At 62.2% G+C, this 57,671-nt stretch carries 50 protein-coding genes (1 of these 50 running past the window's edge); 23 read left to right on the top strand and 27 right to left on the bottom strand.

Annotation, left to right across the window (positions count from 1 at the left end; genetic code table 11):
• Positions 1-292: 292 nt before the first annotated feature.
• The 6 genes from ACP7BV_RS21705 to ACP7BV_RS21730 form a co-directional block, all read right to left on the bottom strand.
• The gene (locus ACP7BV_RS21705; RefSeq protein WP_426106751.1) at positions 293-799 is read right to left on the bottom strand and encodes a hypothetical protein; all 507 of its coding nucleotides are present in this window, start codon (positions 797-799) and stop codon (positions 293-295) included.
• 291 nt (positions 800-1,090) lie between these two features.
• Positions 1,091-1,996, bottom strand: a complete 906-nt coding sequence (locus ACP7BV_RS21710) for a hypothetical protein (RefSeq protein ID WP_426106752.1) — start codon at positions 1,994-1,996, stop codon at positions 1,091-1,093.
• A 43-nt stretch (positions 1,997-2,039) separates the two neighbouring features.
• A complete protein-coding gene (locus tag ACP7BV_RS21715; protein WP_426106754.1) occupies positions 2,040-2,627 on the bottom strand; it encodes a TerD family protein in 588 nt (195 codons plus the stop codon).
• A gap of 73 nt (positions 2,628-2,700) precedes the next feature.
• Complete coding sequence (locus ACP7BV_RS21720; RefSeq protein ID WP_426106756.1) at positions 2,701-3,825, bottom strand: toxic anion resistance protein; 1,125 nt, start codon at positions 3,823-3,825, stop codon at positions 2,701-2,703.
• Positions 3,826-3,961: 136 nt separating this feature from the next.
• Positions 3,962-12,982, bottom strand: coding sequence for a calcium-binding protein (locus ACP7BV_RS21725; protein WP_426106758.1), 9,021 nt, complete (start codon positions 12,980-12,982; stop codon positions 3,962-3,964).
• Positions 12,982-13,446: a hypothetical protein gene (locus ACP7BV_RS21730; protein ID WP_426106759.1), complete on the bottom strand. Its 465-nt coding sequence runs from the start codon at positions 13,444-13,446 to the stop codon at positions 12,982-12,984. The genes ACP7BV_RS21725 and ACP7BV_RS21730 overlap by 1 nt, the downstream gene beginning before the upstream one ends.
• A gap of 146 nt (positions 13,447-13,592) precedes the next feature.
• Here ACP7BV_RS21730 and ACP7BV_RS21735 point away from each other — a divergent pair, with 146 nt between their 5' ends.
• Entirely contained in the window at positions 13,593-14,402 is an 810-nt protein-coding gene (locus ACP7BV_RS21735; RefSeq protein WP_426106760.1) for a TatD family hydrolase, read from the top strand.
• Here ACP7BV_RS21735 and ACP7BV_RS21740 read toward each other — a convergent pair.
• From ACP7BV_RS21740 to ACP7BV_RS21750, 3 genes are all read right to left on the bottom strand, one after another.
• Positions 14,383-15,666 carry an MFS transporter gene (locus ACP7BV_RS21740; RefSeq protein ID WP_426106761.1) on the bottom strand — a complete coding sequence of 428 codons (1,284 nt, stop codon included), beginning with the start codon at positions 15,664-15,666 and terminating at the stop codon, positions 14,383-14,385. The genes ACP7BV_RS21735 and ACP7BV_RS21740 overlap by 20 nt on opposite strands.
• A 174-nt stretch (positions 15,667-15,840) precedes the next feature.
• Entirely contained in the window at positions 15,841-16,992 is a 1,152-nt protein-coding gene (gene ampC, locus ACP7BV_RS21745) for a class C beta-lactamase (protein ID WP_426106839.1), read from the bottom strand.
• A gap of 74 nt (positions 16,993-17,066) precedes the next feature.
• A complete protein-coding gene (locus ACP7BV_RS21750) occupies positions 17,067-17,402 on the bottom strand; it encodes a winged helix-turn-helix transcriptional regulator (RefSeq protein WP_426106763.1) in 336 nt (111 codons plus the stop codon).
• A 109-nt stretch (positions 17,403-17,511) separates the two neighbouring features.
• Here ACP7BV_RS21750 and ACP7BV_RS21755 point away from each other — a divergent pair, with 109 nt between their 5' ends.
• On the top strand, positions 17,512-18,234 hold the full coding sequence (locus tag ACP7BV_RS21755; RefSeq protein ID WP_426106765.1) for an MBL fold metallo-hydrolase: 723 nt from the start codon (positions 17,512-17,514) through the stop codon (positions 18,232-18,234).
• Between the two features lie 18 nt (positions 18,235-18,252).
• Here the strand turns inward: ACP7BV_RS21755 and ACP7BV_RS21760 are convergent, their stop codons facing one another.
• Positions 18,253-19,683, bottom strand: a complete 1,431-nt coding sequence (locus tag ACP7BV_RS21760; protein WP_426106767.1) for an App1 family protein — start codon at positions 19,681-19,683, stop codon at positions 18,253-18,255.
• Here ACP7BV_RS21760 and ACP7BV_RS21765 point away from each other — a divergent pair.
• The 4 genes from ACP7BV_RS21765 (at position 19,682) to ACP7BV_RS21780 (ending at position 23,857) form a co-directional block, all read left to right on the top strand.
• Positions 19,682-19,876, top strand: coding sequence for a hypothetical protein (locus ACP7BV_RS21765; protein ID WP_426106768.1), 195 nt, complete (start codon positions 19,682-19,684; stop codon positions 19,874-19,876). The two genes, ACP7BV_RS21760 and ACP7BV_RS21765, sit on opposite strands and share 2 nt — an antisense overlap.
• A gap of 93 nt (positions 19,877-19,969) precedes the next feature.
• Entirely contained in the window at positions 19,970-22,339 is a 2,370-nt protein-coding gene (locus ACP7BV_RS21770) for a TonB-dependent receptor (RefSeq protein WP_426106770.1), read from the top strand.
• Between the two features lie 180 nt (positions 22,340-22,519).
• Positions 22,520-23,284 carry a hypothetical protein gene (locus ACP7BV_RS21775; protein ID WP_426106771.1) on the top strand — a complete coding sequence of 255 codons (765 nt, stop codon included), beginning with the start codon at positions 22,520-22,522 and terminating at the stop codon, positions 23,282-23,284.
• A gap of 30 nt (positions 23,285-23,314) precedes the next feature.
• The gene (locus tag ACP7BV_RS21780) at positions 23,315-23,857 is read left to right on the top strand and encodes a GNAT family N-acetyltransferase (RefSeq protein ID WP_426106772.1); all 543 of its coding nucleotides are present in this window, start codon (positions 23,315-23,317) and stop codon (positions 23,855-23,857) included.
• 97 nt (positions 23,858-23,954) lie between these two features.
• On the opposite strand, the gene ACP7BV_RS21785 is transcribed toward ACP7BV_RS21780, so the two are convergent.
• The 3 genes from ACP7BV_RS21785 to ACP7BV_RS21795 are packed head-to-tail and all read right to left on the bottom strand — an operon-like array spanning position 23,955 to position 26,331.
• Entirely contained in the window at positions 23,955-25,175 is a 1,221-nt protein-coding gene (locus ACP7BV_RS21785) for a saccharopine dehydrogenase family protein (protein ID WP_426106774.1), read from the bottom strand.
• A 40-nt stretch (positions 25,176-25,215) separates the two neighbouring features.
• Positions 25,216-25,938, bottom strand: a complete 723-nt coding sequence (gene ubiG, locus ACP7BV_RS21790) for a bifunctional 2-polyprenyl-6-hydroxyphenol methylase/3-demethylubiquinol 3-O-methyltransferase UbiG (RefSeq protein ID WP_426106776.1) — start codon at positions 25,936-25,938, stop codon at positions 25,216-25,218.
• Between the two features lie 30 nt (positions 25,939-25,968).
• Positions 25,969-26,331: a thiol-disulfide oxidoreductase DCC family protein gene (locus ACP7BV_RS21795; RefSeq protein ID WP_426106778.1), complete on the bottom strand. Its 363-nt coding sequence runs from the start codon at positions 26,329-26,331 to the stop codon at positions 25,969-25,971.
• A 96-nt stretch (positions 26,332-26,427) separates the two neighbouring features.
• On the opposite strand from ACP7BV_RS21795, the gene ACP7BV_RS21800 reads away from it, so the two are divergent.
• Positions 26,428-26,748, top strand: a complete 321-nt coding sequence (locus tag ACP7BV_RS21800) for a metalloregulator ArsR/SmtB family transcription factor (protein ID WP_426106780.1) — start codon at positions 26,428-26,430, stop codon at positions 26,746-26,748.
• Between the two features lie 154 nt (positions 26,749-26,902).
• Here the strand turns inward: ACP7BV_RS21800 and ACP7BV_RS21805 are convergent, their stop codons facing one another.
• From ACP7BV_RS21805 to ACP7BV_RS21820, 4 genes are all read right to left on the bottom strand, one after another.
• A complete protein-coding gene (locus ACP7BV_RS21805; RefSeq protein ID WP_426106782.1) occupies positions 26,903-27,898 on the bottom strand; it encodes a TAXI family TRAP transporter solute-binding subunit in 996 nt (331 codons plus the stop codon).
• Positions 27,899-27,919: 21 nt separating this feature from the next.
• A complete protein-coding gene (locus tag ACP7BV_RS21810) occupies positions 27,920-28,120 on the bottom strand; it encodes a hypothetical protein (RefSeq protein WP_426106784.1) in 201 nt (66 codons plus the stop codon).
• A 3-nt stretch (positions 28,121-28,123) separates the two neighbouring features.
• Positions 28,124-28,909 (bottom strand): hypothetical protein, encoded by a 786-nt coding sequence (locus ACP7BV_RS21815; RefSeq protein ID WP_426106785.1) that lies wholly within the window; start codon positions 28,907-28,909, stop codon positions 28,124-28,126.
• Between the two features lie 177 nt (positions 28,910-29,086).
• Positions 29,087-29,752, bottom strand: coding sequence for a DUF3617 domain-containing protein (locus ACP7BV_RS21820; protein ID WP_426106787.1), 666 nt, complete (start codon positions 29,750-29,752; stop codon positions 29,087-29,089).
• Positions 29,753-29,886: 134 nt separating this feature from the next.
• Here ACP7BV_RS21820 and ACP7BV_RS21825 point away from each other — a divergent pair, with 134 nt between their 5' ends.
• Complete coding sequence (locus ACP7BV_RS21825) at positions 29,887-30,423, top strand: PH domain-containing protein (RefSeq protein WP_426106788.1); 537 nt, start codon at positions 29,887-29,889, stop codon at positions 30,421-30,423.
• 235 nt (positions 30,424-30,658) lie between these two features.
• A complete protein-coding gene (locus tag ACP7BV_RS21830; protein WP_426106790.1) occupies positions 30,659-31,042 on the top strand; it encodes a VOC family protein in 384 nt (127 codons plus the stop codon).
• On the opposite strand, the gene ACP7BV_RS21835 is transcribed toward ACP7BV_RS21830, so the two are convergent.
• Complete coding sequence (locus ACP7BV_RS21835) at positions 31,035-32,669, bottom strand: hypothetical protein (RefSeq protein ID WP_426106791.1); 1,635 nt, start codon at positions 32,667-32,669, stop codon at positions 31,035-31,037. The two genes, ACP7BV_RS21830 and ACP7BV_RS21835, sit on opposite strands and share 8 nt — an antisense overlap.
• Before the next feature lie 139 nt (positions 32,670-32,808).
• A complete protein-coding gene (locus ACP7BV_RS21840) occupies positions 32,809-35,961 on the bottom strand; it encodes a carbohydrate binding domain-containing protein (RefSeq protein WP_426106793.1) in 3,153 nt (1,050 codons plus the stop codon).
• Between the two features lie 441 nt (positions 35,962-36,402).
• Between ACP7BV_RS21840 and mntP the strand changes: the two genes are divergently transcribed.
• Positions 36,403-36,966 carry a manganese efflux pump MntP gene (gene mntP, locus ACP7BV_RS21845; RefSeq protein ID WP_426106794.1) on the top strand — a complete coding sequence of 188 codons (564 nt, stop codon included), beginning with the start codon at positions 36,403-36,405 and terminating at the stop codon, positions 36,964-36,966.
• A gap of 158 nt (positions 36,967-37,124) precedes the next feature.
• Positions 37,125-38,807, top strand: coding sequence for a long-chain-fatty-acid--CoA ligase (locus tag ACP7BV_RS21850; RefSeq protein WP_426106795.1), 1,683 nt, complete (start codon positions 37,125-37,127; stop codon positions 38,805-38,807).
• A gap of 100 nt (positions 38,808-38,907) precedes the next feature.
• Here ACP7BV_RS21850 and ACP7BV_RS21855 read toward each other — a convergent pair whose 3' ends face one another.
• The 5 genes from ACP7BV_RS21855 to ACP7BV_RS21875 form a co-directional block, all read right to left on the bottom strand.
• A complete protein-coding gene (locus ACP7BV_RS21855; RefSeq protein ID WP_426106796.1) occupies positions 38,908-39,888 on the bottom strand; it encodes a DUF4424 family protein in 981 nt (326 codons plus the stop codon).
• A 108-nt stretch (positions 39,889-39,996) separates the two neighbouring features.
• Positions 39,997-40,734 (bottom strand): aquaporin, encoded by a 738-nt coding sequence (locus ACP7BV_RS21860; RefSeq protein WP_426106797.1) that lies wholly within the window; start codon positions 40,732-40,734, stop codon positions 39,997-39,999.
• The gene (locus ACP7BV_RS21865; RefSeq protein ID WP_426106798.1) at positions 40,731-41,060 is read right to left on the bottom strand and encodes an ArsR/SmtB family transcription factor; all 330 of its coding nucleotides are present in this window, start codon (positions 41,058-41,060) and stop codon (positions 40,731-40,733) included. Before ACP7BV_RS21865 ends, ACP7BV_RS21860 begins: the two co-directional genes overlap by 4 nt.
• Positions 41,061-41,161: 101 nt before the next feature.
• A complete protein-coding gene (locus ACP7BV_RS21870) occupies positions 41,162-41,626 on the bottom strand; it encodes a DUF2269 family protein (RefSeq protein ID WP_426106800.1) in 465 nt (154 codons plus the stop codon).
• Between the two features lies 1 nt (position 41,627).
• Complete coding sequence (locus ACP7BV_RS21875; RefSeq protein ID WP_426106802.1) at positions 41,628-42,860, bottom strand: SDR family oxidoreductase; 1,233 nt, start codon at positions 42,858-42,860, stop codon at positions 41,628-41,630.
• Between the two features lie 143 nt (positions 42,861-43,003).
• On the opposite strand from ACP7BV_RS21875, the gene ACP7BV_RS21880 reads away from it, so the two are divergent.
• A complete protein-coding gene (locus ACP7BV_RS21880) occupies positions 43,004-43,459 on the top strand; it encodes a hypothetical protein (RefSeq protein WP_426106804.1) in 456 nt (151 codons plus the stop codon).
• 211 nt (positions 43,460-43,670) lie between these two features.
• Here ACP7BV_RS21880 and ACP7BV_RS21885 read toward each other — a convergent pair whose 3' ends face one another.
• Together ACP7BV_RS21885 and ACP7BV_RS21890 are read right to left on the bottom strand one after the other, a co-directional pair.
• The gene (locus tag ACP7BV_RS21885; protein ID WP_426106805.1) at positions 43,671-46,163 is read right to left on the bottom strand and encodes a TonB-dependent receptor plug domain-containing protein; all 2,493 of its coding nucleotides are present in this window, start codon (positions 46,161-46,163) and stop codon (positions 43,671-43,673) included.
• Between the two features lie 197 nt (positions 46,164-46,360).
• Complete coding sequence (locus ACP7BV_RS21890) at positions 46,361-47,290, bottom strand: DUF808 domain-containing protein (RefSeq protein ID WP_426106807.1); 930 nt, start codon at positions 47,288-47,290, stop codon at positions 46,361-46,363.
• 235 nt (positions 47,291-47,525) lie between these two features.
• On the opposite strand from ACP7BV_RS21890, the gene ACP7BV_RS21895 reads away from it, so the two are divergent.
• From ACP7BV_RS21895 to ACP7BV_RS21935, 9 genes are all read left to right on the top strand, one after another.
• Positions 47,526-47,756 (top strand): BrnA antitoxin family protein, encoded by a 231-nt coding sequence (locus tag ACP7BV_RS21895; protein WP_426106808.1) that lies wholly within the window; start codon positions 47,526-47,528, stop codon positions 47,754-47,756.
• A gap of 165 nt (positions 47,757-47,921) precedes the next feature.
• Positions 47,922-48,206, top strand: a complete 285-nt coding sequence (locus ACP7BV_RS21900) for an HU family DNA-binding protein (RefSeq protein ID WP_426106810.1) — start codon at positions 47,922-47,924, stop codon at positions 48,204-48,206.
• A 162-nt stretch (positions 48,207-48,368) separates the two neighbouring features.
• Positions 48,369-49,001 (top strand): LysE family transporter, encoded by a 633-nt coding sequence (locus tag ACP7BV_RS21905; RefSeq protein WP_426106811.1) that lies wholly within the window; start codon positions 48,369-48,371, stop codon positions 48,999-49,001.
• Between the two features lie 141 nt (positions 49,002-49,142).
• Complete coding sequence (locus ACP7BV_RS21910; RefSeq protein ID WP_426106812.1) at positions 49,143-51,155, top strand: DUF6600 domain-containing protein; 2,013 nt, start codon at positions 49,143-49,145, stop codon at positions 51,153-51,155.
• 121 nt (positions 51,156-51,276) lie between these two features.
• Entirely contained in the window at positions 51,277-51,546 is a 270-nt protein-coding gene (locus tag ACP7BV_RS21915; protein ID WP_426106813.1) for a DUF493 family protein, read from the top strand.
• Between the two features lie 18 nt (positions 51,547-51,564).
• Complete coding sequence (gene lipB / locus ACP7BV_RS21920) at positions 51,565-52,278, top strand: lipoyl(octanoyl) transferase LipB (protein WP_426106814.1); 714 nt, start codon at positions 51,565-51,567, stop codon at positions 52,276-52,278.
• Positions 52,275-53,267 (top strand): lipoyl synthase, encoded by a 993-nt coding sequence (gene lipA, locus ACP7BV_RS21925; RefSeq protein WP_426106815.1) that lies wholly within the window; start codon positions 52,275-52,277, stop codon positions 53,265-53,267. The genes lipB and lipA overlap by 4 nt, the downstream gene beginning before the upstream one ends.
• A gap of 44 nt (positions 53,268-53,311) precedes the next feature.
• Entirely contained in the window at positions 53,312-54,019 is a 708-nt protein-coding gene (locus ACP7BV_RS21930; RefSeq protein WP_426106816.1) for an alpha/beta fold hydrolase, read from the top strand.
• 156 nt (positions 54,020-54,175) lie between these two features.
• Entirely contained in the window at positions 54,176-55,225 is a 1,050-nt protein-coding gene (locus tag ACP7BV_RS21935) for an alpha/beta hydrolase (protein WP_426106817.1), read from the top strand.
• On the opposite strand, the gene ACP7BV_RS21940 is transcribed toward ACP7BV_RS21935, so the two are convergent.
• On the bottom strand, positions 55,222-55,395 hold the full coding sequence (locus tag ACP7BV_RS21940) for a hypothetical protein (protein ID WP_426106818.1): 174 nt from the start codon (positions 55,393-55,395) through the stop codon (positions 55,222-55,224). The two genes, ACP7BV_RS21935 and ACP7BV_RS21940, sit on opposite strands and share 4 nt — an antisense overlap.
• 167 nt (positions 55,396-55,562) lie before the next feature.
• Between ACP7BV_RS21940 and ACP7BV_RS21945 the strand changes: the two genes are divergently transcribed.
• Both ACP7BV_RS21945 and ACP7BV_RS21950 read left to right on the top strand, forming a co-directional pair.
• On the top strand, positions 55,563-57,158 hold the full coding sequence (locus tag ACP7BV_RS21945) for a mucoidy inhibitor MuiA family protein (protein ID WP_426106819.1): 1,596 nt from the start codon (positions 55,563-55,565) through the stop codon (positions 57,156-57,158).
• 109 nt (positions 57,159-57,267) lie between these two features.
• Positions 57,268-57,671: the 5' end (the start) of a DUF4114 domain-containing protein gene (locus ACP7BV_RS21950; protein WP_426106820.1), read on the top strand. 745 nt of this gene lie beyond the right edge of the window; only the first 404 of its 1,149 coding nucleotides appear in the window; its start codon is at positions 57,268-57,270; its stop codon lies off the right edge, out of view.

The raw sequence follows: 57,671 nt of genomic DNA on the forward strand, positions 1-57,671 counted from the left end.
CCCAGGAAGCCCGGCGTAAAACCACACAAGAAGATGACTCAGAAAAACTGTTGAAATGTCTTAACTTGGGTGGATTGGGTACGACGTGCCCTGGCATCTGCATCCGCTCCGTTAATATCCCGACACTCAACGTGAGGCGGCGGCGGATTTTTCCGATTGAATGACTATTCTACTATCAGTCGACGTGGCGCCACGACCGGCAGCCTATCGCCCCGAAGCGGACGGTGACAGCACGAGCGCCGATAAAAAAGACCTAGTTAAGTCCATTCTTTGGGTCCCTAGTGATATCGGTCTAGCTTTGTCGTTCATCGTACGGTTGCAATACTTCTTCTTGTAACCATTTCACCTCTTCGACAGGTAGTCGAGCGAAGATCGTTCCTTTGCTGGAATTAATCTGGAACCCTACATTACGCCAAAACCACCAACGATGTAGCGCTCTGACGATTCGGAAGCGATGGTTCCCACGCGGAAGCGCTCGCCAAGGCTCAAAGCCGAAAAACACCTGCATGTCCAACTTAGCTTCCTGGGTCCGCTCAAGTACCATCGGTAATACTTCGGATTCACCCTGAACGTTCAGCCGCTGATCAGACATCCAACCGCTAACTTCAAAGTGATCATTGGTAACGAGACCAACACGGTTAATACGAATTGGTGAGAAGCCAGTCACCTCAAGAGCAGGATGGGGATTGGCTTTGAGAATATTCTCCAGGGTATAGATCGCGTATCCATTTCTGGTCGAACCGAATACATGATGCAGCTTGTCCTTCCGATCGTGGCGGCACTGCCCGCCGTTTTGCAAAGGTCCTGAAACTGCTCAATGAAAGAAGCTTCGGATGGAAAACCATCGATTGGAGCTGTGAATATACGAGTTTCTGAACTGTGTGACATTGTGAACCTTTCCTTGTGAGGCCTAAAACCTGAGGTACACGGCGCCATGAAGCGGCGTCGGTTTGGGTGATATTGTTTGGCGGCGCCATGCATCCTGGCCTTGCCAGCATCCTGCATTAAACCTATTTACCAATGCCCCTGTCGCGGTACGGTTGTTCAGCAATCCGATTACCGAAACAAGCACCCCCACAAACCGTGCTCCTTACCCAACACCCTGCGCCTGCGCCATCTCCAGCGCCGGCAAAGTAACGGTCAGAAAGGACGACACCTGGCCGATCAGCTCCGCGGCTTGCTGACGCACCTGCCCCATCTGCAATATCGACAGCTCCGCCTGGCGCACTGCCTGCTGGATCAGCGTGCGCCGCTGCACCAGAACATCGAGCAGCGTCGCATCCGGCGCGCGCCCGGCCAGTTCCGACACCACGGCCAGCGCCACCCAGTGCAAGGTCAGGTTCTTGGCCGACTCGTCCAGGTTGCGCGTTGCCAGCTCGCTGTCCGACATCAGTTGCTGCAGCCGCGCCCGGGCGGCGATCAGCTCTGGCTTGTATTGCGCGGGCGACGTCGCACGGCTAAAGAGCTTGCTAAATACGCCAGTCGGCGCCCTGGTGCTGCCGAGCGCCGCTTCAAGTAGCGCGGGCACTTCCATACCCGCGAACTTGCGCACCAGTTCTGTCACGGGCTGAAGCAGGGCTGCCTGCTCCATCAAGGGCGCCTCCGCCCACTCGGTGACCAGTGACAATTTGACCGGCAGGATGCGGCGGAACAAGGCGGCCAGACGCTGCTCCGAGTTCTGGAACAACACCGGATAGTCGGTCCGGACGGAAGCCAGGGCATCGCGCACCGCGCCGTGATCCTCGCTGTCAAACAGCGCTTTAGGCGCGGCTTTGGGCGGCATGCGAGCCGTCATCGCGGCGGCCGGTACATCATCAAAGGACAGCACCTTGGGCGGCGTTGTCGCGCCGACCGGGGCGGCAGGTTGCGGCGCCGGCGAGGCAAGCTGTTCGTCGCCAAAGTCGAACGCCTTGGGCGTCACCGGGCGCGCGGCGCTGTCCGGGGGCAGCGCCGGCTCCTCGGCGAAGTCGAATGCCTTGGGCGGGTGATTTGTCATCAAGTAGCCGGCGTCGGGAGCGGTTGGCGGAGCCCCGGGCGTCTCAGATGGTGCCGCCGAGCTTGCGGATGAAGGTCGCCAGATTGAGCTTGAAGCCGGCACCCACAGCCTGGAAGCGCCAATCGCCATCCTTGCGGTAAAGCGAGCCGAACTGCAGCGCGGTCTTGTCCGAGTAGTCTTCGTTCAGGTCGTAAGACGCGAGCTCTTCGCCGGTCTCGTCGTTGTACACCTTGACGTAGGCGCCATTCACCCGGCCAAAGTTCTGCTTGCGTGCTTCGGCGTCGTGGATGGTGACCACGATCGGCAGCTCCACCACTTCAGCCTGTACCTTGGCCAGGTCGACGGTGATGACTTCGTCGTCACCATCCCTGTCGCCGGTGCGGTTGTCACCGGAGTGCACCACCGCGCCGTCCGGCGACGTGGTCTGGTTGTAATAGACGAAGTGCGCGTTGCTGAGCATGACGGGTTCGTCCGCTGCGTTCTTCTTGCACAGGAACACTGACGAATCCAGGTCGAATGCCTGGCCGTCGGCCGCATTCACCTTCCACCCGAGGCCGATACGAACGCGCTTCAGGCCTGGGGAGGTTTTTTCGAGGTTGATGCGATGGCCGGTTTCGAGAGTCGTCGACATGGACTTTTCCTTTTTTTGTAAAACGTGTATTTTCGTTGGAATGAGGACCGGGAGCAATAGGAGGCTTCCCGGCTTACCCCGCCGTGGGCGAGAAGCGCGCAATCAACTCGCGTTCGAGTTCCTGCAGTTTCGGCAGCTCGTCCTTGCGGCGCTGCTGGCCTTCTTTCGAAATTTGCTCGAGCTTGTCGTACGCGGTAATGAGCTGCGTTTGCACATGCTGCGCGGTTTCGAGGCTGACCAGGGAACGCTGTTTCACCCGCGCCACCGTCTCGGTGTTTTCCAGCAACATGTCAGCCTGGGCGCGGAAGGCGGCATCGGTGGCGTCGTACGCGGCATTGGCGACGGCGGCGCTCTGCTTGGCCTCGAGCTGCAGCAAATACAGCGAGAATACATTGCGCCAGGCGGGCACTGAAACGTTGACGATATCGGTAAACGTGTCCGTCAGGGAGCGCGCATTGTCCTGGGACAGGCGGATCTGCGGCACCATCTGGGTGGCCATCAGCATGGCACGGCGCAGGTCGTCGATGCGCTTTTCGAGACGCTCGTGACGACGTTTAAGCTCGGTAGCCTGCTGCGCCTCGAAAGCGTTGGCCGCCACCGGTTGCTGCGCAATCGCTTGCGCCAGCGTGTGCGCCCAGCCCTCGCCCTTTTTCACGTCCGCGTCCAGCCCTTGATAATAAATTTCCAGGCCCTTGTACATTTCATCGAAATCGTGGATGCGACCCTTGTGGACGTTGGCGTGGCGCGTCATTTCGCTAACCAGAGTGTCCATGCGCGATTCGACCACCTGGTACTGCGACAGCATCTTTTCCTTGACCGAGCCGAACATGTTCGACACGCGCGACAACAGCCCGCCCGAACGCAGCTTGGACGGGTCCAGGCCCTTGGAGGTGGCAATCAGTTCGTTCAACTGCGCGCCGAAGACGTCCGCGTCCGAGGCCCGCACCGTGCCGAGCAATTTGGCCGAGATCTTGGCCACGCCGGTGCCGGTGGAGCCGCCCAGCGACTCGATGGCTTTGTCGTCGATGCCGGAAATGTCAACCCGGACCAGTGGCGCCGCGCTTACCTCAGGAAGCGAGGCCGGAAGCATGCCTGAAGTGACGGCAGGGGTCAGCAGCGGCACCAAAGTCGGCGCGCTCGCCACAGGCGGCACCGATCCTGCCTGCGCTTCTTCGTCGGAGGAAAACAGCGGTTTCATAAAATCCCTTCAGGTTGAAAGTGACAACTATCGTAGCTTACCACCGGCCCATCTTGCCGTTCGGGTTAACCCGCGCGCCAGAACGAAGAAATCTCGTTGTCCAGGCGCGCAAGGCCATGGCATCACGCGTACCGCATCAATGCCAGTTTGCAGTGATGGTCGGAATCAGCGTCGTCTGATAGGCGGTACTCAGCGTCGTCTGTCCCGCTGCCGGTGGCGCAAAACCGGCCATCGCATTGACGAGGTTTTGGACCTGGCTGTCCAGCAAGACTTTGCCGTCACTGGTCTTGAACTGTTCCACGTGGTATTGGTTTCCCAGATACCAGCTATTCAGAACAAACCTGTCCGCCGTACCAATGATGTCCACTTGCAAATTGTTGCCCACCCGCTGGAACCAGAGCTGATCGGTCGTGATGCCCGACCCAAACTGCGCCAGATCGATGTTGCCCGCCGTTGCATCGTTTTCGATGATGGTGTCGATGCCGTAACCGCGCCCCAGCAGGTAAGTGTCATTGCCCGCACCGCCCTGCAGGATGTCGGCGCCGGCGCCGCCGTCGAGCGTGTCAGCACCCGCATTCCCGGTCAGTGTATTGATTCCACTGTTTCCGACAAGGACGTTGTTGAGCGTGTTGCCGATGCCATTGATGGCCGTCGCTCCTGTCAAGGTCAGGTTTTCAACGTTGCCGGCAAGGGTATACGTCACACCCGACTGCACCAGGTCGGTTCCTTCGTTCACGTTTTCGGTAATCAGGTCGCCAGCGTTGTCCACCACGTAGACGTCGTCGCCCAGACCACCGAGCAGTTTGTCCGCCCCCGCGCCACCGTCAAGGCTGTCGTTGCCTGCGGCACCGACCAGCGTATTGATGGCGCTATTACCGATCAGGATGTTAGCAGCGGCGTTGCCTGTTCCATTGATGGCCGTCGCACCGGTCAACGTCAGGTTTTCCACGTTCGCACCCAGCGTGAAGGCCACGCTCGATTGCACCAGGTCGGTGCCTTCGTTCAAGTTTTCGGTCACGATAGTGGCGCTGTTGTCCACCACATAACTATCATTGCCGGTGCCGCCTTGCATGGTGTCGATGCCCGCTCCGCCGTTCAGCGTGTCATTGCCGGCGCCGCCGGCCAGGACGTTGGCAGCCGCATTGCCCATCATGATGTTGTCTGACCCGTTCCCGGTGCCGTTGATCGCGCCGGTGCCCGTCAGTGTGAGGTGCTCGACGTTGGCCGCCAGGCTGTAGCTGACGCTGGACTGCACCAGATCCATGCCCTGTCCCGCGTTCTCCGCAATCACGTCCAGGCCGTTGTCGACAACGTAGACATCGTCGCCTGCGGCGCCCGCCATGCTGTCGGCGCCGGCGCCGCCATTGAGGGTATTGGCGGCGCTGTTACCTGTCAGCACATTGTTCAAGGCATTGCCGGTGCCGTTCAGGGCACTGCTTCCCGTCAGGGTAAGATTGTCGACGTTGGCGGCCAGTGTGTAGCTGACACTGGACTGAACCAGGTCTGTACCTTCGTTCAAATTCTCCGTGATCACGTCGCCCGTGTTCTCCACCACATAGGTGTCGTTGCCCAGGCCGCCCAGCAGCAGGTCCGCGCCGGCGCCGCCATCGAGCGTGTCGTTGCCCGCCGCGCCAGTCAAGGTATTGATGGCGCTGTTGCCGGTCAAGTAGTTGTCCCCTGCGTTGCCGCCTGCATTGACCGCCGCCACGCCCGTCAAGGTGAGGTTTTCCAGATTGGCCGCCAGGGTGTAACTGACGCTCGACTGCACCAGGTCCGTTCCCGCCCCGGCCGCTTCAGTCGTCACATCGGTCGCGCTGTCGACGACATAGGTGTCGTCGCCGGTGCCGCCGGCCATTGCGTCATTGCCGGTGCCGCCATTGAGCAAGTCGTTTCCGGCGCCGCCGTTGAGCGTGTCGTTGCCCGCCAGCCCATTGAGCGTGTCATTGCCCGCGCCGCCCACCAGCGTGTCGGTGCCGGCCGTGCCGTTCAAGGTCTGGTTGGTCAGACTGACCACAATGTCAAACACATCCGAGGCCGTCAGGTTGCCGCTATCCTTGGACGTCACTTTGACGCTGACCGTTCCCGTGCTTGGCGGGGTGCCGCTGAACACGCGGGTCGCCGCGTTAAAGCTCAGCCATGATGGCAGCGCGCTGCCATCGGCCAGCGTGGCGCTGTAGCCCAAGGTGTCGCCGCTGTCCGGGTCGGTAAACGCATTGGCCGCAACGGTGTAACTGAAGGCGGCGCCCAGCGACGCGGCCTGGTCCGCCAGCGCTGCGGACAGCACCGGCGCCCGGTTCAGCGCGCCGATGGTCATGTTGACGTATTCGCCGGCCGACGAGTTGTAGCCGTCGGTCCCCCACAGGATGAACTGCAGCGCGCCGACATTGCCCGCGCCGGGCGTTCCCGACATGGTCCGGGTCGCGGCATCAAAGCTCAGCCACGCCGGCACCGCCGAGCCATCTGCCATCTTGATGCTGTAGGTGATCGAATCCCAGGCATCCGGGTCCGTAATGGTGTTGGCCGCAACCGTGTAGCTAAAGACGCTGCCGGCTTTCGCTTGCAGGGCCGGTAAATAACTGTTGATGACTGGCGCATGGTTGTTCTTGGCGCGATCCACTACCGTCTGAATCATGGCCTGGTCCCAGGATGCGCCGCTGGCAAACTCGATGCGGTCGATCTTGTGGTCGGCCGCCTGGCCTGCCACGGTCGTGTTCGCCCCGTAGTAGTTGATCAAGCCGATCTGGTCGTTGGTCCCCTTGATTTTGAAGAACAGGTTGGCGCCGGACTGGAATGCCTGGACGTCCGTCTCAGCAATGCCGCTGCCCAGGCGCAAGGTATCGGTGGCGCCAAGCAGGTCGGTGTTGTCGATCGAATCCTGGCCGTCGCCGCGGCTGAACAGGTAGACGTCATTGCCCTGGTCGCCCGACAGGAAGTCGTTGCCCAAGCCACCAGTGAGGATATTGTTGCCCTGATTGCCCCACAGGCCGTTGTTCAGGGCGTTGCCCGTCACCGACAGCGCGGCCGTGCCGTCCACTGCCAGGCGTTCCAGGTTGGCGCCCAAGGTCCAGCTGACGGTGGCGCGCACGAAATCGTCGCCTTCGTTGGCTTGCTCGACGATGGCATCGCCCGCGTCGTCGATTTCATAATAGTCGTCGCCCAGCCCGCCGAGCAGGGTATCTTGCCCGACGCTGCCAAACAGCGCATCGTTGCCGGCGCCGCCGATCAGCATGTCGTTACCGCCCAGCCCCAACAGATTGTTGTCTGCATCGTTGCCGGTGATAACGTTGTCGAGCCCGTTGCCATTGCCGCGGTAGACGGTGCCCGTCAGCGTCAGGTTGTCCACCGCGTTGGCCAGCAGATAGGATGTCTCGAAGCTGCGTATTTCGGTGTCGATCCCTTCCCCGAAGGACTCAAAAATTCGGTCCGATTGGCTGTCGGCGTAATACGTGTCGTTGCCGGCGCCGCCGGCCATGTCGTCACTACCCTGCCCGCCGTCCAGGATGTCGTTTCCGCCCGCGCCTTGCAGCTCATCGTTGCCAATGCCGCCGGACAAAATGTTGTTCGCCGCGTTGCCGATCAGGGTATTGTCGCCCTCGTTGCCCGTGCCATTCACCGCGCTATAGCCGGTCAGCAGCAAGCCCTCCAGGTTGGCGCCCAGCGTGTAGCTCAGGCCTGTTTCCACCGTATCGAAGCCCGCGTCGGCCGCTTCAATCACCTGGTCGGCCAGATTGTCGACCACATAGGTGTCGTCCCCCATCAGCCCTTCCAGCACGTCCGCGCCGGCGCCGCCGTCGAGGCGATTGGCATAGTCATTGCCAGTCATGCGGTTGGCCAGTGCATTGCCGCTGCCGTCGATCGCGCCGCCGCTTGACGCCAAGACCAGGTTTTCTACGTTGGCCGAGAGCGCCGTGCTGGCCGTCGCGTGGACCGTGTCTACGCCTTCGTTGGCCGCTTCCAGCACCACGTCGCCCGTTTGGTCCACGTAGTACAGGTCGTCACCGGCGCCGCCGCTTAAGGCGTCCAGCCCCGCGCCGCCGTCGATCACGTCGTTGCCTGCGCCGCCGGCAATCACGTTGTCGCCTGCATTGCCGGTCAGGATATTGGCCAGTGCGTTGCCGGTCAGCGCCAGATTCAGGTCGCCGGTCATCGTTCCGTTTTCAAAATTGTTACCCAAGGTCACGCTGACGCTGCTGACGACCGTATCGACTCCCTCATTGCTCAGTTCGGTGAAGCGGTCGCCCGCATCGTCCAGCACGTAGGTGTCGTTGCCCGCCCCACCGGTTAGCATGTCGGCGCCTTCGCCGCCATCGAGCTGATCGTCGCCCAGGCCGCCCTCCAGGCTGTCGGCGCCGGCGCCACCGAAGAGCTGGTCATTGCCATCATTGCCGTACAGGCGGTCGACGCCGGCCAGGCCGCTCAGCGTATCGTTGCCGGCGCCGCCGCTCAAGGCGTCGTCGCTGGCGTAACCGGTCAGCACGTCATCGCCCGTGCCGCCGTTGAGCAAGGCTTGCCGCAGCGCGGCGCCTTCCAGGGTGCTGCCATCGGCGCTTTTCAAGCGGAAACTGTAGTGCTCGAACACGCCGTCATTGAGCATCACGTCGCGCAGGCGAATCGCATCCTGGGTAGCGCGGATTCGTACCACCACGTCGTTGTTGTCGCGCAGCAGTTCCACTCCCGCGAGACCAATCTCGGCGGACACCAAAATTGTGTCGGTCGCTGCAGCCGTATCGAGGAAATTTCTGACCAGCACATCCTGGCCGGACCCGGCTTTCAGGAGGTAGGTATTGTTGTCCGCGCCGCCCAGTAACAGGTCGGCTCCGGCGCCGCCGTCGAGAACGTCGTCGCCCGCGCCACCATCGAGGCGGTCGTCGCCGTCGCCGCCCAGCAAGGTGTCCGCGCCCGCCAGGCCGTCAAGCCAGTCGTTGCCGGCCAGCCCGTCGAGCGTGTCGGCGAGCGCGTAGCCGGTGAGGGTGTCGCCGCCGGCGCCACCGGTCAGCAAGCGCAGCTTGAGCTGCTCCAGCGTCCACGTGGTGCCGTCGTCGAATACCACGTATTCGATCTTTTGCACGTTGTCGCCATCGTTCTGCAGGGCGTTTTGCAAACGCACGGAATCGGTGACCGGCACGCCATTTTCCAGGCGGCTTGGCAGCGTCAACAGAATGTCGTTACCGGAGCGCACAAGCCCCACCGTAGTGGCGCTCACGCCCGCGCGCAAGCGCAAGGTGTCGGCGCCGCCCGCGCTGCCCGAGTAGCCAGCCTCGTCGACGATGTCTTGCCCGTCGCCTACGCCGAACAGGTAGGTGTCATCGCCCTCGCCGCCATGCAGGCTGTCGTTGCCGAGACCACCTTCCAGATTGTCATTGCCCACGCCACCGACCAGCACGTCGTCGTCGGCACCGCCTTGCAATACATCGTCGCTGTCGCCACCGTTCAGGTAGTCGGCACCGCTGCCGCCGCGCAGCGTGTCGTTGCCGGCCTCGCCATACAGGGTGTCATTGCCCGCGTCGCCGTCCAGCACGTCATTGCCCGCCGCACCGCGCAGCGCGTCGGCGCCATCGCCGCCGCTGATACTGTCCGCGCCCGCGTAACCGACCAGGCTGTCGCTTCCCGCCGTCGGCGCCAGCACCCGGGCCTTGATGGCCGCGATGTCCCATACGCTATTGTCAGCAAACACAATCCGGTCCAGTGCATACGGCGTCGTGCCATCGGCGGAGAAAAACTGCGCCACCGTGAGCACGTCCGGCGTGCCTTTGATGCTCAAGACCAGCTCGTTCCAGGCACTGCGCCGCACCTCGATGTCGGCCTGGGTAATGCCCGCGCCCAGCACCAGGCTGTCGATCGACGCATCGGCGTCGTAATTGTTGATGCTGTCTTTGCCATAGCCGCGGCCAAAGCGATACGTGTCGGCGCCGTCGCCACCGGTCAGCTGGTCGTCGTCGGCCCCGCCGTCGAGGTTATCGTTGCCGGCCCCGCCATCGAGATAATCGCGCCCGGCGCCGCCGCGCAATACATCATTGCCAGCCTCGCCGTACAGGCCGTCGTTGCCGCCATTCCCGTCGACGCTGTCGTTGCCGCTGCGGGCATACACAACGTCGTTGCCCACGGCGCCGGCGATCACGTCATCGGACTCGAAACCAATCAAGGTGGAGCCCGCTTCATTGGCCAGCAGCGCACGCGCCTTCACCTCCGCCACGCGCCATACGGTATTGTCGGCAAAGCGTATTTCATCGACGGCATAGCTGGTCGCGCCGTCATTGCTGAAGTAATTGCTGATCGTAACCGAATCGCTGCCGCCGGCAATCGACAAGGTCAAGTCCCCATACCAATTGCGCGTCAGCACAATGTCGCCTGGCGCGATGCCCGGGCCAAAGACGATCGCATCGACCGGCTTGGCACCGTTGCCGTTGCCTTCGATGGCTTCGTAGTTGTTGATCACATCCTGGCCGCAGCCGCGCGTGAAACGATAGATGTCCGCGCCCGCGTCGCCCTGCAGATAGTCATTGCCTGCGCCCCCGTCGAGCACGTCATTGCCTGCCATGCCATACAAGGTGTCGGCGCCGGCGCCGCCCAGCAGCAGGTCTGCGCCCACCGCACCGCGCAACTGATCGGCCGCGCCCGTGCCCACCATGGCCTGGCGTGTCAGCTCTTGCGCCGACCACCTGGTGCCATCGGCAAAACGCACTTCCTGCACCGGATTGTAAGTATTGCTGGGGCTGTCGGAATAGAAGAAATACTGGACGGTGATGGTGTCGCTGCTGCCCGCCACCGACAATATCAGGTCCGAACCGGAGCGCTTCACCGCCACGCTGGACGCACTGATACCGGCGCGGAACTGCACAATGCTTGCCTTGGCGGCGGCCGTGTCATAGCTCGCCTCGATCATATCCTGGCCGTCGCCCGCGCCGAACACATACACGTTGTTGCCCGAACCGCCATTGAGCACGTCATTGCCCGTCCCGCCGATCAGCAGGTCGTCGCCGGCGCCCCCGTACAAGGTGTCGTTGCCCCCCTTGCCGTCCAGGATATCAGCGCCAAGGGCGGCCTGGAAGGTATTGCCGGCACTGTCGCCCGCATAGATGTCGCGCCCGGCCGTGCCTGCGCTGGCCGCGCCGGTCATCACGTTGTAGCCGACGTCGGCGAAGGCTTGCGCCACGGCCGGTTCGGTGGCCGCGCGCAGGGCCAGGGCTACGATCTGATCGGCCCCGTTCCAGCCCAGCGGCGCGAACGACGCGCCGAATGCCTTGTTAAAGTCCAACAATAAAGCGGCGCCCTCGTAGGCATTGGTGCTGGCGAGCGCTGCCAGGCTGGCATTCATGCGGGTAAAGTCGAACGTGGTGCCGGCTTCGGAAATGCGCAAGTCGATCTGATCTACATAGCTGTTCAAACGCATCACAGGCAACAAATTGGCCTGCGCATCGTCGAGCAGACGGGCCCACAGCGAATCGACTTGCGGCGTGCCGTTGGTGGGCACGGGAATCGTGACCCGGATGTAGCCGCCCTGCGAAGATACCGTCGCGTTGCGGTTTTGAAACATGATCTCGCGCAGTGACATTTCGATCTCCACAATCACCGGAATGCGCCCGCCGCCGGAGTTGAAGAGCCGCTGGAATTGATCCCAGTTCAGCGCATCGCCCTTGACCTGGGCCCAGTCGAGGAAGGTGTAGCCGGTAAACGCTTCGTATGCCTGAACGCGCTCCAGTCCGCCCACCATACGCTCGCGCATGGCATCGAACTTGCTCAGCTCGGTGCCCGACAGGGTAGTTCTGAAGGCACTGCGCTCGGCCACGCCGGCCTTGATCGCCACGTCCATCCAGCCGCGTTCCTGGTCGTCGAGCGGGTCGCTGAGAATTAGGCCATACCCTTCCGCCAACGCTTGTTTACTGGCGCTGTTGTACCCTGAGTCATTGCCCCATGCTTGCATCAAGGCACCCACCGCGTGCTGGTAGCCGTCGCGCGTGGTGGCATGCTTTACCTGGTTGAACAAGCCAATCAGTTCCGGACTCTGGGTTGCCGCAGCCTGCAAATCGCGCACCCAGCCGCTGCCGCCAATGTTGGCCACCGCCTTGGCCTGCGCGCTGATGGCGATCGGCGCAAACTGGCGCACGAAGTTGTTTTGCGCAAGGATAAAACTGCCCGCTTGCCCGCTGCTGTCATCGGCGCGCGTATAGCTGCCGCTTTGGGCCAGGATCGCGTCCGGATAGCTGGCATTGCTGGCGGCGCTGGTCAGGTTGATGCTCTTGACCCCGGTGTCGGCCAGGCTTTTCAGTTCGCCGGCCTGGCTGATGCCATCCTGGTTCAAATCGCGCCACACGCGCAGCGTCGCGTACTGGGCATCGCTCAGGTCGAATTTGCCGTCGGCATTGCTATCGAGTTCAGCCAGCGCTACGAATCCATTCGCCGCTTTCTTGCCGGCGTTCGGGCCGCTCGTCAGCACGGTTTCATCGCCGAACAGTTCGGCGCCGGAATCGATCAGTCCGTTGCCGTTGCGGTCCCATACCAGCATGCCGTCGTCGGCTGCGGCCCAGGCCGTGCCGGTCTTGATGGTGTCGCCGTTGGCGTCGAACAGCACGCCCTTGGACAGCGGCGTGATTTCCAGGCCGTCGCCATCGAGGTCGAGAATCAAAGGGTCGACGTAGCGCACCACCTTGGTCTTGACCTTGGGGTCGGGGTTGGTGCCGATGTTCGGTGAGATGCCGTTCGGCATATCGCCCATCGGATTGCTCCACGGCGCAGGCGGGATCGAATCGGGCGCGGGCGGATGCTCGACCCACTGGCGCGGATCGTCCAGGCTGTTGATCGTCTTGCCGGACGCAACAACATCGTAAATCCATTTTTCAAGCGAGACGGTACTGCCATTTTCCCTTGCCGTACGCCAGTTCCAGTACTCGTTTCTGCCCACATCGTTGTTGTAGTAATCCATATTGGTCGAGCGCGGATCGGGCGTCGTCGCCACGCCCTCAACTTCATGCTGGTCGCCGATCGATTTGGCCAGATCGGTGCCCAGGTGATCGGTCAGTTTCGCCTGCAACAGCGCGTGCCGGTACGCGTCGTACATATTGTCGCCACCATTACCCCAGCCGCCTGGATAGCCGCCATTCGCGTCTGCCTGGTTGTGGGCATAGTCGACAAATGTACCGCCGGAATAGTAGTAATCCATTATTTTTCCTCGATTTGATAGCTTGCTTGATTGGCGTGACACGCAAATACAATGATTGATTTTTCTCGTGAAAAACACTTCCCTGCTTCAAGGCTGGGAGCTTTCACCATGGCCGTACCGGACATGTCCAGCGTTGTTGCGCGCCCGTTTTTCTCGAACAGCCACCACGTGCTTCCACCGTCGTGCAGCAAGACGTCGTAGCCCTTCGCGCGCTTCCCAGTCTGCTTTTCAAAATCCTTGCGCGGCATGTAAGCCGACTGCAGGCAGAGGTCGGCGTAGCGGTCCGGCACCACCGCCGCCAAGTCCAATTTCCCTCCCGGGCAGTGCTTGATTCCTTGCAGCGCTGACAGAATGTTTTTTTTCAACGCATCGTTTGCGGACTTCGTGCGCCATTTGTCGACCATCAGGAGCATCGCCGCAGCGATGAACACCATGAGGACGGCGCCTGATTTATTCATCTTCATACGTCTCGCAATAAAATGATGGGGGAATGCGCGTGCGGAGAATAGCATGGCAATCACATTATGTTAAGAGCAATATTTATTTTGATTAACAAAAGGCGGGAGGACGCCGCCACCTGTGCGCCTGCGCCCGCTTTACAATGGCGACCATGACGCCTTCTCCCCTGATTGACATTGGACTGAACCTCGCCAACCGCCGCTTTACGGCCGACTGGGAGCCAGTCGTCGCGCGCGCCCACGCCGCCGGCGTGGCGCGCTTTATTCTGACGGGCACCTCGCTCAAGGTCTCTCGGGAAGTGGCGCGGCTGACGGAAAAAATGGCGGCGGGCACCGCCTACTTTACTGCGGGCGTGCATCCCCATTACGCCAGCGAACTTGGTGCCGAAGGGCTCGGGGAACTGCGCGAACTCTTGTCCCATCCAAACGCCGTGGCCGTGGGTGAAACCGGCCTGGACTACAACCGCGACCTGTCACCGCGCCATGTGCAGCGCGCGGCGCTCGAGGCACAGGTCGCGCTGGCCTGTACGCTCGGCAAGCCACTGTTTTTGCATGAACGCGATGCGGCGCAGGATTTGCTGGCCATCCTCGATAACTTCAAGAGTCGTTTGCCAAGATGCGTGGTGCATTGCTTTACCGGCAGCGAGGCGATCGCGCGGCAGTACATCGAACGCGGCTTTTATCTCGGCATCACCGGCTGGGTGGGACAGAAAAACCGCAATCAAGACCTGTTGCAAGCTTTGACAGCCATTCCCCCAGAGCGCTTGATGCTGGAAACCGACGCGCCCTACCTTACGCCCCCCGGCTACAAGCCCAGCGTGGCAGGGCGCAACGAACCGGCAGCCCTACCGCGCGTGGCTGAACTGCTGGCCATCGCGCGCGGCGTGCCGCTCGAGCAGGTGCGCGCCGATGCCTATATGGCGAGCATGAAGTTTTTCGGGCTCAATGATCTTCCGGGATAGGCCGGACCACCAAAAACAGATACGACATGGCGCCCAGGAACGCGATCGCGGCCCCGGTCAGCAAGGCGGGCACGAAGGACCAGGTCTGGGCGATGTAGCCGGTCAACACGGGCGCCAGCGCGCCGCCCAGAAAGCCGCCAAAATTCTGGATCGCACCCAGCGACGCGATGCGGCTCGGCGGCGCCGCCACGGTGGCCAGCGACCAGGCGCAGGCCGACGACGCGTTGGCCAGAAAGATGACCACCGAAATGCAGGCGACGGCCGCGACGTTGCTCTCGACCAGTGCCGCCGGGATCGTGAACGCCACCATGCCCAGCATGCCCGCCACCACCGCGTTGCGGCGCCCGGCGAGCGGCGAGGCCGCACTACGGGCCACGCGGTCCGACGCCCAGCCGGCGATCAGCGCGCCGGCAAAGCCGCATAAAAAGGGGATCGAGGCCACCAGGCCGGCGGACTTCAAGTCCATGTGGCGCGCGGTGCGCAGGTAGCCTGGCAGCCAGGTCAGATACACCCAATTGAGGTACACCGAGCCAAAGAAGCCGAGCATCATGCCCCATGTGGCGCGGTGCCGGAACAAGGCGCGCCAGGCGGCAAAGCTGCTGCCCGGCGCGCCCTCGCTTGCCTGGTCGAGCTGCAGATAGGCGCGCTCGGCGGCGGTCAATTGCGCGTGCACGGGGTCGCGATACAAGGCCAGCCAGACCACGGCCATGAGCAGCCCGAGCGCGCCGGTGACGAAAAACGCCCAATGCCAGCTGCTTGCAGCAATCAAGGGCGCCAGCAGCAAGGGCGCCAGCGCAATGCCCAGCGGCGACGCCGAATTGTAGATGCCGGTTGGCGTGCCGCGCGCCAGCGGGGGAAACCAATTGCTCACCACGCGCGCCGCCGACGGGAATTGCGGCGCCTCGCCAATGCCGAGCGCGATGCGGGCAATGACGAAGTAGCCAAACGTGGCCGCCAGTCCACCCGCGGCCTGGGCCAGCGACCAGACCACCAGGCCAATACCGAGCAGCCAGCGCGGCCCGATTCTGTCCACCAGCGCGCCCACCGGGAGCTGGCACAGCGCATAGCTCCACGAAAACGCCGACAGCAGCACGCCCATTTCCAGCTGCGACAGGCCGAGGTCGGCGCGAATGAATTCGTTGGCCACCGACAGGGTGGCGCGGTCCATGTAGTTGATGACGCCGCACACCACCAGCAGCACCAGCGACAGTAATTGGCCGCGACGAATGCGGGGAGGGGTGGCGTGGCTGGAAGATGTAGTCATGGGCAATGCCGGCTGCGCGCTGGAGCGCGTACGTGTCGTGTGGGGGGAAAATCAAGGGCTCGCCAATTGGCCCGACAGACTGTATGCGGTCTGCTCTCTTACGGCAAGAGTTGATTTTTTACACAGGCACAAGGAGGAGAAAACCGCAGCGAAAAACGGCCGGCTCCCGCTCTTTTAATGGGGTGCGTGCGCAAGCTGCGTCAATATCGCATGCGCGGCCTTGATACGCTCCGCAATTGGATAGCTGCGATTTGCCAGCATCACAATCCCAATCTTCCTGTCGGGAACAAAGGCGGCGTAAGCGCAGAATCCTGCGGTCGAGCCGCTCTTGTTGAACCAGGTCGGCCCCGACGGCAAGCGTGGCGCGGCGATTTTCTGCGCCGGGTTGGCATCCAAGAGCATCCCGCTGGCGTTGCCAGCTTGCAGATGTTCCAGCGTGACGGGGTAAGCATATTGTTCCCAGCCCAGCCCTTGCGCCATGTTGCCCACTTTGAAATAAGGAATGTGCGTGCCTTCGATGGCGCGCTGCATCGGCTTTTCCAGACTGCCCGGATCGATATTCAACTGCACGTAGCGGATCATGTCGGCCGCCGTCGATTTGACGCCATAAGCTTCAAAGGCCAGTACGCCGGGATTCATCCGGATCGGCTTGTTTTCTTTGGCGTATCCCCATGCATAGTCCGCCTCGGCCGGCGCCGGCATCCTGATATGGGTGTGGGAAAGGCCTAGTTGCGGGAACAGCTGCTGCTCCATGGCGTCAGCAAAACTGCTGCCCATTGCCATCGCAGAAATGTGCCCGAGCAAGCCGATGCTGGGGTTGGAATAGCGGCGCTGGGTGCCCGGCGCGGCGTCCGGGGTCCACTGGCCGAAGTAGTCAACCATCCGTGCATTGACGACTTCGTCGGGAAACTGCAGCGGCAAGCCGCCGGCGGTATAGGTTCCCAGGTTGAGCAGGCTGGCCTTGTCGATGGCTTTGCCCTTTAACTGGGGGATGAATTTGCCGGGATGGTCGTCCAGCGCCAGCTTGCCCAGCACTTGCGCGTAGGAAGCCAGCGTTCCCGTCAAGGTCTTGCTGATGGAGCCGATCTCGAACAGCGTCGACTCGCTAACAAGCGTCTTTTGCTCGCGCGAGGCGACGCCGTAATTGAAAAAGAATGCCTTGCCGTCGATCGTCACTGCCACCGCCATGCCCGGCACGTCGTATTGCGCCATCAGTGGGCGGATCGCGCCATCGACGGCCGCGCGCAGCCTGGCCGGGTCATCGGCGCCATGGCTGGCAAGGGGGAAGCAGCAAGCCGACAGGGCGATGGCGAGGCGGGTGGCGATTGGTCGCTTACAGTTCAAAATGGTTTTCCTTGTGATGGCATTGGATTGTTGCATTATGTGCCGCAGGGAGCTGGTCAAGCACTGGCCCTGCCGTTCTCACGGCCCCACTCATACAGCGACTGCAAAATGGGACGCAGGCTTGCCCCGCGGGCGGTGAGCGAATACTCGGTGCGCGGCGGCTTTTCGGGATGCAGCGCGCGGTGCACGATACCGTCAGCCTCCAGTTCGCGCAACTGTTGGGTGAGCATCTTCTGACTCACCGGCGGAATATTGCGCTGCAGTTCGCCAAAACGCATCGTCTCTTCGGCCAGCATGTGCAGGATGATCGGCTTCCATTTGCCGCCGACGATATTGATCGCTGCCACCAGCGGGCAATCGATCGTATTTTCGAGATGCCACTGCTTTTTCATCGCACCTTCCTTTGTAGAGTGACAGGCACTAAAAAGTGCCTACTTGTGGGTTCCGCCCCACTTGTTGACAATCAGGCGCATTGCAGTTCACCCTCGCCAAGGAGTTCCCGTGCCGCCCTCGCTTCAGATTGTCCGCGTTCCCATCCTACCGTTCGGCATGATCAATTGCCACCTGATCATCGCACCGCACGGCTGCATCCTGGTCGATACCGGCTTGCCCGGCACCGAGGCGCGCATCGGCAAGGTGCTCGCGCGCCATGGCCTGGCGTTTGGCGCCATCAAGCTGATCGTCATCACCCATGCGCACGTGGACCATGCCGGCAACGCTGCGCGCCTGCGGGCACTGTCTGGCGCGCCCATCCTTGCCCACGCCGCCGACCTGGGCCATTACACGCAACAAGACGCCATGACGTTTTGCGCCACCGGCTGGTTCGGCCGCCTGTTCCTCAAGACGGGCTTGATTCTGCAGCCCTACGCGCCATTTGTTCCCGACATATTGCTGACCGGCGACGAGCAGCGCGGCCTGGCCCCGTTCGGCATCGACGGCGTGGTGCTGCCCACGCCAGGCCATACGGCAGGCTCGATCTCGATCCGGCTGGCGAGCAAGGCGGCCATGGTCGGCGACCTGATCGCGTCCGGTATCTTTCTTGGCGGCCTGGTGCGAACCGGCCACGCCAAACGCCCGCCGTTCAAAGACGATCCCGCCGCCACCGCAGCGGCCCTGCAGCAACTGCTCGACGCCGGGGCCGAGCACTTTTACATGGGCCACGGCGGCCCGCTCCCCGCTGCCGAAGTGCTCAGCCATGCTCGCAAGCTGCGTGCCTTGACGTGACGTGATTTGACTGTACGATCACACGGCCGGCAAGCTGGTGTCATCTTCGCGCTTGTCGGACCTTACCGAGGCCAGCCGGTCGATATGAATCAAGCCCTCGGCCGCGGCGTGCGCGGCGGCAAACACGCTGTCCGGCGCCAAAATGAGCTGGGTGCCGGTCGCGCTCACTTCCTCGATCAAGCGGTCGAGCGCCTCGATGCGGGCCGGGTCCGGATTGACGTTGCGAATGTAAATCACGCGTACCGATTTCGGATGACGGCGCACCACTTCCGCGTAAATTTCCGGGTCTTGCTCGCCGCTGTCGCCAATCAGCACGAACTGCATGTCCGGATAGAAACTAAGAATGAGTTCGATCTTGCCCAGCTTGTGGTTGCCGTGGCTGGTCAGCTTGAATACTTCGCGCATGCCCAGCTCGCGCAGCAGCAGCGGGCCGACGGGAATGCCTTGCAGGCGCAAAAATTCCACCAGCGGCCCGAACAGATGCCACGGGCTGCTCGAGACGTAAAACACGGGATTGTCCTCATTCCCGCCGGCGCCTTGCGTGAGCGCCCGGTAAAAGGCAGCTACACCCTTGAAGGGTTTGCGCGTGTGCGAATTAGAGCGCGCCAGCATCAAGGCCATGTTCAGCTTGTTGGTGACATTGGTCCACAGCACCGTGTCGTCGATGTCGCTGATGATGCCAAAGCGCGCCGTGCGCGGCGGCACCATCACGTCGGCATGCACCCGCACTGGCTGGCCATCGTCCGCCAGGCTGTCGGGCAACTCCAGCGCCACCGTCTGCCAGCCGTCGCCCACCGGCCCGGCCGGGGTGATTTCGAAAGCAAAATACCCGCCCTGGTCCGTGACGGTTTCCAGGCTTTGTCCCTGGAAATGCGCGCGCACCCGCTCGCCTGCCACTTGGTCGGACTCCAGCCGCTGGTACAGCGCCAACAGGTTGCTCCAGCGGCTGTCGGCGCTGGCTTGCACCTTGAAGATCGGCTCGTCGAGCACGCGGCCCTTGATCCACAGCTTGCCCGCATTGCCAAAACCCAGGTAGGGCACGACCATCAAATGCCCGCCGGCGCCGCCCTTGCGCAAGGTGCGCAGCGCCGACTTGGCGAACACGCCGGCCGTGCGCGCCAGCCGTTGATGCAGCGCCTGGTGTTCGCGCGCCTCGGCCGCGCTGGCGCGCTCCTTGACCGGTGTGGCCGGCGCCTCCTTTGCCGGGCCGCGCTCCACCCACACCGTCTCGCCTGCAGCGAGCGCCATCTGCAGCGCATAGTCCACTTCCTGCGCCTTGCGTGGATCGGCCGCCGGCGCCAGCATGTGGACCGCCGTGCCGGCGTCGCGCAGGCGCGCCATTTCCTCTTCCGTTGCTACCCCGGGATTGAGATGGAATACGGCGCCGGCCGGCGCTACGCGCGCGACGATGTCGTCAAAGCCGGCGCGGGTCAGAATCAGGAACGGCATGGTCAAATCCTTGTCGATTGTTTTGCTGCTGGCCTCGCAAGGGGCATTATGGATCACCTCGGCGCCAAGGCATCGCGCGCAAGCATCGGCCCTATTGATGACAAAGTACAACGCTTTTTATCGAATGCGGGTCGGGCGCCTGCAACTTGGCCCAGGATGGCAAGTTTTTTACTTTACCAAAAAAACAAGATGATAAAATAGTTACCGCACAGCGACGCGGCGTTTTCACACTGGCCGCGACCCGTCCCCACCCAAAACCGAGCACCAGATCAAGGAAAAAACACGCATGAAACTTCGCTCAACCGCAGCATTCACCTATTCCATTGCAGCGGCTACGGCGGTTTTTTCCACCGCGACCTTCGCGCAGGCGAGCGCCGACAGCGCCCCCGCCGCCAAGCCGGCGGCCCGCTCGGACCAGATTGAAGTGGTGCGGGTTACCGCGCAAAAGCGCCAGGAAGACCCGGCCAAGGTGGCAATGAGCATCTCGGCCGTCAGTGGCGAACAGTTGCAGGCGCAGCACGTCATCGACGTCACCGACCTGACTCGGATCGTCCCGAATATCTCGTTTACCGCCGCCAGCGGCAATGGCGGCGCCGGCCCGGGCACTTCCAACATTGAAATTCGCGGCATCAGTTCGGCCGCCGGTGCGGCCACGGTGGGCGTGTATCTGGGCGACGTTTCCATCACGGTCGGCAACGTGTACACGATGGGCAATGTCGAGCCGAAGTTTTTCGACATCGACCGTGTCGAAGTGCTGCGCGGACCGCAAGCGACGCTGTATGGCGCCAGCTCCATGGGCGGCACCATCAAGTTCGTCCCCAACGAGCCGGACTTGAAAACGCGCGAGTTCAATACCTATGCCGAGTTTTCCAAGCTCAAGGGCGGCAGCACCGCTTACTCGACCAATGTGGTCGGCAACTTTCCCCTGAACGAAGACATGGCGCTGCGCATCGGCGTGCAAGCCCAGCGCGCGGGCGGCTTCATCAAGCAGGTCGATGGCGCCGGGGCGGTGCTGGCCGAAAATATCAACAAGATCTACGACCAGGAATTCCGCGCCGCGCTGAAGTGGAGGCTGACGCGCGCGCTGACCATCACGCCATCGCTGTATCTGCAGCGCGTGGATGCGCGCGATATTGCCGCCTTCAACCTGGAACTGCCGAACTACCAGGCGCAAAAGCAGGTGCGCGAACCGTCCAAGGATACGCTGCTCAGCCCGAGCGTGACCGTCAACTGGGACCTGGGCAGCGCCGACCTGACCTCGTCCACCAACTATTTCGAGCGTACCTTCGACCGCACCCAGAACGGTTCGGCCTACAATAGTTACTCGCTGTCGACTTTCCTGACTTCGACGGACGACGGCGGCAACGCCCCGCCAGCGCTGATCGACGCCATTGCCGGCCTGCCGTCGGCCGTCTACCTGAACAACCACGTGCGCCAGGTGTCGCAGGAACTGCGCCTCGCCTCCAAGCCTTACGATGCGGCAGTGTCCCCGTGGACCTGGCTGGGCGGCCTGTACTTCTCCACGCAGCACACCAACATTGTCGAGAACGATCCGATTTTCGGCGTCAAGGCCACGTTTGCCCAGTTCGGTTTTAACGCGGAAGATCCGAGCATTTTGCCCGGCTCCTTCGTCGGCGCTTTCCCGGGCGACAATTCGTATGCGGGCAACTTTCACTACCGGGAAAAGCAATCCTCGATTTTTGGCGAAGCGAATTACTACTTTTCGCCAGCCTTGCATGCGACCGTGGGCGCGCGCTACCTGAAGGGCCACACCACGCTCGACCAGAAAAATGCCCTGTACCTGGCAGGCGCCGGCAACAACAGCACGACAAGCCTGTCGTCCAAGGCCTTTACGCCCAAGTTCGCGATGACGTGGGAACTGAACCCGACCAACACGATCTATACCAGTGTCGCCAAGGGCTTCCGCCTGGGCGGCTCGAATGTCTTTGTGCCGCCAACCACCTGCGGCCCGGATCTGGAAGCGAACGGCCTTGAAAACGGCCCGCCGACGTACGCGCCGGACAGCCTGTGGAGTTACGAGGCCGGCAGCAAATCGCGCTTCATGAATAACCGCGTGACGTTCAACGCTGCGGCGTTCTACGTCAAGTGGAAGAACATTCAGCAAGGCGTCTACCTGCCAACCTGCGCCTACACCTACAATGCCAACGCCGGGGAAGCGACCAGCAAGGGTGTGGAATTCGAATTCAAGGCCAAGCCAATGGCCGGCTTGACGCTGAGCGCAACGGGCGGCTACGTCAAGGCCGAACTGTCGAACAACAAAGGCGTCGAAAACGGCATCGTCGGTGCGGTCGAAGGCGCGCGCATCCAGGGCGTGCCCAACTACAACGGCGCCATCAGCGCGCAATACAACTTTTCCGTCTTTGGCGACAAGAGCGCCTTCGTCATGGGCGGCATGCAATGGATAGGTTCAAGCAAGGGTTCGCTCGACCCGGAACAGACCGACCACAACCGTCCGGCGTACCACACCGCCGACTTCAGCGCCGGCGTGTCGCTCGACCGCTACCAGCTGAGCGTGTTCATCAAGAATGCCTTCGATACCGACACCGTGATCCAGCATCCGCAGGTGGCGTCGATTGTGCAGGGCTACCGCCTGGCGCCGCGCAGTATCGGCATGAGCGTGGCTGCCAAGTTCTGAATGATCCGCTGATCTTGTAAGCGTGCTGTACAGCTGCCGTGGATTGGCTGTACAGCGCCCTTACAGCGCGCGCCGCGCCTGAGGCTGCAATCCCTGCCAAATCAAGGAGTTGGCTGACGACGGCGCCTGGCATGGCGCTTGCGTATGGAAAGGTGACCAGTTCACCATCCAGAGGCAGCGATGACATTCGAAGCATATGCGTATTTCAGGACCCAAGGCAAGCTTCTTGCCGGGGCACCAGGCGACTTGCACCAGCGGGTGCGCCTTTACCAAGACCTGTACCAGGATTCCGGCAAGCGCAATGTGTTCCCGCTGATTGCCGCACATGGCACCTTGTGGGCGTCAGGCTTTTTCAGGAAAGGTGCGCTGGGGGGCTGGCTGTTGTCGCTCGCCTATTTGTTGGAGCCATCCACGCGCCGCGCCAAGCTGCGCTCGCTGGCCGCCTTTGCCGATACATTTCGCGACATCAATCGACGCGTATGCGCCGAAGCATACGCGCTGTATCACTACACGAAGCGTTACGGCGGCACCCCTTTTATCCGGGGCGTGATCGGCAATGACTTCGCCGACATCCTGTGCGAATGCCATTTGGCGAACCAGTTCGATGTAGCATTCACGCAAGCGCAGCGCGAAAAGCTGTTCACCGCCTTTATTGCGTGGGAACAGGAAACGATCGTCGCGCGTGCCGTCACCGAAGCCTTTCACGCGCTGGACTGGCCTGCCGTTGCTTCCCTGGCGCTGCGTCCACGCGTCAATTTCGCCTATTTTAAACATGCCTTCCACATGCAATTTGAAAATTTTGCGTCGCAAGATGAACGCATCAGGCAAGGCTTGCGGGCCTATCGCTGGGCCGAAGAAGTGGAGCTCGAACGCGTGGAGGCGCTTGCCTGGCCGACGCTCTTTGCTGCATTGGGCCAGCGCTTCCAGTATGCTCTCTGTTGGTAATATCCACGTTCACTTTTTCTGATTGCACGCATGCTCATCCGCCGTCTAGTTGCAACCGATGCCGCGCCATTCCAGGCGCTGCGCCTGGCAGGCCTGCACGACAGTCCGTCAGCCTTCGGTTCCACCTACGCGGCCGAGTGCGCAACGCCGCTCGCGGCAATCGAAAGCAAGCTCGCAGCAGGCACGCTCTTTGGCGCATTTGAAGGCGTGGAGCTGATCGGCATCATTGCCGTCGGGCGCGACAATTCTCCCAAGTTGCGCCACAAGGCTTACCTGCGCGCGATGGTCGTGGCGCCGGCACAGCGGGGCAAGGGCGCGGCCAGGCAACTGGTCGACCACGCGCTGGCCGCCGCTGCGGCAATGGATGACGTGCGCCAGGTGACGCTTGATGTCACCGCCGGCAATGCACCAGCGCTCCGGCTGTATGAGTCGTTCGGTTTCCGGGAGTATGGCCGCGAGCCGCGCGCCATGCTGGTCGACGGCGTGTTTTACGACACAGTGCTGATGGTGCGCGAAATCGAACCCGGCCAGCTCAGCTGCGAACACCAGGGCCAAGGCGTCCCCGCGGTTTGAGCAATGCCGAAAAAAGACGGTCGCAGGCAGTCTCGCCAGAGCGGTGTGCACCGGCATCTCCGCCGGCTTCTCCGCCGGCTTCTCGGCACTTAAGCAGCTATTGTTCGATCGAAAAGCGCAGCCCCGCATACTGGACCAGGCGCTGCACCAGCGTTAGCCCCATCGCACTGCCGGCGGTCCAGACGCCGCCGCCAGCCAGCCTGCGTTGCGGGTCACCCACCAGGCACAGGGCGCTTTCGGCAAGCATTTTGGCGGTCGAGCCGTAGCCAGGATCGCGGTCGCCCCGCACGCTGACGCACAAGCGGTTGCCGCTTCGCGACTCGCCCGTAAATTGCAGGTCGTAACGCCCGTTTTCGCGCGCCTTCTGGTCCGGGCCTTCACCCGGCTTGGGCAAGGCAAAGCGGCTCAGCAGCGCTCGCGCCGGGCCAAAGCCGAGCAAGGCATGCTGCAAGCGCGCCAGGTGAGCCATGTTTTTTGCGCGCCGTTCACCGCGCACGCCGTCGCCGGTCAGCATGCGCTCGTCGTAAGTAAAATCTTTGCCCCACGGGTGGCCCAGCAGTGCATTGGTGCGGTGGACGTTCTTGGTGTTGATGGTGGCCATCATGAACGGCCCGGTCCAGGCCTGGGCCCAGTCGTCATAGGCAGCCGAGTCGCCCTCGGGCTGGGGCGCCCCGGTAAAGCCGGGCGTGAGCGCGAACGGGTCGGCCATGGTTCGCGCCAGTGCCGGGTCGCGGCCCATGCGTTCAATGGTGGCCAGGCCGCTGGCCAGCGTGCCGCCTGAAATGCCGCCCTTGATCACGCGCACGCGGCCGCGCACTTGCGTCAGCGGCTCGCCGAAACGTTGCTGGGCCTGGTCCTGCAGGTAGACCAGGCCCAGGTCAAAGGGAATCGAATCGAAGCCGCACGAAAAGACAATGCGCGCCCCGCTGGCCTTGGCCGGGGCGTCGAGCCGGGGGATCATCTGCGCCATCCAGCCGGGCTCGCCGCACAGGTCCACGTAATCGGTGCCGGCCTGTGCGCACGCCATGACCAGCGCCTCCCCGTGCAGCTGGTAGGGGCCGACCGTGGTGATGACCACCTTGGCGCGCGCCACCAGGGCGGCCAAGGCCGCGCCGTCGATGGCGTCGGCGGTGATCAGGGCGGTGTGCCCGGGTGCCTTGACCAGCGCGCGCACCTGCTCCAGCTTGGCTCTGCTGCGGCCCGCCATTGCCCACTTGATGTCGCTGCCGGCGCCGTAGTGTGTGGCCAGATACTCGGCCACGAGGCGGCCCGTAAAACCCGTCGCGCCAAAGACGATCAGGTCAAATTCCTTGCTCATGCTGGTTCCTCGTGCCGCTGACTCGTCCTGGGTCACCATATCACCCTTTTTGCATCGCCAGGAGATAGCCGATGCCTTCAAAACCGTGCAGGCGAAAGCGCTGGGTCAGCGGATTGTAGCCGAGCCCGCGCCGGTCCTTCAGTGTCAGGCCGGCGCCGGATGCCATGGCCAGCAGTTCGCGCGGCTTGATGAAACGGCGGTATTGGTGGGTCCCGCGCGGCAGAATGCGCAGCACGTATTCCACACCCACGATGGCCGCCAGGTAGCTTAGCGCATTGCGGTTGATCGTGGAAAAGAACACCCAGCCGCCCGGCTTGACCATGGCGGCGCAGGCGGCGATCACCGCTTGCGGGTCGGGCACGTGTTCGAGCATTTCCATGCAAGTGATGACGTCGTAGTGCGCCGCATGGGCAGCGGCCCAGTCTTCGGCGCTGCTCTTGCGGTAGCCGACATCGATGGCTTGTCCCAGCGCGTGCGACTGCGCGATCTGCAGCGGCTTTTCCGCCAGGTCGATGCCGGTCACGCGCGCACCGCGATGGGCCATGGCCTCGGCCAGAATGCCGCCGCCGCAGCCCACGTCGAGCACCGCCTTGCCGGCCAGGCTGCTAAGACGATCGATCCATGCCAGCCGGTGTGGATTGATGCGGTGCATCGGCTTGAACTCGGAATGTTCGTCCCACCACCGTGCGGCCAGGCTGTTGAAGCGTGCCAGTTCGGCCGGGTCGGCATTGAGTGGTGCGATGCTGGTGGCGTTGGTATCCATGCTGTTTTTCCCAGAAAGTCGAATAAAAAATTACCAGTTGGCGCGGTGGCGATTCCAGCGGTACAGAAGGCGGGCGAGCACGCGGTACAGCGGCCCGGTCAGCCAGTAGAAAGGCGGCGCCAGACGGGCCAGCCAGCGCTGGCTGCGGGTTTGTGCCCAGAGGGTGGTAAAGGCGCGATCGCCCACCTGCATGTGGCCGGCGGCATCAAGCACATGCAGGCGCTCGCGCAGCAGTTCCAGGTCAATGCCCAGTTGATCGGCCATTTCCGGGTGCGTGTGAACGTCGACGAACTCCACCGCGCAGCCGTGCATTTGTTTTTTCTGGAAGCAGATGCCGGCGTCGCACACCGGACAGGCGCTGTTGTAGTAGACGGTGGTGGGTGAGGTATCCATGCAGATGAATATACACGCTATTTAGCTAAATAGCTAATTAACTAAACAAGACAGTGTGGTGTATGATGAAGGAAGACCCCACTTTGAAACGCTGCCATGGATCAAATTTTTGCCGCCCTTGCATCCACGCCGCGCCGTAAGATTCTCGCTTACCTGTCCGAGACGGAACTGTCAGCCGGCGACATCGCTGCCCGCTTCGACATGACCAAGCCATCGCTGTCGAAGCATTTGAAGATCCTGGAGTCAGCCGGGCTGATCGCGAGCGACAAACGGGGACAGTTTGTGTTTTACCGGCTGCAGGGAGATAACCTGGCCAATACGCTGGCCGCTTTCCTGCAGGCGGTGTGCCCGGTATCGCACGGGCTCAAAAAAGAAAGCCGCGCCCTGGCGGCAAAGAAAAAACTCAAGCCTGAATAAAATGTTAGGCGGAAAAGCAAAGCGCCTTCCACCCTGCGCCCTCGTCGGCTCATGGTGGAAGGCGCTTCGCTTTCCCGCAGTGTAATATCAAGTCCCGGTGTTGGGGACCTTGCATTTACCTCTGCTTGTTACTTCTGCTTGTCACTTATGCTTGTTACTTCTTCTTCTTTGGCACCGGTGCGGCCGGCGCATCGTCGACTGCCGCCGCCGGCGCGGCGCCACCCGTAAAGCTGGCCCAGTCAACCTTGGCGTCCAGCGACTTGATTTCGTTCCAGCCCGGCTCGTAGTCGCCATCCTTCAGTTCCGGCAATTCGCGCTGCAACATTTGCTTGAGCGCAGCCACGTCGGCCGTCTTGCTGCCGCTGAAAGGCCGCGTGACCAGCACGTTTTGCACCGACAGCGCCTGCACGTTGTACACGCCGATATTCTTGTAGCTGAACGGGCGCACATTGTAGGTACTTGGAGCAGGAACGTCGAAGCCGGCCAGCGTCAGGCCGCTGTTTTGCGCCAGGCGCGTGATCTGCCCGTGCGGCCAGCCGGCCACGGTAAAGGCGGCATACGCTTCGCCCTTGATGACTTTCTTGAACGCGGCGTCGTCGCTGTCAACGTCGATGTAGCGCATGTTGTAGCCGAGCGACTTGTCGAGCTGGCGCACCAGCAACTGAGCCGAACCGACCAGCGCCACCGGCGCATTGCGCAGCTCCGACATCTTGCTGATACGAACGGATTTAGACTCGCCCTTGAGCACGCCGTATTTCTTCGGGCCTTCAAACGTATAGCCGTTGGCCGAGGTGACGATGTGCAAGTAATTGCTGTTCAAGGCCGCGACCACCAGCAGGTTCTTGATGTTCTGGTCGCCTTCGGCCATCTTCTTGAGTGCGTCCAGCGAGACAATGCCAACGTCGGCTTTTTTGATCGACAGCGTCGTCAGGTTGTCCAGGCCGCCTTCGGTGTTCACTTCGCACAGCGACAGCGCATTTTTCGATACGCGCGTCATGTCCGAAAACAGTTTCGAGTACCCCTTGCCCGCCGGCCCGGTCGCCACTTTCAGGCCATCGCAGGCAGCTGCAGGTGCGCCGTCGACCTTGGCGGCCTGGGCCGCCGTGACGCTCATGCCAAACACCAGGGCGAGCAGCAGTTTGTTGTTCATTGTTGTCCTCATTGTCTGATTTTAAAGATTAAAATTCTTGTTTTGCGGCGGCGCCGAGTCGGCAGGTGCCGCTTCGACCGGCGCTGCTTCACCCTGCTCGACGGCCGGCCGCGCGCCGTCGATGGCGCCGCCCTTGGAGGACTGGCTCGATAAGAATGCTGCGGCGAGCACCAGCACAATAATGAGTGCCGAGCCGCCCCAGCGAATGACTGTCCAAAACATCGCTTATCTCCCTACTTTATCGGCAGCTGCCAGGTTGATCGACGTCAGGTCGATCGTCATGCCGTCGTCGAACGACAATTCTTTCGAATTGCTCAATTTCGACGCTTCCATTTCCAGTTCGGAGAAGACCTGGTTGAAGTTGTCGCGCACGCTGTCGAAAGCTTCGTCGGCCAGCATTTGGTCCAGCAATTCCTGGCCGCTGGTGGCGTTCAGGTTCTGGATCGCAGCTTGCCCGGCCTGCCCGAATTTCCATTCGAACTTTTTATCTTCAATAACGTCGCTTAACTGCTCGAGGGCCAGCTCGGCATTCTTGTATTTGCCGACCAGGATCTGGTGCGCTTCTTTCATCGCGCGCACCGCATTTTCCTGCTTGGTGGCATCGTAGCCCGGCTTTTGGCGCTTGCGATCTTCGATCATGTCGGACATGCTCTTGATCTGGGCGCCAATGCGTACCACGGCTTCCTTGAAGGACGCCACGCGCTGGCGCTTTTGCATCAAAAAGTTTTGCAGCTGCTCGATCGGATTGGCACGCGCCTCCGCCTTGCGTGCGGCCAGCAAGCGGTTTTCCAGCTTTTGCCCCATCAACGGCAGCGCCTGGAACAGACCCACGCCGACGGCGCCGATCGCTCCCAGCGCCAGCAACCCCAGGCCGCCGTTGACGGCGCCCCAAATGACAGGCGCCAAGACCGCCAGCACGCCGATGCAGCAAAGCGCTGCAATGATGCGTACGGTCCACACGCGCTTTTGTTCAGCCGCTTCGGTTTGTGCGTTGCTACCTAAATTGTCCACTCTGTCTCCCGGTTCAAGGCGTTGTCAGTATTACAGTTTGATACATTAGCAATTAATTCGCCTTTTGGCGAATTTCGCCACCTTACGCTCGCGCAACGGTGCATTCGTGAGCAGAATAGGGATTTTTTGGCGAAAAGTCGAAGGTTAAATGGGCGCCCATTTACCGCCGGTCCGCGCTTACTGCTTGAAGGCCCTGGCGTCCATCGGTTTGACGCTGCCGCAACTGGCGCCCAGCCATACCGAGCTGGCCTCTACTGCCATCGTCTGCTTGTTGGCCGGATCAGTGGAGACCATCCGCATGCGGGTGGTGTAGGAATTGGGCCCGGTCATGCGCAGCTCGCCCTCGCCTTTGGACGGCGGCTGGGTGCAGGTGTAGCTAATTTTCATCACCCCGCCGCTCATCTTGCCATTGCTGTGCGTGCAGGCGCCCTGCTGTCCGCTAAAGTTGCCGGTTTGTTTTTGCTGGTTGATCATGTCCTGGGTAAGGCACATTTTCATCGACGTCGAGCCGTCGGCATTAGTGGTCATCTGCATGCTTTGCATCGCCTCCATGGCCCCGGCCTGCTTGCCCATTGCCGCCTTCATGTTGTCGCGCTGCGCGGGCGACATGCCGTCCATCATTTTTTCCATCATGCTGGGCAGGTCCGCCATCTGCTGGCGTTGTTCCGGCGTCATCTTGGCCATCACTTCCTTTTGCTGCTTCAACATGTCGCCGATCTGGTTGTTGCCGCTGACTTTGCTGCTGACCTGATACAGGCCGGGTTTGAAATCCTGGGCCAGCGCTGGCGGCGGCAGCAAGGTGGCCACGGACAATAGGGCAAGTGCGCTCAAGTAAGTTTTCATGGTGTCTCCTTGGGGAAGATTCCAGTTTAGCGCGCTTTTGCATGAAGACCAACGTTGCATTAAGCCGGGCGGAGTTTTGACGTGGCGTGGCATTTGGCTACACTATGCTTGCCTTCCACATACCGAGTGAGCCGATGACCACGCCCGACGACACCTTTCACGCAACAATCAACCCGCTGATCAAGCCATTTCTAGTGGTGCAGATTGGCTTTGTGATGTGCATGACCGTGATCGGCATACCGTTCGCGCTGATCTGGTTTCTGGGCGTGGGCAGGTGGTGGGCGCGGCATTATTACGACAAGCTCGAATGTCACCTCAGCGACCGGACGCTGCGCTACCGCAAGGGTATCCTGGTCCAGGTCGAGAAGACCATTCCGCTTGAAAATATCCAGGATGTGACGTTCGTCGAAGGCCCCATCCTGCGTTACTTTCACCTGAGCACGCTCAAGTTTGAAACGGCGGGCAGCAGCGCCGGCCAGGCCAGCGACATGCACTTGACAGGCATCGTCGACGCCCACGAGTTTCGCAACCGGATCCTGGCCGCGCGCGATGCGCTCAAACAGCAGCAGCGCGGCGGCGCGCAGGAGACGGCGGCGGCGAACGCGCAGCTTGAAGCGATGCGCGGTATCGAACGCAAGCTCGACGAGATCATTGCGTTGATGAAGCGCTGAGCATCGCATCGCAACAGCGTTACATCGTCCCCGCGTTTGCGAAGACGATGTTGTTCTTGTTTTCGAGTTCGCAAACTGCGCCGGTTTTGTGAGGCCGACTGATCTCAACGCGTTTAACTAGACCCTCAAACGCGGGGCGATGTGGTGCTGCCGCACCGTTGCCACTTTTCGCGACGGCCTCTGAAGCGGGGATCTTGCGGCCGCGTCGATGGTCAAAGAAGAAAAGGAGACGCTCGTGATAGAACTCGATCACTTTATCGTATCGTCACGCGACAAGGCAGCGTCCGCCGGGCAACTGGCCGGGCTGCTCGGCGTGGCGTGGGGCGAGGCTCGCTTCGGCCCGTTCATGGCGGTGTACCTGAACGACGGCCTGACGCTCGACTTCGTCGATACCGACCAGCCGTTCCCGGTTGAGCACTTCTGCTTCCGGGTGCCGCCGCAGGAATTCGACGCCATTTTGGCGCGCCTGCAAGCAGCCGGCATTGCCTACCGCAGCAAGGTGGCGGGCCCCGTCGACCATGAGGTTGACACCCAGTTCGGCGGCAAGGGCGTCTACTGGAACGAGCCGGACGGGCACCAGTGGGAAATGCTCACCGTCAGCTACGCCCGGCCTACCTGAACGGGCGCGCCGAGTCGCTCGTGGCCGCGTCGGTCTCGATCGCGGCGACGGCTGTCACGCTATCAACGGCGGGGACGATCTTGGGTCGCTGCGCCGCTATTTCAGGCCTGGCGTTGAGCGAGGCGAACGGACCGGCGTTCAGGTTGTAGGCTGCGATGGCGGCGGCAATGGCCGGATCGCGCGCCAGTTGCTGCGCATTGTTGACAGGCAGCGGCTGCGCCAGCGGCGCCGCAACGGCGTCGCTCCGCATGGTCGCCGGCACGGGCTGGACAACTGCGGCAACAAGGCGATCGCGCAGCGGCGCCCCGAGTTCGGCCGGTTCGGCAAGTTCCGGTGCTTTGGCAAACCGGCGCCCTTCCAGGGCTTGGCCAAGCCGGGTTTGCGCGCCCTCCTCGTCCAGGCGACGTTGCTCGAGCGCATTGTCGGTAGCGCGCATGGCGGCCGCCTCTGCGCTCTCCCTGGTCTGCGCGGCCCCCGCTTGCGTGGCACGTCCCGCCGCGATGGCGTTGGTAATGCGTTCGTTGGCGTCGCGTTCGGCTTCGATACTATCGGCGATCAGGTTGTTCGCGCCGCGTTGCGCCGCGTTGTTCTCCACGGCCTGTTCGTCGAGCATGCGCGCCGTCTGCGCGCTTGCCTGTAGCGGCAGCGTGGGTTTGTCTGCTTCGGCGACGGGGCGCGGGGCGCCGGCGTTGGTCTGTGCAGCATCGTCCACTGCCGATGCTACCGCCGCCGCATAGGAGGCAATGGCGGGTGCAGTTGATGGCAAAGTCGGTGGCAAAGTCGGTGGCAAAGTCGGTGGCAACGTCGACACTGCGTTGTCCGCGGCACGCTCGGCTGCAAAACTGGCGTTGGCTTCGGCCACCGCCGGCGGCGGCGCCTGTGACAGCGCCAGCACAGGCTTGGGTGTTTCAGCTAATAATTCTTGCAGAAATGCGTCGTCGGTGCCTTGTGCAGGAATGGGGGCGGCAAATTCCGGCAGTGCCTGAGCATCCTGATTGGCGGCCGGCGTCGGCAGGCCCGCAACGGCACTGTCGTCCGCCAACAGCACCGTGGGGTCCACGCCTGCCTCGGCGGCAACCCTGGTCAGCACGCCGAACGCGGCAGCGGTACGTTCGAGCAGGGCCGTGGCGCCGGCGGGGTCGGTACCGAGCGCGGACTGCAGCACGGCAGTGTCCACTTTCAACACCGCGGCCTGCCCCGGATCGGATGTCAAGGTCAGCCCGATGGCGGCAAGGTCGGCACTGTCGTCGGCGCCCTGCGCGTTAAATTGCTGGCTGAACAGCGTGGCCAGCGATGGGTCGTCGGAAGTTCCCGTGATCAGGCTGGCCTGCAGATCGTTGGCGCTTGCGGATAGCGCGACGGCAGAGCTGGCGAGCGCGGCGATCGACTCTTCCGAGGCTGCTTGCGCTTCGCCGGCAGCCGGGTTGGCCTGCAGTTCGAGCAAGCGCTTCTGGAACAGCGTTACCGCCGACAGGAAACGCCCCAGCGGCGACAGGTCGACCGTTGTCTGCGCCACGAGCGCGGCGGCGGCCTGCGTTTGCCCGGCGGCTGACACTTGCGTTGCGGTAATAGGAGTGATGAGGGCGGCAGCGCCCATTGGCGCGGAGGAAACCAGGGGGATGTTCATGATGAACCTTCCGAATTGCTGTATCTGTCAGGCGATTATGCGCCTGTTTCACGCTTGGCTCCGTTCGCAAGCGTAGGTTTAAGCAACAGGTCTGCGGGCGGAAGTGCTGTCATGGTCCACAGCACTCCCGCCGCCGGCCTTACTTGAGGAAGGGACCGTTGACGCCAATCTTACCGGGCGCCGGGTTGCCCGGCAAGTCCAGCACATAGATGCGCGCGTTACCCTGGCCGGACACGGACGTGGTCAAGCTGCCGCCAGTGACGACCTTCACATCGCCGGTGACCGCATCCTTGTAGGTGCCGTTAGGGATGGCATTGAACGTCGCACCGCCGCTGACCGACACGAGTACAAAGCTGTCCACCGCGCCGAGCGTATAGCGCCGTTTGTAGGCCATGTTCCCCGAAACGTCTTCCGTCGAGTACTGGCCCTTCTGCAACGCAGGAATTTTCCGGCGAATCTGGTTCAGGCGCTGTACGTGCTGCACCAGCGGAGTGCTCAAGGTTGTCGCCACGGCGCCGGAAGCTGACGCTGCAACCCCAAAGTCGCTGGCCGTGACGCTACCCTCGATATGCTTGCCGAAGTAGGCGCGCCGTGTGGTCTCCAGAGCGCAGGTTGGGCCGCAATCGATCTGCTTGCCGGCCTGGAACTCGATTTCCGAACCCTGGTACAAGGTCGGGATACCGCGGAACGTCCACATCAGGCTCATGTTCTCCGCCCACGCCGCAGTGCCGCCTGCGTAGGCCGTCGAGGATTTGTTCGGCCCAAAGTCATGCGAGTCCACGTACACCATATTGTAGGTGGCGTCGTTGACGCTGTCGTCCGAGTCCTTGCCGTTCCAGAAGGCGTTGTTGGCGTCGCCAAAGTTCATGTGCATGCGCATGTCGATGATGTTCATGCCTGAGAATTTGCTGCGGTCAGGCGCATGGTAGGAGTTGCCGGACAAAATTGCATTGGTCGATGTCGGCTGGCCAGCGGTGCCCAGGTTGTTCTCATAGTTGAACTGGTCCAGCGCGGCCTGCACATCGTCGGCAACATAGTCCTTGCGTTCCTTCCAGGTGAAGAACTGCGCCGAATGGTTCACCGAACCGCGGTTCCACTTGTCATTGACGAAGGCACCCACTTCACCTGCCATGTAGAAGTTTTTGCCTTTTTCGCCAAAGCGCGCCTGTGCCCGCGCCTGTAATTGCGGCAGGAAACGGCGGTTCCAGGTCACCCGTGGCACGTGCACCGCGGTATCGATTCTGAAGCCGTCCACACCCATGTCGATGAAGCGCTGATAGGCGCCCAGCAGGTACTGCTGCACTTCCGCGTTTTCGGTGTTGAAGTCCGCCAGGTCCTCGTGCAGCCAGCAACTGCGCGAATCTTCGCCTTCCCAATTGCCGATCCAGCACGCATGGTAGTACTTGGTCGGGAACATGCCCGAGGTCGCGCTCGGCCACTGGCAGTTGTAGCCGGTGGCTGTCGGCACGCCCCAGGAGCGGCACGTATTTCCGGCCGGCTCCGGCGTGGACCACAGGTCGCCGTTGTAATAACTTTTGCCGGAGGTCGGTTCGATCGCCAGGCCGTTATAGGTGAAATCTGGATTGGGCAGGTCGTAAAAGCTCGACCATTTGGTGTCGCGGATGCCAAACACCTTGGGGGTAAACAAGCCCTTGGCGCCCCAGCGCGAGCTGTGGTTGATCACGATGTCCTGTATGATCTTGATCCCCTTGGCATGGGCCGCGTTAATCAGATCCTGGTAGCTGGCGCCGGGCGATTCGAGCCGGGCATCGACCTGATAAAAGTCGTACGTATGGTAGCCGTGATAATCGTAGTCCGAGCGGTTCAGCGTGACCGGCGTGATCCAGATGGCGGAAAAACCGAGCGCCTTGACGTAGTCGAGCTTGTCGATCAGGCCCTTGAAGTCGCCGCGAAACATGGGGTCGTCGTGGGCCACATTGCCCGAATTGACGTGCTGGCTGCCGCCCCGGTTGTTGCTGCTGTCGCCGTCGAAGAAACGCGCCGTCATCACAAAATAAATCGACTCTTCGCGCATGTCGGTGCCAAGTGGCGTGCCCGGCGCGACCACCACGGCATCGCCCGTCGTGACCGATGCCGCAGCGCTGGCCGCCGATACGTTGCCCGCTGCATCGCGCGCCTTGATGGTGTAAGTGTAGGCGGTGCGCGGCAGCAGGCCCGAATCGGTCAGCACGTTGGTGCTGCTCACCAAAACCACCGTGCCCGCGACGCCGCTGCGGGTGATCTCGTAGCCGCTGACGGCCACGTTGTCGGTCGACGCGGTCCACTTCAGCGTGACGGCCGTGCCTTGCGCCGTGGCCGCCGCGCTTTGCGGCACCGTGGGCTTTTCGGTGTCGGGCGCCGGGCATGGATCGCTTGCCGCTGCGGATACCACGCCATCCTTCACCGTTGTGGCTCCCACGCCGATGCTGTAGTTGGCGCCATTGTTGCTGTCCCAGCTGCCACTGCCGTTGTTGAACGCAGCCGTGATGCTGGCAGCGTTGCCCAGGGCGATGGTTTTTTTGGCCCAGCCGGTGCATGCCGTTTCGCTCATGGCGGTGCCGGGGGTGGCAGTCCAGGTGCCATTCATCTGGTAGTGGATGAAGGCGGCGGGCCAGCCGCGCGTCTTGGTGTAGTAGTAGACAAGCGCCGTGTTGGTTCCGCCGTTGGCGGTGCGGACGGCGACAGCGCTGCTGTAGGCCGAGAAGTTGCCTGAAGTGTCGCGCGCGCGCACCGTGTACGCATAATCGGTCGCTGCGGTCAGCGTGCTGTCGGTAAAGATGGTGCCCGTCGGAATACCGACACGCACGCCGTTGCGATAGACCTCATAACCGGCCACGCCAGTGTTATCGGTCGACGCAGTCCAGGTCAGCGTCACGCCAGTGCTGGTCACATTGCTTTTCGCCACATTTGTCGGCACGGTGGGGAGGGTCAGGTCAACGGGACATGGGTTGCCGCTGGTGACAGCGCCACCGCTTACCTGGAAGGTACCCGTTGCGATGGCATAGTTCGCGCCGTTTTTGCTGTCCCAGGCGCCGGCGCCATTGTTGAAGGCGACCGTAAAACTGCTCGCGCTGCCCAGCTCGACAGTCTTCACCTTCCACCCGGCGCAGCTGGCACTGTCCATCGCCACCCCGGGAACGGCTGTCCAGCTGCCGTTGATGCCGTAGTGAATGTATGAACTGGTCCACGACGTGGCGCTCTTGTAATAGACCGTGCTGGTGGCCGCGAATGCGCCCGGGCTTGCCAGCGCTGCGGCAAGCCACAGAATCAGTGGTTTCTTCTTGAAATGCATGTTTTGGTCCTCGATGGTCGAACGTTGAATAGCCCCTGCCAGGCGATCCAGCGTTGAACAACCGCACAGGCGTGAAAAATCGCCTGGCGAGGCCAGAATGCAAAGGACAGGAAATGTGTAGTGCGTCTCAAAGGTGCCCCGTTATCGGGGTCATAGGTAGCGAATGCGTATTAATACTACTTAAGAACTTAAGCGAAGAGCACCGGTTTGAAGCATGCCGGCATTTCAAAATGTACTTCAGTTAATGGAATTTCGTCAAACTGTTTACGTAGTATTACTACTTTATTGTCATCGACACAGCAACCGATGATGCGGCACGCAGCAAGCCCAGCCCATGATGGAAAAAGGTGCGCCCTGTGGCGCGGTGGCGTCAGGGCGCGCCGCTGCCGGGGGTGAATCGGTGCTATTCTCCCGGGCAATTCCATTACCCGTACCTGCCCCATGAATTTCGCCGCCACCGCCGCCCTCTCGCTCGCCATGTCCACCGATGCCTTTGCGGCCGCCGTCGGCAAAGGCGCGGCCCTGCACAAGCCGCAATGGCGCGAAGCCTTACGCACCGGATTGATCTTTGGTGTCATCGAAGGACTCACGCCGATTGTCGGCTGGCTGGTGGGACGCGTTGCCGCCCCGTATGTGGCTGCGTGGGACCACTGGATTGCGTTTGTTCTGCTGAGCGCTATTGGCGCCATGATGATCCGGGCCGGGCTGTCGGACGATGCGCCCGAAGAAGAGAAACCGCAAAGCCACAGCTTCTGGCTGCTTGCGCTGACCGGTTTTGCCACCAGCATCGACGCCATGGTGGTGGGTGTCGGGCTGGCCATCATGGGCGCCGACATCATGCTGACCGCGCTGGCGATCGGCGTATCGACCTTCATCATGGTCACGATGGGCGTCATGCTGGGGCGGGTGCTGGGCCTGATCGCCGGCAAGCGCGCCGAGCTGGCCGGCGGCCTGATCCTGATCGGCATCGGCTGCCTGATCCTCTACGAACACACCCGGCCTTAAATCCTCCCTGCATTCCACACTGGGGGAGATTTGCTGTTTTTGTTGCTTTTTGGGGACTATTGAAAACGTGCTAACTATAAGGGTTGTCGCTAAGATATTCTTTCGCTATAGAGCAAGCGTTCGTTTATCCCGGCACCATCACAGCGTAGAGGCAGACAATGGATAAAATCTGGTTGGCGTCCTATCCCCAGGGCGTTCCTGCGGAAATTGATACCGCGCAGTACACCTCACTGGTGCATTTGCTGGAAGAGTCGTTCCAGAAGTTTGCTTCGCGTAATGCCTACGTGTGCATGGATGCCTACCTCACCTACGGCGAGCTCGATGCGCAATCGAAGAAACTGGCCGCCTGGCTCCAAAGCCGCGGCATGAAACAAGGCGCGCGCGTGGCCGTGATGATGCCCAATGTGCTGCAGTATCCGGTCGCCGTGGCCGCCATCTTGCGCGCCGGTTTTGCCGTCGTCAACGTCAATCCCCTGTACACCCCGCGCGAACTTGAACATCAGCTCAAGGATTCGGGGGCGGAAGCGATTATCGTGCTGGAAAATTTTGCCACCACGCTCGAACGGGTCATCGCGAAAACCGCCGTCAGGCATGTCGTGGTGGCCAGCATGGGCGACATGCTGGGCACGCTGAAAGGCATGCTCGTCAATTTTGTGGTGCGCACCGTCAAGAAAATGGTGCCGGAGTTTTCGCTGCCCAATACCGTCACCTTCAAGCAGGCGCTCGCGCAAGGCGCGCGCATGCCCTTGTCGGCAGTCACCCTCACTCACGCTGACGTCGCCTTTCTGCAGTACACGGGCGGCACTACCGGGGTCTCGAAAGGGGCGACGCTGACCCATCGCAACGTGATCGCCAACGTGCTGCAAAACGATGCCTGGATCCAGCCTGCGCTGGCCAAGCCGCCCCAGGTCGACGCCATGACCATCGTCTGCGCTCTGCCGCTGTACCACATTTTCGCGCTCACGGCGTGCAGCCTGATGGGAACGCGCTGGGGGGCGATGAACGTGCTCATTCCCAACCCGCGCGACATCCCGGACTTCATCGAGGAGCTGCAGAAGTACAAGTTCAACATGTTCCCGGCCGTGAATACCGTGTACAACGGCCTGATGAACAATCCGCAATTTGCCAAGCTCGATTTTTCGGGACTCAAGATTTCACTGGGCGGCGGCATGGCGGTGCAGAAGGCCGTGGCCGAGCGCTGGGTCAAGATGACCGGGTGCCCGATCCTGGAAGCCTACGGCCTGTCCGAAACCTCGCCCGGCGCGACCAGCAATCCCGCTGACGCCTTGGCCTACACCGGGACTATCGGCTTGCCGATTCCCTCTACCGAAGTGGCCATCCTGGACGACGACGGCCAACCCGTGGCGCTGGGCCAGCCCGGCGAAATCGCCATTCGCGGGCCGCAAGTCATGGCCGGCTACTGGAACAATCCCGGCGAAACGGCCAAGGTCATGACGGCCGACGGCTTCTTCAAGTCGGGCGACGTCGGCATCATGGACGAGCGCGGTTACACCCGCATTGTCGATCGCAAGAAAGACATGATTTTGGTGTCGGGCTTTAATGTGTATCCGAACGAAATCGAAGGCGTCATCGCCGCCCATCCGGACGTGCTCGAGTGCGCCTGCATCGGCGTGACCGATGACCATTCCGGCGAGGCAATCAAACTGTTTGTGGTACGCAGGAATGCGTCGCTGACCGCCGAACAGTTGATGGAATTTTGCAAGGCGCAATTTACCGCTTACAAAAAGCCGAAGTACATCGAGTTCCGCGACGAGCTCCCGAAAACCAACGTCGGCAAGATCTTGCGGCGCGAGTTGCGCGACGAGAAGCAAGCAGCGTAATCCGTGGCGCAATGCGCTGCGCTTTTTCCGCGCTACGGTCCGTGGAAAACGTAGGGCGGAAAAGGGCAAGACCTGCATTCCGCCAGCGCTTCACCCGCTCCTAGCGGATCAGGGATGGCATAACGCCGCTGTTGTTCTTGATCTTGGCTTCGCCCATATTGCCAAAATAGACGTCCAGATCCTGCTTGGGCCGGAAATTGGTTTGGTGGAACTGGAAGGTCTTGGCTTCGGGCTTGCGCACGTTGCCCGGGAAGCACAGACTGACCAGCTCACCCGCTTCGAGCTTGGTAACGTTCAGCGTAAAGTCCTCAATGCCGTTTTTCCATGCATTGCCGTTCTTGAGCAGGTAATGGACTTGCTTGCCTTCGACGTTATTGTTGCCCGCCTTGGCTTTGGCCTTTTTCCAGGCGCCCATGAAAGCCTTGTCGGCGCAATATTTGGTGGTGAAATCGCCTTGCACATCCCACGTCGCCGCCCCTGTGGTGACGAACGGGCGATACACATGGTGCACGCGCACGGTGGACTTGGGCGCAAATTTTTGCTTCCATACATAGCTGATCTGCACTGTCCAGGCGGGCCCCGCAACGCCGGCCGCGTTTTTGGTCCACAGGTTCTGTTTGCCCAACATGAGTTCCTGGTTCGGCGTGAGCGGATTGAACGCAAGCTCCACGCCAAAGGCCGGGTTGTAGGCGATCTGCGCATCGGTCAAGCCCAGTTTGCGCAGTTGCGCCGTGACGCTCGCGTCCTTGTACTTGGCCGTCATCACGGTCTTGAACTTGGCCGGCTTGCCGTCGACGGTGATCATCAGGTTGCTCGGTTCGCCGTAATAGGTGCTGCCTTCTTGCCGGGCCGGGTATTCCGGCAATGGAAAGGTAATCGTCTCTTCCAGTTCGCTGGCCGATTCGTTGAGCAGTTCATAGTCGGCGCTGACGAGCGTGCGGCTGATGCCGATCACTTGTTTCTTGAGCGCGATGCGATCAGTGTTATTGAGCACGATGCCACCCACCGGGACGCCGTCCATCCCTTCGCTTGCCAGCGCCAACACGGGCACCAACAATCCAGCCAGCAGTAAATTTTTCACGATCAATATCCTTCCGCTATGTTTGCTTCAACTGGCAATTATAGCAATATTGACCACCCGCCTGTTTTCCCGGCGCCGGGCGGGGCGTAGGTATGAGCCGCGCCGCAGTCAGGTATGCGTGGCGCCGGTACGGGGCGGCGCGTCGCGAAAGTCGCCCGGCGCCACTGTGCCGGCGACGGTGGCGTCGCGCGGCGCGGCCGGATGCAGCCAGCCCATGACCAGCGTGGCCGCGGCCGCGCCCGCCAGTTGGGCGCCGATGAAGGCCGGGGTATCGCCCGCACGGATGCCGGCAAAAGTGTTGGTGGCCGCGCGCGCCAGCGTCACCGCAGGATTGGCGAACGAGGTGGATGCGGTGAACCAGTAGGCCGCGGTGATATAGGTCGCCACGGCGAACGGCGTCATCGCCGGGCGGCTGCGCGAGCAGCCGATGATCACCGCCAGCAGGCCGAAGGTGGCGACGAACTCACTGAACCATTGTCCGCCTCCCGTGCGCGCGTGCGCCGATGCGGACAACAGCGCCAGGTCGAACATGGCGTGTGCGGCCATCACGCCGGCAAAGGCGCCGGCCACCTGGACCGCAATATAGGGCAGCACTTCCCGGCGCGGCATGTTCTCTTGCCAGGCCTCCGACAAGGTCACGACCGGGTTGAAGTGGGCGCCGGAGATGGTGCCAAACATCAAAATCAGCGCGACCAGCCCGGCGCCGGTGGCCAGCGCGTTGGCCAGCAGTGCGATGGCGGCGTTGCCCCCGGCCAGCCGCTCGCCCATGATGCCGGACCCGACCACAATGGCCAGCAACAGGGCCGTGCCCAGGCCTTCGGCCAGCAGGCGGCGCGCGAACGTCATGCTCCTGCCTGTAGGGCCGGGTTGCAAACGGGCAGGCACGGATTGCCGCCGCAGCAATTCTCGGTCAAAAAGCCGATCACGCCGTTCATGGTGGCGAAATTGGCTGCGTAGATGATGTAGCGCCCTTCCTGGGAAGGGGTGAGCAACTGGGCGTGGGTCAGTTCCTTGAGGTGAAACGATAGCGACGACGGTGGGATGGCCAGCTGTTCGCTGATTTTGCCGGGAGACATGCCCGCGGGTCCGGCCTGCACCAGCAGCCGAAAGACGGCCAGGCGAGACTCCTGTGCGAGGGCGGCCAGGGCGGCGAGTACGGGTTTGGTTTGCATTGGCTACTCCATGTTCTATATTTCCATGATAGTCGAAACATGCGAAGTGGGCAATAGCGCGCGCTTATGTCTGCGCAAGGGCGCCATTATTGGCACCTGCCTTACACCGGCTTGGCCACCATCAGCCAGAACACGATCACCAGCGCAACGAACGCGGGAATTCCCAACACCACCCAAAGGCGCAGGTAGCGCCAGTATTGGGCCGGCAGTTCCGTGCCGTCGCGCGCGGCAAGCTGCGCCATGTCGCGCATCTTGAGCTGAATCCACACCACGGGGAGCCAACACGCCCCGGCCAGAAAATACAGGCCGATCGAGTACATGATCCAGCGGCTGCTGAGCGGATAGCCGGCCACGTAGATCATGTAAAACCCCGTCAGCGGCTGGATCACGATGGTGCTGGTGGTAAAAATCCAGTCGGCCAGCACCACAAAGCGGCTGACCACGGCAATGGCGCGCACGTCGCGGCTGATACTGGTGAACAGCATGTAGTAAGCCGATCCAATGCCGGTGCCAAACAAAAAAGTCGACGACAGGATATGCAGCCATTTGACAACCATGTATTCCATCTTATTTTTCCTCGAGTTCGTAAAGCAGCCAGATGGCGGCGAGCATGGGCAGGTTTTTGGTCAGCGGCCCATACGGATGCAGCAAAAACTCCGGCAGTTTGATCGCGATGACAACGCTGTAAAAGCCGATCAGCCCCAGTTGCGCCAGCCACAATGACCGCCGGCGCTTCATCAGCAGGCAGGCCAGCCCCAGCAACAAGTCCAGGCCGGCCGCGCCGTACAGCATCAGCGGCGCGAGTTCGGGCGGCACGCCAGTGCGCTCAAGCAACTGGTAGCTTTGCTCGGCAGGATACAGCCCTGCCGATACCAGCGCCGTCGCCAGCCAGACCAGAGCCACCGACATGCGCAGCACGGGCAGCAGCCAGCCCAGCTTGGCCCGCACCCGTTCCGCGTCCGGGTCGTCGATAAAGCTGGCCGGTGCGCGCGGCGCGCGCGCCAGCAGGCGCGCCGTAGGCGCCGGGTCGGCGCTGTTGCCGCGCTCGAGCATGCGCAAGGCGTCCGGGTCGAGCATGCCGATCCGCAAGCGCGCAATCAGCCGCGCCAGCGCGCCGGGCAGGCGCAGCACACGTAGGCGCCCGAGCCCCATGCCCGCGCGCAGCAGCGCGAGGTAGTCGGAAAAGGGCAGCGCCCGCGGCCCCACCAGCGCCACGCGGCGCGCCGTGCCGCCGTCTGGCCCCACCGGCAACGGCTGGCGCACCAGGCTGGCCACGGCGTCGGCCACATCGTCCACGTGGATGGGCTGCACCAGCTGCGCGCTTTTGCCGAAGCGCACGCTAAACGGCATGCTCGCCAGCGTCTTGAAGATGCGCGCGCTGGCGCCGCTCCTGCCGTAGACCAGCGACGGCTGGACGATAAAGGCGCGCAGCGGCAAGCGCGCCAGGTAATCGTCGGCCGCCTTTTTGCTCAGGTGATAGGGCGTATCGGCATTGTTGTCGGCCCCCAGCGCAGACAGCTGAATCACCAGCTGCACGCTGTCCGATTCCGCGCAGGCGGCAAACAGCGCGCACGGCGTATCGGTATGCAGTGCGGCGAAGCTTTGGCGCCCTTGCTCGCGAAAAATCCCGACCGCATTGATCACCACATCGACGTCGCGAAGGCGCGCCAGCCAGAGCGATTTGTCGGTATCCTGCGTGAAGTCGGCATGGATGTACGTCAGGCGGGCATTGGCGCCCTTGGGCGGCGAGCGCATGGCGCAGAGCACGTGATGCCCTTGGGCGAGCAAGGTGGCCTGCACGTGTTTTCCAATAAATCCACTTGCTCCTGTCAGCAAGATGCGCATGCGTTCTCCCGCTCGGGTTTTGATGATAGATACATGTTTCGACGCCGAGTTCAACCCGAATTAGACCAGGAGAATATATGCAATCTTGGGAAAAAGCCATGCAACGGGCTCTCGTGTCCGGCAGCTCTGCCAGCGTGCTCTCGACAGTGGCGCTGGCCGCCATGGGACAGCGCGAAACCGGCAGCATGGCCGCGCCCACCAATGCGGTGAGCCATTGGATCTGGGGCGACGAAGCGGCCCGGCACAATGAAACGTCGGTGCGCCATACGCTGGTCGGCTACGTCATCCACCACGCCAGCGCCACGTTCTGGGCCGTGCTGCTCGAACGCTTCCTCGGCGCCAGGCTCGACAAGAGCGACTTTCCCGCCACGCTGGCGGCGTCGACCGCGGCGTCGGCGGTAGCCTGCTTTACCGATTATCAGCTAACCCCGCAGCGCTTGCATCCCGGCTATGAAAAGCGGCTCTCGACACCAGCGCTGGCGCTGGTCTACGGCGCCTTTGCGCTTGGGCTGGCGGCCGGCGCGGTTGCCGTCCGGCGCGACCATATGCATTAAGCGCCGGCCATGGAACCGTTTGTGCTCGCCTTGGCCGCGCATGGCTTGATCGGCGGGGCGGACGTGATCGTCAACCACGAGCTGATCGCCCGCATCCCGGCGCAAGCGGGCACCGGCCCCGAGGAACGGCTGCACAGCGCGCGCGAGCTGATCTTCGCGCTGCTGTTTGTGGCCGCATCATCCTGCTGCGGCAAGGATGGGCGGCGGTTTTTTAAAACGCGTACGAAGCGCGCGCATACACAAAGCGCCCGCTGCGGCCATACGGCGCGTAATTGGAAAACGGCGTATTGCCGGTAGTATTGATCAGCAGTGAAACTGATTCCGGATAGGCGTCAAACACATTGTCCGCACCGAGCGCCAAGTTCACCTTGCTCGTGACGGCGTAGCGCGCTTCCATGTCGACCACGGTTTTCGGCTTCATCGTCACGTCCGGCGCCGGGGCCACGCTGGGCGAAAACACTTCGCCGTAGCGCGTGGCGCGCAGCGTTGCGCCAAGCTTGCCGAGCTTCCAGTTGACGCTGGCGTTGCGCTTGTTTTTCGGCTGGCCGCGCTCGAACGACAGAATATTTACGCGCGCAAACAGCGGCGGCGCCGGGTTGAGCGCCGACAGTTCGGCCGTCTCCGGAACCCGGGTCACTTCGGTCTTGGTGAGGTTGGCCGCCAGCGTGAAGTCGAATTTGCCCGCTGTACCGGCGTTCAGCGGCCAGCCCAGCACCACATCGACGCCCTTGGTGGTGGTGTCGACGCCATTGATGAAGAAGCGGCCGCCGCCGCCGGCAAAGCCGCGCTGCACCAGGTAGGCGCGCACGTTGGCCTGGGTCAGGTTTTCCGACAGCACGATGCGATTGTCGACCTCGATACGGTACGCGTCGATCGTTAAATTGGCGCTACCAAAGCGCGCCACGGCGCCCAGCGACAGGTTGACCGACTTTTCCGCCTCCAGCGGCTTGGCGCCAAAAGCAACGGCAATCGGGTCCGTCGGCTTGAAGGTGGTGATCTCGAACGGCACGCCATTGATGAAGTTGGTCGACGTGGTCGTAAAGTTTTGCTGCTGCGGCGACGGCGCCCTGAAGCCGTTTTGCACCGAGCCGCGCACCGCGAACTGCTTGGTAAAGTCGTAGCGGCTCGACAGCTTGCCGGCCAGGCTATTGCCGTAGTCGGAATAATGCTCGCCGCGCACGGCGACCGACGCCAACAGTTTTTCCGTCAGGTTCGCCTCGACATCGACAAACGCGCCCACCGCCGTGCGGCTGGTGTCAGATTCGTTAGCTGGCTGAAAGCCGGGAAACACTTGTGCGCCCGGGGCCGACACGCCGCCATTGGCCAGCAGCGCGCCACCCTGGCGGTAGGAGTCCGGTTCGCCGGCGAACAGAGCGTAGCCTTCGCGCCGCGCTTCCATGCCCAGCGCCACGTTCAGCGGCGAGGCGAGGCCTGCCATCGTCAGCGCGCGCACGCCCGTCAGGTTAAACACAGTCTGGTCGTATGAAAAACCGCCGGCGTCAAACTCGGTCTTGCTGGTGGGCCCGATCGAGCGGTTCAGCGTATTTTCAATCTGGAACGACATCTTGTTCTTGCCGTAGCCGAGCGACGCATCCATGTTCCACTCGCCCGTCATCCAGGTCAGCCCGCCGGTAACGGCAAAGTCGTCCACCGTGGGGGCGATCACCGGCAAAAAACCGTCCGGATAAATGGACAGGATGTTGCGGTCGTCCAGCGCGCGCCGGAACTGCCCGGCCGACTTCGCTTCACGCTTCTGGTAGCTGGACCAGCCGTAGACTTTCACGCCATTGCCCAGCGTATTGCCGGCATTCGCGAACAGCGTGGCCTGCTGCATTTCCGGCTCGCCGTAGTAGGCGTTGAAGCGGTTGATGGTGTTTTCGCGCGGGTCGAAAGCGGTGCCGATCTTGGGGTATTGCTGGCGCATGTCGTAGCCGCTGCGCTCGGTGTGCTTTTGGTCCTTGAATTCGGCCGCCAGCGTGATGTGGCCGCTCTCGCCCCACGGCAACCCCTTCCAGGCGCTGACGGTGGTGCTCTGGCCGTCGATGCGCTTGCGCGAGGTCTGGTTGGTCCAGCTGCCGCCGGCGCTCGCTACATCGGCGAGGAAATCGTACTCGGTCACGCGCGCGCCATAGGTGACGCTCGCTTCGCCGCCGTCGCGGTTGGTTCGCAGGCGCACGTTGACAACGCCGGAAATGGCGTCCGAGCCGTACTGGGCCGCGGCGCCGTCGCGCAGCACTTCGATGGTCTTGACGATGGCCGTTGGAATGGTATTGAGGTCAACCGAGGAGGCGCCACGCCCGATCGTGCCGTTCACGTTGATCAGCGCCGACGCGTGGCGCCGCTTGGAGTTGACCAGCACCAGCGTCTGGTCCGGGCCCATGCCGCGCAACGTGGCCGGGCGGATCGTGTCGGTGCCGTCGGCCAGGCCGGGACGGGGAAAATTGAGCGAGGGCAGCGCGACCGACAGCGCCTGGTTAATTTCGGTCACGCCGCTGATCTTGAGCGACTCGGCCGAGATGATGTCGACCGGGGACGTGGTGTCGAACGCGGTGCGGTTGGCAACGCGGGTGCCGGTGACGATTACCGTGGCCGCATCGGCCACCGCCGTGGGCGGGGGCATCTGGGCCAGCGCCCCGGAACTGGCGCACAAGGCGCCGATGGCGACAGCGAGGATGTGTTTTTCAGGCGTCAAGCGTACATGCATGGAGTTCCCTCATGGAGTGGTACATCCTATTTGTCAATAAGTTGCCAATAAGTTGCCAATAACTTGCCAATAACCCTACGGCGATACTGGAGCGTGCGCCATCCAAAGTCAAATCCCGCGCAGATTTGATCTCCAATTAACAACAGTGTTATTTATTTACGTCAGAATGGCAGGACGCGTTGCGTCCTGCCCAATATTCAAGCCTTGCGCTTGAACAGGCGCGTGGCGCCGGTCACGGCCAGCAACACCAGCGCGCCGGCGACCAGACCTACGGCGGCCGAGAACAGGGTCGACACAACCGGCCCCAGCACGCGGCCCACGGCAGGCGCCGCGCCAGCCCACGCCGAGGCTGCCTCCGACATGTGACCCAAGGCCGCCACCCCGTGCACCAGGATTCCGCCGCCGACCATGAACATGGCCGCCGTGCCGACGATGGTCAGCAGACGCATCAGTTTTGGTGCTGCCATCAGCAAAAAGTTGCCGATGCGTTGCATCAGCTTGCTGCTCGTTTCCTTCAGATGCAAGCCGAGGTCGTCGATCTTGACGATGCCCGCCACCAGGCCATAGACGCCGACGGTCATCACGATGGCGATGGCGACCAGCACGCCAAGCTTGGTCAGCAGCGTCGCGTTAGCCACCGTGCCGAGCGAAATGACAATGATCTCGGCCGACAGGATGAAGTCGGTGCGCACGGCGCCTTTGATCTTGTCCTTTTCCAGCGCGCACAAGTCAACCGACGGGTCCGACAGCGCCTTGACCAGCTCATCGTGGTGTTTGGCGTCTTCTTCCTTGCTGTGCAAGAATTTGTGCGCCAGCTTTTCGCAGCCCTCGAAACACAGATAGGCGCCGCCCACCATCAGCAGCGGCGTGATCGCCCAGGGCACAAACACGCTGATGCCCAGCGCCGACGGCACCAGGATCGCTTTGTTGATGAACGAACCCTTGGCCACCGCCCACACGACGGGAATTTCGCGGTCCGGGTTGACGCCCGACACTTGCTGCGCGTTGAGCGCCAGGTCGTCGCCCAGCACTCCCGCCGTTTTCTGGGCCGCCACCTTGCTCAGTACCGCGACGTCGTCGAGGATGGAGGCGATGTCGTCGATCAATGCCAGCAAGCTGCTTGCCATGTGTAATGCCCCGCTCTGGTCGAAAAATCACATTTTACCCGACTCGGGCAGGCCAGCCGTGGTGCGGGCCAGCGCGTTTTTTCGCATTTCATCCCCCGATTCCTGCAACTCGTCGCTTTTCAACACCGCCTGGCGCGTGCATACGTATAGTTTGAACCATGCAGCGCCACCGGCCCCGCATCCAGCTGTTACACCGGAAAAGCTTCACTTCATTGATGCTCAACGAGGAATCGACATGAATACCGACCTGAACCAGCCGCACCCAGCCATCCAGCATCCCGTTGCCGCGCGCCCTGCGCGCCCCGTCAAACGCAAGACGCGCATCACCATTTATCTGGACGACGAAGTGCTCGAAACGTTCCGTTCCTTGTCCGAGCAAAGCGGCAAGGGATACCAGACGCTGATCAATGCGGCATTGCGCACGCGCCTGGCCGTGCCCCGCATGGAAGCTGCGCTGGCCGAGTAAACGCGGCGGCGCATCGAAGCAGGCCAGTAAATGGCGCAAAAAGCGTACCCCGAAACGTCGTGATCCAGTCACAGCGGGGCCTGCTTTTAAGGATGGCTTTCGGAATTTGTTACACGTGGCAATAATTATGCTAATCTTCCCGCTCTTTTAACTCGGGAGGATTGTATGAAAAAAGGCGAACTGATTGCAGAATTTGCAAAGCGTACGGAAATGTCCGGCGTGGCAGCTAACAGCGCAGTAAACACCATGCTCGAAATCATCACCGAGCGCCTGAAAAAGGGCGATACGGTTGGTATCACCGGTTTCGGTACCTTCTCCGTTGCCAAGCGCGCTGCACGCAAGGGCCGCAATCCATCGACCGGCGCACCGATCAAGATCGCTGCATCGAAGTCGCCAAAGTTCTCGGCAGGCGCGACCCTGAAGGCTGCGGTCAATCCAAAGAAGAAGTAATCGCTACCCGCGCGGCCCGAAGCGACGGCGCCGGTCCCTGACCGGTTTCTTCGCTTCGGGGCTGCGTCTCCCGGGCCGCGCGCTTGCGCTTTGCAGCATGACGTTTTCAGTCTTTTTTTTCCGTCTTTTTTTCCGTCTTTTTTCCCTCTTCCCGTCCCGCGCATGCTGCTTTCCACCTGGATCACCTTCGTCATCGCCGGCGCCATCATTGCCGTCTCGCCCGGCTCGGGCGCGGTATTGTCCATGGCGCACGGGCTGGCGTACGGCGTGCGCAAGGCCAGCGCCACTGTGCTCGGCCTGCAACTTGGCCTGCTGCTGGTGTTCACGATTGCCGGCGCCGGCGTGGGGTCGCTGCTGCTGGCTTCCGAAGTCGCGTTCAACATCGTCAAGACCGTCGGCGCGCTGTACCTGATTTACCTGGGCGTGAACCAGTGGCGCGCCAAAGCTGCCGCCACCGCCGACAGCGACGCCCCCGAGGCGCATCCGTCGCTGCGGCGGCGCGTGGCGACCGGTTTCCTGACCAATGCGACCAATCCCAAGGGCATCATCTTCATGGTTGCCGTGCTGCCCCAGTTCATTTCGCGTGGCGCCCCGCTACTGCCGCAGTTGCTCATTCTGGGCGCCACCATGGTCACGATCGACACCATCGTCATGCATGGCTACGCGTTCCTGGCCTCGTCGATGCAGCGCTACTTTCGCGACGCCGGCGCGGTCAAAAAGCAAAACCGTTTCTTCGGCGGCATCCTGGTGCTGATGGGAAGCGCCCTGTTTTTCGTCAAGCGCGGCGCCAACTGAACCTGCTCCAACGTGGTGTGTAGCGGCGCCATGCAAGCCGATATGCAACCCTTTGTAATTACTGTTGTCCGCCTGGTCGCTCATACGTTGTAATGAAGTGTCGGCATGCGTCCGCCTTTTACCATCCTCCTGGAGCCATTGATGAGTACTCGATTCCTTCGCACCGTGACGCTGGCCGTGCTTGCCGCCTGTTCCGCGCTGGCACTGGCCGACACCCCAAGCCGGGTCGGCCGCATCGCCATGTCCCAAGGACAGGTCGGCATCAGCGGCGAGCAGGGCGACGAAACCAGCGCCGCGTTGGTCAACTGGCCAGTTACCTCGCATAACCAGGTCACCACCGGGCGCGACGGGCGCACCGAAATCCGGATCGGTTCCACGGCCGTGCGCCTGGACGCCGATTCCGCGCTCGACATCACCGAACTGGACGACGACAGCCTGCGCCTGCATCTGCACTACGGCAGCGCCAGCATCCGCGTGCGCAACGCCGACGTGCTGCGTGGCTTTACCCTGACCACCCCGCAAGGCGAAATCCGCCTCCTTGAAACGGGCCAGTTTCGGGTCGATGCAGGCCGGCGCCAGGACAGCACCGAGGTCACCGTATTTAGCGGCGTGGCGCAAGTGGACGGCGGCGGCTCGCGCCTGACGGTGCGCGCCGGCAAGCGCGCTGAAATCGGCCAGGACGACGTGCGCACCGGCTTTGCCGTGCGCGACAGGTTTGACGAATGGGCCCTGTTGCGCGACCAGCGCGATGAGCGCTCCGAGTCGGCCCGCTATGTCACCACCGAAATGACCGGCTACGAAGACCTGGACTACAACGGCGCCTGGCGCAACGACAATGAATACGGCCCGCTATGGTCGCCCCGCAATGTGCCTTACGGCTGGGCGCCGTACCGTGACGGCCGCTGGACCTACCTGCAGCCATGGGGCTGGACCTGGGTCGACAATGCGCCCTGGGGTTACGCGCCGTTCCACTATGGCCGCTGGCTCATGGTCGATCAGCGCTGGTGCTGGGCGCCGGGGCGCAATATTTCGCGCGTGATCTGGTCGCCGGCACTGGTGGGCTGGGTGGGCGGCAACAACTGGAACGCAAATTTTGGCAGTGGCAGCACCCGCCGCGCCGCGCCGGCCACCGGCTGGTATCCGCTGGCCCCGCGCGATGCTTATGTACCGAACTACCGCATGGCGCATGACAATCTGCGCTACCTGAACCGCAATGCAGGCAGCGCCCAGCCGGATATCCGCAGCCGCGCACCGCAGTACCGCGACGACCACCCGCGCGCCGGCTTGACGGTGGTGCCGCACGAACAGTTCCGCCAGCGCGGCACGGTTGTGGTGCCAACGGCGCCGCGTGGCTCCGTGTCGCCAGCGCAATTGTTCACCGGCAGCAACACGCCGGTGATGCCGCCGGCGCCGCAAATGACGGAACGCGAACGCAGAGGCGACGGGCGGCGGTTCGAGCGCGAACGTGGCGAGCAGGTGGAGGCTGCGCGCAACATGAGCTCAGCTGGCGCCGTGCAGGTACAGCCGTCGCCGCTGGCCGGGCCGGATGCGCGCCGCGTGAGCAACTTTGGCAACGACGCCCGCCGCCAGCGCACGCCGGAGCAAGTTCAGGTTGCGCCGGCGCCGGCCGCAATTATGCCGGCGCCGGCGGTCATCCTAAGCTTGCCATCGCAGCCAGTGGTGGCGCAGCCGACCCGCGACGAGCGCATCAGCCGCTACAGGCGCTCGGATGAGGAACGCGATCCCGACGTGGAGCGCGAACGCCGCGCGCGCGGCGCCGAGTCGTTCCAGCAGCAGGCGCGCATTCAGCAGCAACAACAGCAACAACAGCAACAACAGCAACAACAACAGCAACAACAGCAACAACAACAACAACAACAGCAACAGCAACAGCAACAGCAGGCCCAGCAGCAGGCTCAGCAGCAACGCATGCAACAGATGCAACAGCAACAGATCCAGCAACAGCAGATCCAGCAACAGCAGATGCAGCAAATGAGAGCCCAGCAGGTCCAGCAGGCGCAGCCGGCCCCGCAACAACCGGTTCAGCAAGTCCAGCAAGCTCGTCCTCAACCGGAGCAGCAAAACGCGGCTCCGGAGCGACCTGTGCGGGAACGAGCCCGTCGCGCCAAGGAAGACGCCACGGACCTGCGCTAGCGCCAGAAACGGGTAAAAGTGCAAGGCCAGCCAAGTGCTGGCCTTCTTTTTGGCTACAATGTGAACCTGCCGGCCCGTTGTGCGGGCCGCGCCTTGTGTTTATTCTAGAACTGGATTTTGTATGATCTCCCCAGAAGACTCCCTTATCGAGTATCCCAGCGACTTTCCGATCAAGGTGATGGGCCCCACGCACGAAGATTTCGCCGCGACGGTCATCGACGTCGTGCTCGGATTCGACCCGACATTTCATATCGGCCGCATGGAAGTGCGCCCTTCGGCACAGGGCAATTACACCGGCCTGACCGTCACGGTGCGCGCGATTAGCCGCGGACAGCTAGACGACCTGTATCGCGCCCTGTCGGCCCATCCGATGGTCAAGATCGTCATGTAACCGTTGTCGCCGCTGACCATGCCACCCCACAGCGCCGCGCGCGTGCGCGACCTCGGCCGCGCCGACTACGAGACCACCTTCGCCGCCATGCGCGCCTTTACCGACGCGCGCGTGCCCGACACGCCGGACGAACTGTGGATCGTCGAACACCCGCCCGTATTTACGCTTGGCCTGGGCGCCGATCGTGGCCACGTCCTGGCCGGGCCCGGCATTCCAGCCAATGCGATCCCCGTCATCCAGACCGATCGCGGGGGCGAAGTGACTTTCCACGGCCCAGGCCAGGTGGTGATTTACCTGCTGATGGACCTGCGCCGCAACAAGCCGGGCGGCAAGCTGTACGCGCGCCAGTTCGTGGCAAAAATCGAGGAGGCGATCATCAATGTGCTGGCGGCGTATAATCTTGGTGGCGAGCGCATCGCGGGCGCCCCCGGCATTTATATCGCCGATGGGGCGTGCAAAGGCGCCAAGATTGCCGCGCTTGGCCTGAAAGTGCGCGGCAACGGCTGCACCTACCATGGCGTGTCGCTCAATGTGGCGATGGATTTGGCGCCTTTTTCCTGGATCAACCCGTGCGGTTATGCGGGCCTGAAAACGGTCGACATGCGCAGCATGGGCGTCAATGCCCCGCTGGTTGAGGTGCAGCGCAGGCTGGCCGACGAACTGCTAGAGCAATTGGCAACTGTGGGCGCGCAGCCCGAACCGAACAATACAACCGAGCACGCAGCGACATGACCTCCGAGACCGATACCAGCACCGCCCCCGCCTACAACGCCAGCGACAAGCAAAAAGGCGCCAGCAAAACGTCGCGCATCCCGATCAAGATCGTGCCGATCGCCCAGATCGAGCGCCTCAAAAAGCCCGACTGGATTCGCGTCAAGGCCGCTTCGGCCTCGACCCGTTTCTACGAGATCAAGGACATCCTGCGCGCCAACAAGCTGGTGACGGTGTGCGAAGAGGCGAGCTGCCCGAACATCGGCGAATGCTTCGGCAAGGGCACCGCCACCTTCATGATCATGGGCGACAAGTGCACCCGCCGCTGCCCGTTCTGCGACGTCGGCCACGGCCGCCCGGATCCGCTCGACGCTGACGAGCCGCATAACCTGTCCCGAACCATCGCCGAGCTGCGCCTGTCGTACGTCGTGATCACCTCGGTCGACCGCGACGACTTGCGCGACGGCGGCGCCGGCCACTTTGTCGAATGCATCAAGCAGACGCGCGCGCTCTCGCCCAAGACCCGCATCGAAGTGCTGGTGCCCGACTTCCGCGGGCGCTTGGCCAAGGCGCTGGCGATCTTTGCCGACGGCCTGCCCGACGTCATGAACCACAACCTCGAAACCGTGCCGCGCCTGTACAAGGAAGCGCGCCCCGGTTCGGACTACACGCACTCGCTCGAACTGCTGCGCGACTTCAAGGCGCTGTACCCGAACGCGGTCACCAAGTCCGGCATCATGGTCGGCCTTGGCGAGACCGACGAAGAAATCCTGCAAGTGATGCGCGACCTGCGCACCTACAATGTCGACATGCTGACCATCGGCCAGTATCTGGCGCCCTCGGGCGACCATTTGCCGGTGCGCCGCTACGTGCACCCTGACGTCTTTAAAATGTTCGAGGCCGAAGCGTACAAGATGGGCTTCGTGCACGCGGCCGTGGGCGCGATGGTGCGCAGTTCGTACCATGCGGACGAGCAGGCGCATGGCGCCGGCGTGCAGATCAGCGCCTGATCGCGCACCGACGGCAAACCGACGGCAAACCGGCTGCACGCAGCGTGACGCGGCCAGCATTGACGCTGGTGCTGCTGCCCGGGATGGACGGGAGCGGCGAGCTGTTTGCAGCATTTATCGCGGCGCTGGCCGACGCGGTCGTGCCGCTGGTCGTGTCGTATCCGCCGGGCGAGCCGCTCGATTACGCGCTCTTGACGGCATTTGTCCGCTGCCGCTTGCCGCCGGACCAGCCTTTCGTGCTGCTGGGCGAATCATTCTCAGGTCCTGTTGCCATTGCGCTGGCGGCGTCGTCGCCGCCCGGCCTGGTGGCACTTATTTTGTGCTGTAGCTTCGCGCGCAATCCCGCGCCCGCGCTCACCCTGTTCAAGCATGTGCTGGGTGCGCTGCCCATGTCCGCCTCGCTGACTGGTTTGATTGCGCCGCTTTTGCTCGGTTCCGCTTCCACGCCCTTGCTGCGCGAAGCCTTGCGTGCAGCGATCGGGAAAGTCAGTGCGGCGGTCATGCGCGCCCGCTTGCGCGCGGTACTCGACTGCGATTATTCAACGCTGATGCGCGCCGTCGTCGTGCCGGTGCTCTATTTGCAGGCAGCGCAGGATCGGGTAGTGGCCGCCGGCGCCGCGCGCTATCTCGCCACGCTTCAACCGCAGCTGCACATCGTCCCGATCGCTGGACCGCACCTGCTGCTGCAAGCCGCTCCCGTTACTGCGGCGCTCGCGGTTCGGCGTTTCATCACTTCCCTGGCAACTGGCTGAACAAGCCGCACCTCTATTTCCTACTGGATTGCCTACTTCGATGGCTCTCTTTCATATGTGAGCTGCACTACATACGAAGGCGCCGATGCACCGTATAAGTTGGTGTTCAACAAATACGAACTGCGGTGCAGAGCCGCTCAATCAAAGGAAAATACCATGTCTACCAAGATGATGATGTCATCAATCGCCGCCGCCGCCGCCACCACCGTACTGTGCTGCACAGCGCAGGCCGCGCCTGCAACGGCGCCAAAAGCTGAACCGCACATGCAAAAGGTGCTCGACGCATTGGGTTCGCTCGGGGGCAAGCCGATCGAAACGCTCACCCCGCAAGAAGCCCGCAAGCAGCCAACTCCTGCCGACGCGGTCAAAAAAGTGCTGACCGATATGGGCAAAAGCACAGCGCCGGAAGCTGGCGTCACCGTCAAGGACATGATGATCGCCGGTCCGCTGGGCGATTTCCCCATCCATATCTTTACGCCCGAAGGCAAGGGACCGTTCCCGGTCATGGTCTACTATCACGGCGGCGGCTTTGTCATTGCCGACACCAAGGTCTATGAAGCGTCGCCGCGCGCGCTGGCAAAAATGGCGAAAGCCGTCGTTGTCGCGGTGGACTACCACCAGGCGCCCGAGCACAAGTTCCCTGCCGCACCCAACGATGCATATGCCGCCTACACCTGGGTACTGAAAAATGCACAAAGCATCAATGGCGACGCTACCCGCGTGGCGGTGGGCGGCGAGAGCGCCGGGGGCAACCTGGCCACTGTGGTGTCGATGATGGCGCGCGACAAAAAGGAGCCCATGCCGGTGCATCAGCTGCTGGTTTATCCGGTCGTCAATGACGACATGGAAACGCCATCCTACAAGAAAAATGCAGCCGCCAAGCCGCTCAACAAGCCGATGATGGCGTGGTTCTTCAAGCATTACGGTGGCGACCCTAAGAATGCATACGCGCTGCCAATGAAAGCAACGACGCTCAAAGGCTTGCCGTCGGCAACCGTGATTGCCGCCGAAATCGACCCGCTGCTGTCGGAAGGGAAAGCTTACGCGGACCGCTTGAAGAAAGATGGCGTTGCAGTCGTATATAAAAGCTACCCCGGCGTGGCGCATGAATTCTTTGGCATGGGCGCCGTGGTTCCGGCAGCCAAGGATGCGGAGCAGTTTGCTGCCGACGCCTTGACCAAAGCTTTCCAGAAGCCGGCGCGCTAAGGTTTTTTTGGTACCAGCAGCGGCGGTGATTGCGCCGCTGCATCTGGCCCTTGGGGTGCGCTCTCCAGAATAATCAGGCTGGTATCGCGCACAGCTGCCGCCTTGCGCTGCACGATCTGCATGACAACAGCCTTTTGGTTGAACGGTTTCGGATGATGGAACCAAAACATGGGCAATCCTGGTCAATGACGGTTTTTGTCAGATGGTCCCTATGTCGGAAATAGCAAGTCCTTGAAAATTTGACCCCGTTTCTGCGCCTGGTCCGTTTCATTCGATAACAGAACTGTTTTCGATTGACCCGCCCGCCGTCCCGGCATCCATTTTCAAAGGATTTTCCATGCGCCACCCCATGATCGCCGCCTGTGCCCTCGGCCTGCTGAGCACGCAATGCCTGGCCGGCGTCAGCGCGCCCGTCACTTCCGTGACGCTGTATCCAGGCAGCGCCACCGTCACGCGCACGGCGCAGGTCAGCGCAGGCGCTACCGAAGTCGTGTTGCCCGGCTTGCCCGCCAATGTCGACCTGCAAACGCTGCGCGTCAAGAGCGCGCCGGGCATTCGCATCGCTGCCGTGGTGACGCAGGAAGCGGCAAGCAGCACGCCAGTCAACCCGGCCGAGGCAGCGCTGGCAGCGAAGATCGAAGCGCTCACGCAAGAGCATGCGCTATTGGGCGCCGAAATCAAGTCGGCAACCATCGTCAAAAATTACATTGAACACTTTGACGCCGGCGCCGGCGCTGGCCAGAAATCAACGGCCGGCATCGATGCCAAGGGCTTGGCGGCCATTATCGGCACCCTGGGCCATGGGGCCAGCGAGTCCCTGCTCAAGATCGAAAAACTCACCGTCCAGCAACGCGCCATCACCGGCAAGATCGAGGCGCTGCAGCGCGACCTGGCCACCGCGCAATCGGGCACCAAGGATACACGCCAGGTCACGGTTCGGCTGACCGCCGCGAACGCGGGTACGCTGATGGTGAGCTACCAACTGGCCAACGCCGGCTGGAAGGCGCTCTATCGCGCCAGCCTCGATTCGCATGGTTCGACGGTCGACCTGGAACGCCAGGCAACCATCATCCAGAACACCGGCGAAGACTGGAGCAAGGTGAAGATGACCTTGTCGACCGCCAAGCCGGGCCAGTCGCCGGTGGGCGCGCAGGCGCAGCCGTGGCTGCTGTCATGGCGCGCGCCGCAACCGGCCAAGCCGACGTCGTTCAATTTTGCAGCGGCGCCGGCACCGGTCACCGTGTCCGTATCGGGGAACAGGAACCGTGTTGCCGTCGACGAATTCGACACCAGCTTTACGGCCGAGTCGCAAACCACCTTTGCAACGCAATTCGACGTGCCCGGTTATGTCACGCTGGCCTCCGACGGGCGCGAGGTGACGGTGTCGCTGTCGAGCCAGACGCTGGCGGTCAAGCAGCATCTGCGCGTGACGCCGCGGCTGGAAAAATTTGCCATTGTCATGGCGGAAGCCGCCCGTCCGGACGGTGTGTGGCCAGCCGGTACCATCCAGTTGTTCCGCGACGGCAGCTATATCGGCGCCACCCAGTGGGCCTTGCAAGATGGCGAGAAAGCGCTGTTTTCATTCGGCCGCGATGAACTGTTGACGGTATCGGTGGCGGCGGTCGAAGGCATGTCGGGCAGCAAGGGCATCTTTAACGGACGCGCCGCGCGCAACATCGCCGATGTGTTCACCCTGGTCAACCGCCACAAAAAGGCGATAGACGTGATCGTGATCGAAGCATCGCCCGTAGCCACCGCCGAAGAAATCAAGGTGCAGGCGACTTTCGAGCCGCAGCCGGGCGTCCTGGCCTGGGAGGAGCGGCGCGGCGTGGTGGCCTGGACCACGAAGTTGGCGGCAGGCGACACAGCGAAGTTCAAGGTCGCTTACAGCATCAATTTTCCCAAGGATGGCGCCATGGTAGGACTGCGCTAGGCGGCAGTGCCTGCGTGGCCGGATCCACCTTCACCGGCTTAAAAATATTGCCACGTCGCAATACTAGTGATACATTTGAAATGTCCCTCACACTTTTGGAGCAGCGGCGATGGCATCCACCCTTAGTCCCGGCATAGCAACGCAGTCGCAAATCAAACTGCCCCCCGTTATTGCTGCCAAGCCAAAGGCGCCACCGCCACCGTCTGCCCCGCCTGCCAAGCCGTCCAGCATCGTCGCTGTCGGCAAGCCGAAAGAGGACCTGGGCTTGTACACGGCGGCCAAGGCCGTGCCTGCGGCTGTAGCGGGCACACCGGAAGCGCTTGAGACGAATGAAAAGGGCGTTGTGGCCGGGACTGGCCGGGTGGTGCTTGACATCGAAGCGTCCGATTCGGGCTACGCCAACAAGATTTACTATTCCACCGACAATTTCAAGACCAGGCAATACGTCGGCATCGATAACCAGACCGGCACCGTTGACCTGGGCACCTTCAAGCCGGGAACGACAATCCAGTT

The organism is Massilia sp. TSP1-1-2 (assembly GCF_049896185.1).
GTDB lineage: Bacteria > Pseudomonadota > Gammaproteobacteria > Burkholderiales > Burkholderiaceae_D > Telluria_A.

Excerpts from the sequence above, each read along its gene's own strand:
- ACP7BV_RS21710 (WP_426106752.1), bottom strand. The coding sequence starts at position 1,996 with ATGACAAATCACCCGCCCAAGGCATTCGACTTCGCCGAGGAGCCGGCG.
- ACP7BV_RS21715 (WP_426106754.1), bottom strand. The coding sequence starts at position 2,627 with ATGTCGACGACTCTCGAAACCGGCCATCGCATCAACCTCGAAAAAACC.
- ACP7BV_RS21720 (WP_426106756.1), bottom strand. The coding sequence starts at position 3,825 with ATGAAACCGCTGTTTTCCTCCGACGAAGAAGCGCAGGCAGGATCGGTG.
- ACP7BV_RS21725 (WP_426106758.1), bottom strand. The coding sequence starts at position 12,982 with ATGGATTACTACTATTCCGGCGGTACATTTGTCGACTATGCCCACAAC.
- ACP7BV_RS21730 (WP_426106759.1), bottom strand. The coding sequence starts at position 13,446 with ATGAAGATGAATAAATCAGGCGCCGTCCTCATGGTGTTCATCGCTGCG.
- ACP7BV_RS21735 (WP_426106760.1), top strand. The coding sequence starts at position 13,593 with ATGACGCCTTCTCCCCTGATTGACATTGGACTGAACCTCGCCAACCGC.
- ACP7BV_RS21740 (WP_426106761.1), bottom strand. The coding sequence starts at position 15,666 with ATGACTACATCTTCCAGCCACGCCACCCCTCCCCGCATTCGTCGCGGC.
- ACP7BV_RS21750 (WP_426106763.1), bottom strand. The coding sequence starts at position 17,402 with ATGAAAAAGCAGTGGCATCTCGAAAATACGATCGATTGCCCGCTGGTG.
- ACP7BV_RS21765 (WP_426106768.1), top strand. The coding sequence starts at position 19,682 with ATGGTCAAATCCTTGTCGATTGTTTTGCTGCTGGCCTCGCAAGGGGCA.
- ACP7BV_RS21760 (WP_426106767.1), bottom strand. The coding sequence starts at position 19,683 with ATGCCGTTCCTGATTCTGACCCGCGCCGGCTTTGACGACATCGTCGCG.
- ACP7BV_RS21770 (WP_426106770.1), top strand. The coding sequence starts at position 19,970 with ATGAAACTTCGCTCAACCGCAGCATTCACCTATTCCATTGCAGCGGCT.
- ACP7BV_RS21775 (WP_426106771.1), top strand. The coding sequence starts at position 22,520 with ATGACATTCGAAGCATATGCGTATTTCAGGACCCAAGGCAAGCTTCTT.
- ACP7BV_RS21780 (WP_426106772.1), top strand. The coding sequence starts at position 23,315 with ATGCTCATCCGCCGTCTAGTTGCAACCGATGCCGCGCCATTCCAGGCG.
- ACP7BV_RS21785 (WP_426106774.1), bottom strand. The coding sequence starts at position 25,175 with ATGAGCAAGGAATTTGACCTGATCGTCTTTGGCGCGACGGGTTTTACG.
- ubiG (WP_426106776.1), bottom strand. The coding sequence starts at position 25,938 with ATGGATACCAACGCCACCAGCATCGCACCACTCAATGCCGACCCGGCC.
- ACP7BV_RS21795 (WP_426106778.1), bottom strand. The coding sequence starts at position 26,331 with ATGGATACCTCACCCACCACCGTCTACTACAACAGCGCCTGTCCGGTG.
- ACP7BV_RS21800 (WP_426106780.1), top strand. The coding sequence starts at position 26,428 with ATGGATCAAATTTTTGCCGCCCTTGCATCCACGCCGCGCCGTAAGATT.
- ACP7BV_RS21805 (WP_426106782.1), bottom strand. The coding sequence starts at position 27,898 with ATGAACAACAAACTGCTGCTCGCCCTGGTGTTTGGCATGAGCGTCACG.
- ACP7BV_RS21810 (WP_426106784.1), bottom strand. The coding sequence starts at position 28,120 with ATGTTTTGGACAGTCATTCGCTGGGGCGGCTCGGCACTCATTATTGTG.
- ACP7BV_RS21820 (WP_426106787.1), bottom strand. The coding sequence starts at position 29,752 with ATGAAAACTTACTTGAGCGCACTTGCCCTATTGTCCGTGGCCACCTTG.
- ACP7BV_RS21825 (WP_426106788.1), top strand. The coding sequence starts at position 29,887 with ATGACCACGCCCGACGACACCTTTCACGCAACAATCAACCCGCTGATC.
- ACP7BV_RS21835 (WP_426106791.1), bottom strand. The coding sequence starts at position 32,669 with ATGAACATCCCCCTGGTTTCCTCCGCGCCAATGGGCGCTGCCGCCCTC.
- ACP7BV_RS21840 (WP_426106793.1), bottom strand. The coding sequence starts at position 35,961 with ATGCATTTCAAGAAGAAACCACTGATTCTGTGGCTTGCCGCAGCGCTG.
- mntP (WP_426106794.1), top strand. The coding sequence starts at position 36,403 with ATGAATTTCGCCGCCACCGCCGCCCTCTCGCTCGCCATGTCCACCGAT.
- ACP7BV_RS21850 (WP_426106795.1), top strand. The coding sequence starts at position 37,125 with ATGGATAAAATCTGGTTGGCGTCCTATCCCCAGGGCGTTCCTGCGGAA.
- ACP7BV_RS21860 (WP_426106797.1), bottom strand. The coding sequence starts at position 40,734 with ATGACGTTCGCGCGCCGCCTGCTGGCCGAAGGCCTGGGCACGGCCCTG.
- ACP7BV_RS21865 (WP_426106798.1), bottom strand. The coding sequence starts at position 41,060 with ATGCAAACCAAACCCGTACTCGCCGCCCTGGCCGCCCTCGCACAGGAG.
- ACP7BV_RS21870 (WP_426106800.1), bottom strand. The coding sequence starts at position 41,626 with ATGGAATACATGGTTGTCAAATGGCTGCATATCCTGTCGTCGACTTTT.
- ACP7BV_RS21880 (WP_426106804.1), top strand. The coding sequence starts at position 43,004 with ATGCAACGGGCTCTCGTGTCCGGCAGCTCTGCCAGCGTGCTCTCGACA.
- ACP7BV_RS21885 (WP_426106805.1), bottom strand. The coding sequence starts at position 46,163 with ATGCATGTACGCTTGACGCCTGAAAAACACATCCTCGCTGTCGCCATC.
- ACP7BV_RS21890 (WP_426106807.1), bottom strand. The coding sequence starts at position 47,290 with ATGGCAAGCAGCTTGCTGGCATTGATCGACGACATCGCCTCCATCCTC.
- ACP7BV_RS21895 (WP_426106808.1), top strand. The coding sequence starts at position 47,526 with ATGAATACCGACCTGAACCAGCCGCACCCAGCCATCCAGCATCCCGTT.
- ACP7BV_RS21900 (WP_426106810.1), top strand. The coding sequence starts at position 47,922 with ATGAAAAAAGGCGAACTGATTGCAGAATTTGCAAAGCGTACGGAAATG.
- ACP7BV_RS21905 (WP_426106811.1), top strand. The coding sequence starts at position 48,369 with ATGCTGCTTTCCACCTGGATCACCTTCGTCATCGCCGGCGCCATCATT.
- ACP7BV_RS21910 (WP_426106812.1), top strand. The coding sequence starts at position 49,143 with ATGAGTACTCGATTCCTTCGCACCGTGACGCTGGCCGTGCTTGCCGCC.
- ACP7BV_RS21915 (WP_426106813.1), top strand. The coding sequence starts at position 51,277 with ATGATCTCCCCAGAAGACTCCCTTATCGAGTATCCCAGCGACTTTCCG.
- lipB (WP_426106814.1), top strand. The coding sequence starts at position 51,565 with ATGCCACCCCACAGCGCCGCGCGCGTGCGCGACCTCGGCCGCGCCGAC.
- lipA (WP_426106815.1), top strand. The coding sequence starts at position 52,275 with ATGACCTCCGAGACCGATACCAGCACCGCCCCCGCCTACAACGCCAGC.
- ACP7BV_RS21935 (WP_426106817.1), top strand. The coding sequence starts at position 54,176 with ATGTCTACCAAGATGATGATGTCATCAATCGCCGCCGCCGCCGCCACC.
- ACP7BV_RS21940 (WP_426106818.1), bottom strand. The coding sequence starts at position 55,395 with ATGTTTTGGTTCCATCATCCGAAACCGTTCAACCAAAAGGCTGTTGTC.
- ACP7BV_RS21945 (WP_426106819.1), top strand. The coding sequence starts at position 55,563 with ATGCGCCACCCCATGATCGCCGCCTGTGCCCTCGGCCTGCTGAGCACG.